Origin of the sequence: Rugosimonospora africana, assembly GCF_016862975.1 — a bacterium.
GTDB lineage: Bacteria > Actinomycetota > Actinomycetes > Mycobacteriales > Micromonosporaceae > Rugosimonospora > Rugosimonospora africana.
This window is the reverse complement of record NZ_BONZ01000032.1, coordinates 1-57,671: the sequence shown is the minus strand read 5'-3', so window position 1 is coordinate 57,671 and position 57,671 is coordinate 1. Positions and strand designations below refer to the sequence as shown.

The 57,671-nt window shown below is 69.9% G+C and carries 47 protein-coding genes and 1 pseudogene (1 of these 48 running past the window's edge); 23 read left to right on the top strand and 25 right to left on the bottom strand.

The annotated features are described in order from the left end of the window. Positions 1-2,340, top strand: partial view of a BTAD domain-containing putative transcriptional regulator gene (locus Raf01_RS17065; RefSeq protein ID WP_203918889.1) — the 3' portion only. Its footprint begins 1,386 nt before the window's first position; only the last 2,340 of its 3,726 coding nucleotides appear in the window; its start codon lies beyond the left edge, outside the window; its stop codon occupies positions 2,338-2,340. 89 nt (positions 2,341-2,429) lie between these two features. Here the strand turns inward: Raf01_RS17065 and Raf01_RS17060 are convergent, their stop codons facing one another. Then, positions 2,430-3,464 carry an NAD-dependent epimerase/dehydratase family protein gene (locus Raf01_RS17060; RefSeq protein ID WP_203918888.1) on the bottom strand — a complete coding sequence of 345 codons (1,035 nt, stop codon included), beginning with the start codon at positions 3,462-3,464 and terminating at the stop codon, positions 2,430-2,432. Between the two features lie 155 nt (positions 3,465-3,619). Here Raf01_RS17060 and Raf01_RS17055 point away from each other — a divergent pair, with 155 nt between their 5' ends. Further along, entirely contained in the window at positions 3,620-5,047 is a 1,428-nt protein-coding gene (locus tag Raf01_RS17055) for an MFS transporter (protein ID WP_203918887.1), read from the top strand. Between the two features lie 96 nt (positions 5,048-5,143). Here Raf01_RS17055 and Raf01_RS17050 read toward each other — a convergent pair whose 3' ends face one another. From Raf01_RS17050 to Raf01_RS17040, 3 genes are all read right to left on the bottom strand, one after another. Further along, entirely contained in the window at positions 5,144-6,532 is a 1,389-nt protein-coding gene (locus tag Raf01_RS17050; RefSeq protein ID WP_239133671.1) for a chitinase, read from the bottom strand. 50 nt (positions 6,533-6,582) lie between these two features. Next, on the bottom strand, positions 6,583-7,857 hold the full coding sequence (locus Raf01_RS17045) for a glycoside hydrolase family 16 protein (protein WP_203918886.1): 1,275 nt from the start codon (positions 7,855-7,857) through the stop codon (positions 6,583-6,585). Between the two features lie 291 nt (positions 7,858-8,148). After that, positions 8,149-8,313: a hypothetical protein gene (locus Raf01_RS17040; RefSeq protein WP_203918885.1), complete on the bottom strand. Its 165-nt coding sequence runs from the start codon at positions 8,311-8,313 to the stop codon at positions 8,149-8,151. 141 nt (positions 8,314-8,454) lie between these two features. Between Raf01_RS17040 and Raf01_RS17035 the strand changes: the two genes are divergently transcribed. After that, positions 8,455-9,834, top strand: coding sequence for a cytochrome ubiquinol oxidase subunit I (locus Raf01_RS17035; RefSeq protein WP_203918884.1), 1,380 nt, complete (start codon positions 8,455-8,457; stop codon positions 9,832-9,834). Continuing rightward, the gene (locus tag Raf01_RS17030) at positions 9,835-11,013 is read left to right on the top strand and encodes a cytochrome d ubiquinol oxidase subunit II (RefSeq protein ID WP_203918883.1); all 1,179 of its coding nucleotides are present in this window, start codon (positions 9,835-9,837) and stop codon (positions 11,011-11,013) included. It begins immediately after the preceding gene. A 56-nt stretch (positions 11,014-11,069) separates the two neighbouring features. Here Raf01_RS17030 and Raf01_RS17025 read toward each other — a convergent pair whose 3' ends face one another. Continuing rightward, positions 11,070-11,759, bottom strand: a complete 690-nt coding sequence (locus tag Raf01_RS17025; RefSeq protein WP_203918882.1) for a TMEM175 family protein — start codon at positions 11,757-11,759, stop codon at positions 11,070-11,072. Between the two features lie 146 nt (positions 11,760-11,905). Here Raf01_RS17025 and Raf01_RS17020 point away from each other — a divergent pair, with 146 nt between their 5' ends. From Raf01_RS17020 to Raf01_RS17010, 3 genes are read left to right on the top strand one after another with little or no spacing between them, the layout of a single operon-like run. After that, positions 11,906-12,433: a PadR family transcriptional regulator gene (locus tag Raf01_RS17020; protein WP_203918881.1), complete on the top strand. Its 528-nt coding sequence runs from the start codon at positions 11,906-11,908 to the stop codon at positions 12,431-12,433. Next, complete coding sequence (locus Raf01_RS17015) at positions 12,430-13,104, top strand: ABC transporter ATP-binding protein (protein WP_203918880.1); 675 nt, start codon at positions 12,430-12,432, stop codon at positions 13,102-13,104. The genes Raf01_RS17020 and Raf01_RS17015 overlap by 4 nt, the downstream gene beginning before the upstream one ends. Further along, complete coding sequence (locus Raf01_RS17010) at positions 13,104-15,356, top strand: FtsX-like permease family protein (protein WP_203918879.1); 2,253 nt, start codon at positions 13,104-13,106, stop codon at positions 15,354-15,356. Before Raf01_RS17015 ends, Raf01_RS17010 begins: the two co-directional genes overlap by 1 nt. Before the next feature lie 78 nt (positions 15,357-15,434). On the opposite strand, the gene Raf01_RS17005 is transcribed toward Raf01_RS17010, so the two are convergent. From Raf01_RS17005 to wrbA, 3 genes are all read right to left on the bottom strand, one after another. After that, positions 15,435-15,995 (bottom strand): DUF4241 domain-containing protein, encoded by a 561-nt coding sequence (locus Raf01_RS17005; RefSeq protein ID WP_203918878.1) that lies wholly within the window; start codon positions 15,993-15,995, stop codon positions 15,435-15,437. A 102-nt stretch (positions 15,996-16,097) separates the two neighbouring features. After that, positions 16,098-17,525 carry an MFS transporter gene (locus Raf01_RS17000; RefSeq protein ID WP_203918877.1) on the bottom strand — a complete coding sequence of 476 codons (1,428 nt, stop codon included), beginning with the start codon at positions 17,523-17,525 and terminating at the stop codon, positions 16,098-16,100. A 26-nt stretch (positions 17,526-17,551) separates the two neighbouring features. Beyond that, a complete protein-coding gene (gene wrbA, locus Raf01_RS16995) occupies positions 17,552-18,232 on the bottom strand; it encodes an NAD(P)H:quinone oxidoreductase (RefSeq protein WP_203918876.1) in 681 nt (226 codons plus the stop codon). Between the two features lie 77 nt (positions 18,233-18,309). Between wrbA and Raf01_RS16990 the strand changes: the two genes are divergently transcribed. Next, positions 18,310-18,774, top strand: a complete 465-nt coding sequence (locus Raf01_RS16990) for a MarR family winged helix-turn-helix transcriptional regulator (protein WP_203918875.1) — start codon at positions 18,310-18,312, stop codon at positions 18,772-18,774. A 121-nt stretch (positions 18,775-18,895) separates the two neighbouring features. Here Raf01_RS16990 and Raf01_RS16985 read toward each other — a convergent pair whose 3' ends face one another. Next, positions 18,896-19,849, bottom strand: a complete 954-nt coding sequence (locus Raf01_RS16985; RefSeq protein WP_203918874.1) for an NADP-dependent oxidoreductase — start codon at positions 19,847-19,849, stop codon at positions 18,896-18,898. Between the two features lie 72 nt (positions 19,850-19,921). After that, complete coding sequence (locus tag Raf01_RS16980; protein WP_203918873.1) at positions 19,922-20,560, bottom strand: HD domain-containing protein; 639 nt, start codon at positions 20,558-20,560, stop codon at positions 19,922-19,924. Between the two features lie 162 nt (positions 20,561-20,722). Between Raf01_RS16980 and Raf01_RS16975 the strand changes: the two genes are divergently transcribed. After that, the gene (locus Raf01_RS16975) at positions 20,723-21,697 is read left to right on the top strand and encodes a GlxA family transcriptional regulator (RefSeq protein ID WP_239133670.1); all 975 of its coding nucleotides are present in this window, start codon (positions 20,723-20,725) and stop codon (positions 21,695-21,697) included. Positions 21,698-21,849: 152 nt separating this feature from the next. Here the strand turns inward: Raf01_RS16975 and Raf01_RS16970 are convergent, their stop codons facing one another. Then, positions 21,850-23,757, bottom strand: coding sequence for a S9 family peptidase (locus Raf01_RS16970; RefSeq protein WP_203918871.1), 1,908 nt, complete (start codon positions 23,755-23,757; stop codon positions 21,850-21,852). A gap of 42 nt (positions 23,758-23,799) precedes the next feature. Beyond that, on the bottom strand, positions 23,800-24,516 hold the full coding sequence (locus tag Raf01_RS49595; protein ID WP_239133669.1) for a hypothetical protein: 717 nt from the start codon (positions 24,514-24,516) through the stop codon (positions 23,800-23,802). Positions 24,517-24,773: 257 nt separating this feature from the next. On the opposite strand from Raf01_RS49595, the pseudogene Raf01_RS50880 reads away from it, so the two are divergent. The 3 genes and pseudogenes from Raf01_RS50880 to Raf01_RS16955 all read left to right on the top strand — a co-directional run. After that, positions 24,774-25,055 (top strand): annotated as a pseudogene (locus Raf01_RS50880) (hypothetical protein); the annotation flags it as partial. 24 nt (positions 25,056-25,079) lie between these two features. Further along, positions 25,080-25,232 carry an adenylate kinase family protein gene (locus Raf01_RS49590; RefSeq protein WP_239133668.1) on the top strand — a complete coding sequence of 51 codons (153 nt, stop codon included), beginning with the start codon at positions 25,080-25,082 and terminating at the stop codon, positions 25,230-25,232. Positions 25,233-25,294: 62 nt separating this feature from the next. Then, positions 25,295-25,777: an HAD domain-containing protein gene (locus Raf01_RS16955; RefSeq protein ID WP_203918869.1), complete on the top strand. Its 483-nt coding sequence runs from the start codon at positions 25,295-25,297 to the stop codon at positions 25,775-25,777. 42 nt (positions 25,778-25,819) lie between these two features. On the opposite strand, the gene Raf01_RS16950 is transcribed toward Raf01_RS16955, so the two are convergent. Then, the gene (locus Raf01_RS16950) at positions 25,820-26,152 is read right to left on the bottom strand and encodes a hypothetical protein (protein ID WP_203918868.1); all 333 of its coding nucleotides are present in this window, start codon (positions 26,150-26,152) and stop codon (positions 25,820-25,822) included. 268 nt (positions 26,153-26,420) lie between these two features. Between Raf01_RS16950 and Raf01_RS16945 the strand changes: the two genes are divergently transcribed. Together Raf01_RS16945 and Raf01_RS16940 are read left to right on the top strand one after the other, a co-directional pair. Then, the gene (locus tag Raf01_RS16945) at positions 26,421-27,422 is read left to right on the top strand and encodes an NAD(P)-dependent alcohol dehydrogenase (protein ID WP_203918867.1); all 1,002 of its coding nucleotides are present in this window, start codon (positions 26,421-26,423) and stop codon (positions 27,420-27,422) included. 72 nt (positions 27,423-27,494) lie between these two features. Continuing rightward, entirely contained in the window at positions 27,495-28,640 is a 1,146-nt protein-coding gene (locus tag Raf01_RS16940) for a right-handed parallel beta-helix repeat-containing protein (RefSeq protein ID WP_203918866.1), read from the top strand. A gap of 65 nt (positions 28,641-28,705) precedes the next feature. Here the strand turns inward: Raf01_RS16940 and Raf01_RS16935 are convergent, their stop codons facing one another. The 4 genes from Raf01_RS16935 to Raf01_RS16920 form a co-directional block, all read right to left on the bottom strand. Continuing rightward, positions 28,706-30,529, bottom strand: coding sequence for a glycoside hydrolase family 43 protein (locus Raf01_RS16935; protein ID WP_203918865.1), 1,824 nt, complete (start codon positions 30,527-30,529; stop codon positions 28,706-28,708). 180 nt (positions 30,530-30,709) lie between these two features. After that, positions 30,710-32,695: a hypothetical protein gene (locus tag Raf01_RS16930; RefSeq protein ID WP_203918864.1), complete on the bottom strand. Its 1,986-nt coding sequence runs from the start codon at positions 32,693-32,695 to the stop codon at positions 30,710-30,712. Beyond that, positions 32,683-32,985 carry a PadR family transcriptional regulator gene (locus Raf01_RS16925; protein ID WP_308442653.1) on the bottom strand — a complete coding sequence of 101 codons (303 nt, stop codon included), beginning with the start codon at positions 32,983-32,985 and terminating at the stop codon, positions 32,683-32,685. Before Raf01_RS16925 ends, Raf01_RS16930 begins: the two co-directional genes overlap by 13 nt. A 155-nt stretch (positions 32,986-33,140) precedes the next feature. Then, complete coding sequence (locus Raf01_RS16920; protein WP_203918862.1) at positions 33,141-33,683, bottom strand: rRNA adenine N-6-methyltransferase family protein; 543 nt, start codon at positions 33,681-33,683, stop codon at positions 33,141-33,143. Positions 33,684-33,855: 172 nt separating this feature from the next. Between Raf01_RS16920 and Raf01_RS16915 the strand changes: the two genes are divergently transcribed. Then, positions 33,856-34,185 (top strand): hypothetical protein, encoded by a 330-nt coding sequence (locus Raf01_RS16915; protein WP_203918861.1) that lies wholly within the window; start codon positions 33,856-33,858, stop codon positions 34,183-34,185. 65 nt (positions 34,186-34,250) lie between these two features. Here Raf01_RS16915 and Raf01_RS16910 read toward each other — a convergent pair whose 3' ends face one another. Then, positions 34,251-35,456 (bottom strand): MFS transporter, encoded by a 1,206-nt coding sequence (locus Raf01_RS16910; protein WP_203918860.1) that lies wholly within the window; start codon positions 35,454-35,456, stop codon positions 34,251-34,253. Between the two features lie 243 nt (positions 35,457-35,699). Beyond that, positions 35,700-36,092: a VOC family protein gene (locus tag Raf01_RS16905; protein ID WP_203918859.1), complete on the bottom strand. Its 393-nt coding sequence runs from the start codon at positions 36,090-36,092 to the stop codon at positions 35,700-35,702. A 131-nt stretch (positions 36,093-36,223) separates the two neighbouring features. Between Raf01_RS16905 and Raf01_RS16900 the strand changes: the two genes are divergently transcribed. Further along, complete coding sequence (locus Raf01_RS16900; protein WP_203918858.1) at positions 36,224-36,367, top strand: hypothetical protein; 144 nt, start codon at positions 36,224-36,226, stop codon at positions 36,365-36,367. 29 nt (positions 36,368-36,396) lie between these two features. Here the strand turns inward: Raf01_RS16900 and Raf01_RS16895 are convergent, their stop codons facing one another. Continuing rightward, entirely contained in the window at positions 36,397-36,828 is a 432-nt protein-coding gene (locus Raf01_RS16895) for a GNAT family N-acetyltransferase (RefSeq protein WP_239133667.1), read from the bottom strand. A 72-nt stretch (positions 36,829-36,900) separates the two neighbouring features. Then, positions 36,901-37,509, bottom strand: a complete 609-nt coding sequence (locus tag Raf01_RS16890; RefSeq protein WP_203918856.1) for a class I SAM-dependent methyltransferase — start codon at positions 37,507-37,509, stop codon at positions 36,901-36,903. Between the two features lie 104 nt (positions 37,510-37,613). Between Raf01_RS16890 and Raf01_RS16885 the strand changes: the two genes are divergently transcribed. The 3 genes from Raf01_RS16885 (at position 37,614) to Raf01_RS16875 (ending at position 41,701) form a co-directional block, all read left to right on the top strand. Beyond that, complete coding sequence (locus Raf01_RS16885) at positions 37,614-38,123, top strand: O-acetyl-ADP-ribose deacetylase (protein ID WP_203918950.1); 510 nt, start codon at positions 37,614-37,616, stop codon at positions 38,121-38,123. A 92-nt stretch (positions 38,124-38,215) separates the two neighbouring features. Beyond that, positions 38,216-38,689 (top strand): GNAT family N-acetyltransferase, encoded by a 474-nt coding sequence (locus tag Raf01_RS16880; protein WP_203918855.1) that lies wholly within the window; start codon positions 38,216-38,218, stop codon positions 38,687-38,689. Between the two features lie 213 nt (positions 38,690-38,902). Continuing rightward, entirely contained in the window at positions 38,903-41,701 is a 2,799-nt protein-coding gene (locus tag Raf01_RS16875) for an AfsR/SARP family transcriptional regulator (protein ID WP_203918854.1), read from the top strand. A gap of 18 nt (positions 41,702-41,719) precedes the next feature. On the opposite strand, the gene Raf01_RS16870 is transcribed toward Raf01_RS16875, so the two are convergent. Beyond that, entirely contained in the window at positions 41,720-42,688 is a 969-nt protein-coding gene (locus Raf01_RS16870) for a zinc-binding dehydrogenase (RefSeq protein WP_203918853.1), read from the bottom strand. A gap of 178 nt (positions 42,689-42,866) precedes the next feature. On the opposite strand from Raf01_RS16870, the gene Raf01_RS16865 reads away from it, so the two are divergent. The 3 genes from Raf01_RS16865 (at position 42,867) to Raf01_RS16855 (ending at position 45,347) form a co-directional block, all read left to right on the top strand. Next, positions 42,867-43,433 carry a TetR/AcrR family transcriptional regulator gene (locus Raf01_RS16865; protein WP_203918852.1) on the top strand — a complete coding sequence of 189 codons (567 nt, stop codon included), beginning with the start codon at positions 42,867-42,869 and terminating at the stop codon, positions 43,431-43,433. A 70-nt stretch (positions 43,434-43,503) separates the two neighbouring features. After that, complete coding sequence (locus tag Raf01_RS16860) at positions 43,504-44,007, top strand: SigE family RNA polymerase sigma factor (RefSeq protein ID WP_203918851.1); 504 nt, start codon at positions 43,504-43,506, stop codon at positions 44,005-44,007. Beyond that, on the top strand, positions 44,004-45,347 hold the full coding sequence (locus Raf01_RS16855) for a TolB family protein (RefSeq protein WP_203918850.1): 1,344 nt from the start codon (positions 44,004-44,006) through the stop codon (positions 45,345-45,347). The genes Raf01_RS16860 and Raf01_RS16855 overlap by 4 nt, the downstream gene beginning before the upstream one ends. On the opposite strand, the gene Raf01_RS16850 is transcribed toward Raf01_RS16855, so the two are convergent. Then, entirely contained in the window at positions 45,337-47,406 is a 2,070-nt protein-coding gene (locus tag Raf01_RS16850; protein ID WP_203918849.1) for a polysaccharide lyase family protein, read from the bottom strand. The genes Raf01_RS16855 and Raf01_RS16850 overlap by 11 nt on opposite strands. A 751-nt stretch (positions 47,407-48,157) precedes the next feature. Between Raf01_RS16850 and Raf01_RS16845 the strand changes: the two genes are divergently transcribed. Further along, positions 48,158-49,177: a glycoside hydrolase family 11 protein gene (locus Raf01_RS16845; protein WP_203918848.1), complete on the top strand. Its 1,020-nt coding sequence runs from the start codon at positions 48,158-48,160 to the stop codon at positions 49,175-49,177. Between the two features lie 116 nt (positions 49,178-49,293). On the opposite strand, the gene Raf01_RS16840 is transcribed toward Raf01_RS16845, so the two are convergent. Next, positions 49,294-55,866 (bottom strand): beta-ketoacyl synthase N-terminal-like domain-containing protein, encoded by a 6,573-nt coding sequence (locus Raf01_RS16840; protein WP_203918847.1) that lies wholly within the window; start codon positions 55,864-55,866, stop codon positions 49,294-49,296. Then, the coding region (locus Raf01_RS16835) for an SDR family NAD(P)-dependent oxidoreductase (protein WP_203918846.1) at positions 55,863-57,671 on the bottom strand (1,809 nt) is incomplete at its 5' end. The genes Raf01_RS16835 and Raf01_RS16840, both read right to left, overlap by 4 nt.

Below are 57,671 nucleotides of genomic sequence, written 5' to 3'. Positions count from 1 at the left end.
GTCGCCGGATTCACCGGCCGCGACGGGTACCTGCGGCAGCTCGACGAGCTCCTGCCCGGTGGCGGTGCCGCGGGTACCGTCGTCATCTCGACGATCGATGGCATGGGCGGGGTCGGCAAGACCGCGCTCGCCGTGCACTGGGCGCACCGGGTACGCGACCGGTTCCCCGACGGCCAGCTGTACGTCAACCTGCACGGGTACGCCCCGGGGCCGGTGCGCCCGATCGACGCGCTCACCGGCTTCCTCGTCGCGCTCGGGGTACCGGCCGACGATGTCCCCGACGACCTCGACCAGGCTGCCGCCCTGTACCGCAGCCGGCTCGCCGGGCGCCGGGTGCTGGTACTGCTGGACAACGCGGCCCGCTCCGATCAGGTGCGGCCGCTGCTGCCCGGTACCACTGGATCGTTGGCCCTGGTCACCAGCCGGCACCACCTCCCGGGCCTGATCGCTCGCGACGGCGCCCGCCAATTCACCCTGGACGCGCTGGCACCGGACGAGGCCGTCGCGCTGCTGCGCCGGATGCTCGGCGAATCCCGTGTCGACGCCGAGCCGGCCGCCACCGCGCGCCTTGCCGGACTGTGCGCGTACCTGCCGCTGGCCCTGCGGATCGTGGCCGCCAACCTGATCGCCCGGCCGCGGCACCGCATCGCCGACCACGTCGCCCGGTTGGAGGCCGGCAACCGGCTCGCCGGGTTGGCCGTCGACGGCGACGACGACACCGCGGTACGCGCTGCCTTCGACCTCTCGTACGCGGCGCTTCCGGAGCCGCAGCAACGGATGTTCCGGTGTCTCGGCCTGGTACCGGGCCCGGACGTCACGCCCGGTGCCGCCGCCGCACTGGCCGGCACCAGTCCGGTCGAGGCCGGGGCGCTGTTGTCCCGGCTGGCCGACCGGCACCTCGCTGACGAGCACACGCCCGGCCGGTACGCGGTGCACGACCTGCTGCGCCTCTACGCCGGCGAGCTGGCCGACCGGCAGGACGGGGCGGACCGGCGGCGGTGTGCTCTCGCCCGGCTCGCCGAGCACTACCTGGACCGTGCCGTCCCGGCGGCCCGCCTGCTGTACCCACACGTGCTCTACCTGCCCTGCACACTGTCCAGATCCTCCGATCCCGACCCGTTCTCCGGGGCCGAGGAGGCGCTGTCCTGGCTGGACGCCGAACGGCGCAACCTCGTCGCCACCGTCGTCCAGCTGGGCCGCCACGACCACCGCCGGGCCGCCTGGCAACTCGCCGACGCGTTGCAGGGGTTCTTCCGGGTCCGGACCGCGACGGCGGACTGGCAGGTCGTCAACGACGCCGCGCTCGCCGCCGCCGAGGCCGAGGCCGACCCGGCCGCGCAGGCCGCGGCGCATCTCGGGCTCGGTACCCTGCACGACTTCCACACCCGGTTCGACGAGGCCGCCCGGCACTACACGAGATCGGCCGCGCTGGCCCGGGAGGCCGGCTGGACCCACTGCCACGCGGTCGCGTTGAACAACCTCGCCCGGATTCACTGGGTGGACGGCCGACCGCTGGACACCATCGACCTGCTCACCCAGGCCCTCACGCTGCACCGGCAGGCCGGCCGGGTGGCCGGCGAGGCGGTCACCCTGGCCAACCTGGGTGTCGCGCACGGCGAGGTGGCCCGCGCCGCCGCCGGTACCGGCGAACGGGTCGGGCACCTGCGCCACGCCGCCGGGTACCTGACCCGCGCGCTGGATCTGCACCGCGCGATCGGGGACCGCCGCAACGAGGCGGACACCCTGCGGATCCTGGCCGCCACCCGGCGGGACGCGGGAGAGCATGCCGAGGCGCTCCCGCTGGCCGAGCGGGCGCTGCGCCTGGCCCAGGAGACCGGAGACGCCCGCTTCGAGGCCATCGCCTGGAGCACCATCGGCACGGTACGTGCCAGGCTCGGCGCCGCCGAGGACGCCCTGAACTGTCACGACCGGGCGCTGGGCGCTGCCCGTGAGATCGGCGACCGCCAGCTGGAGGCCCAGACGCTGGTGGACCTCGCCGGCACCCTGGCCCTGCTCGGCCGGCCGGAACGCGCGGCGCGGCGGGCGCGCGAGGCGCTGGACATCGCGGCCGGCATCGGCTCGCGGCCGCTCGAACGCCAGGCGCGTGCCTCCCTCGACGCGATCGCCGGCTCCGCCGATTCGACAGACCCGGCGACGGCGGCCCGCGCCGATCCGGCATCCCGCCCCGCCCCGGCGCCGCACGGCCACCCGGTCCACCACCCCGATCCGGGCACCCACACGGGCGGCAACCGCTCGGCGGAGCACCGCCTGGCCCGGCCTCGTGTGCGGCACGACCGGAAGAGCCTCGGCCGCTACGTGGTACGGCCGGCCGAGCGCTGATCGGGCTCGGCATGGCGTCGAGCGAATCGGGGCCTACGGCCTGCGGCTCTCGGCTGACGGCTCTCGGCTTACCGCTTACGGCGTGGCCGTCAGCCCTCCGCGGCCGCCGTCAGACCGGCCGCCTCCGTCAAACCGGCCACCTCCGTCAAACCGGCCAAGGCACTGTCGTCCAGGTGCACGCGCCCGGCATCGCTGAGCGACTTGACGGACTCGGCGACGGCCCGCAACGACGTGTACCGCGGACGGTAGCCCAGGAGCCGCTGAGCCTTCGCGATGCTCACCGAATGACTCCGCGTGACATGCTCACTGCTGATCATCGCGTGCTCCGCGTCCGAGCGCCGAACGAACTCCTCAAGCGGTACGAATTCGAGGTCGGCTCGCCGCCCGAACCAGCCGGCGACCGCCGTCGCGAAGCCGCGGACGGTCAGGGCGTGCTCGGACGTGACGTGGAACGCCTCGCCTGCGGCCTCGGCGTGGCGGGCGATCGCGAGTTCGAACGCCTGCGCCACGTCGTCCGCGTGGACATGGTGCAGCGTCTCCAGACCCAGATTCGGCACGAGCAGCCGCCGTCCGGCGGCGAGCGTCTCCCATACCTCGACGTCGAGGTTGCCCACCGGGTTGATCGCGGCCCAACCGGGACCGCTGATGTGTCCGGGACGGAGTATCACGGTGGGCAGTCCTCCGGGCCGCGAGGACTGGTCGAACAGGAACCGTTCCATGTCGAGCTTGCCGAGACCGTATTCGCCCCACGCCTGGAGGTCGGCTTCTTCACCGGCCGGAACCTCGCTCAGGGTTCCGTGAACCCAGATGGTGCTGCAACTGACCAGCAGTCGTGCTCGACCGCGGAGGGCGTCGACGAGGTGTTCGGCCGACGCGCGCGTGAAGCAGACCATGTCCACCACGACGTCCGCGTTCAGGTCGGCGATCTGCTCGCCGAATCGCCCCGCGAGCTCTTCCTTGTCGCGGTCGATGAGAACGCGGGTCACCTTCTCCCACGCGGGGTGCTGGCGGTAGAGGATCTGCGTGCCGCGGCTGACCGCGACCACGTCGTGCCCGGCCGCCACCAGCCGTGGTATCAGGTAGCCCCCGACATGACCGGTCGCGCCGATGACGACAATCCTCACGCTGCCCGCTCCTTCCAGGGATGCAAACGGTGCCCGCCCGAGGATATGCCGGCCTCCGGAACCAGACACCCGCGGAAGGTCGGTTTATTCGGTGCCATGCCGGGTAGAGGGCACGCGTGCGCCGCGGGCCTCTCGCCGAAAGCTACCCCGGAGCCGTGGCCCTCGTGGTCTGCTCTCTGGTCCCGTACCTGGTCCTCACGGTGGCCATCCTGTCGCTGGACAAACTCATGTCGCGTGGTCTCGGTACCTCACGCTCCACCCTGGACATGGCCGTCAGCCTCTCCGCCGGCGCCTACGCTGTCGGTACCCTGCTGGCGGCTCAACTCGCGCTGCACTTCCCGCCGCGGCGGCTGCTCGTCGGTTACGAGGCGTGTTTCGCGGTGGCGTCCATCCTCGCGGCCTCGGCTCCGAATGCCCCCGTGTTCATCGTGGCCTTCATCGCCCAGGGTCTGCTGACCAGTCTGATGCTGATCGCGGCGGTACCACCACTGGTCACCGTCTGGCCGGCGCGCAAGATCCCGACCAGCGCCGGCATCCTGAACCTCTGCATCTTCGGCGCCGTGGCCGTCGGCCCCACCGTGGGCGGGCTGCAGGCGGCCGCGCACGGCTGGCGGGTGCTGTTCTGGTGCGTCGCCGCGGTGGCCGTCACGGCGTTGCTGCTGTCCGTGCTGACCTTCCGCGACGATCCGCCCCAGGATCCCGGCGCACCGTGGGACATCGTCGCTCTGGTACTGGGCGTCACCGGCTGTGCGGCGGCCTTCTTCGGAGCCGGCGAACTGCAGGCCACGATGAAGGCCAACCCGCGGTCGGTGGTCCCGCTCGTCGCCGGAGCCGCACTGCTCGCGCTCCTGGTCGCCTACGAATACCGGCGGCCCAACCCGCTCGTACCCGTCAAGGCGATGAGCACCTCGGTCCCGGTCGCGGGAATCTTCGTCGCGACCACGACGAGCGCCGCCGCCTTCGGCGTCACGGAACTGCTCCTGACGGTGCTGCGTCGGTCCTCCCCCACCACCACCGCCATCATCTTCATACCCGAGGTCATCGCCGCCGTCGCGATCGCCGCGCTGTTCGCCGCGCTGTTCCGCACCCGGTTCATCCCGCCGCTGGCGTTGGGCGGGCTGCTGATGGTGGTGGCAGCCGCCGTACTACTGATCGTCGCGCTTCCCGGGATCGGTCCGGTCATGGCCGCGATTACCGGCCTCATCGGACTGGGCGTGGCGGCGTCGGTCGCTCCCGCCCTGTTCATCGCCGGCCTGTCGCTGCGAGCACAGTTGCTGCAGCGTGCGTTCGCGCTGATCGAGCTGTCCCGGGCCGTCACCGCCTTCCTCACCGCTCCGATCCTGGTGTTCCTGGCCGGTACTCTCGGCGCCGGTCCGACGTCCGGCACCGTCGACGCGCTCGGGATCTGCCTGGCCATCGCTGTCATCGGATTCGTCGGCGGATGCGTCCTGTACCTGTCCGGCAAGCCGCGGCTGGAGGCTCCGGACCTGGAACGGTGGCACGGCGGCGCGGAACCGGCGTGGGAGTCGCCACCCCTGCTCCGCGCCCTACGCGGCCGGCGCCAGTCCCGCGACACGGGGTGAGGAAGACGTCCGTCCTGCACGCGTCCACCCTGGGCCCGTCGTGCGGCCGGCCCCCGTCCGCGCGATCCGGACGGGGGCCAGTGTTGGCGAAACCGCTCAGCCGAGAGTCCAGCTCTGGTTCGCGGCACCGGTGCAGCTCCAGATCTGCAACTGGTTGCCGTCCGCCGTACTCCAGCCGGTGTCGTCCAGGCACTTACCCGAACCTGAGTTCACCAGGCTTCCGTTCGCGCCCTGGCTCCATTGCTGGGCACCCGTGCCGTTGCAGTCGTACAGCTGCACCTTGGCTCCGTTCGCGGTGCCCGCCGCCGTCACGTCCAGGCACTTGCCCAGCGCCTGGAACGTGGTGCCGCTGTGCGTCCAGGACTGCGCGTTCGTGCCGTTGCAGGTGTACAGCTGCACCGCGGTACCGTTCGCGGAACTCGCGCCGGCCACGTCCACGCACTTGCCGCCGTACCCGTGGATCGGGGTACCGCCGCCGGGCGGCGGGGTGCTGGTACCCCCGTTGATGGCCTTGAAGGTGTTGGTGAACTGGTAGGTGCTCTGCGGGGTACCGCTGGATCCCTGGTTGTCCCGGCCCAGCGCCCAGAACGACAGCTCCTGGATGCCGTTGCTGGCCGCGAAGTTCTCCAGTGTGGACGCGTTGCCGGTGGTGAACACCTCCGCGCTGCTGTCGTTCACCCCGATCATCGGGGTGTTGCCTTCCATGGCCCACAGCTGTGCCGAGGTCTTCGTGTTCCAGATCTGGCCGAGCTGTCCGTGCAACGCGTTGGCGGCCTGGACGGCGGCCTGGCCCATGTCCATCGCGGGACCGTAGTCCATGGTCATGATGTTGACCAGGTTGACATTCAGGTTGTGACTCTTGGCGTTGTTGAGCAGGCTCAGCGAGTCGGACTCCAGGCCGGTCGGGTTCACCGGCAGGGTGTAGTCCACGGCCAGCGTCTTGCCGGAGGCCGCGTACTGCTGCTGCAGGTTGGCCAGTGCCTGGTTGCGCCGGTCGTTGGCGGCCGTGTTGTCCAGAGTGGACCCTTCGATGTCCAGGTCGACGCGGGTCAGGTTGAACTGGTCGATGACCCGCTTGTACTGGGCCTGCATCGCCGATACGGAACCGCACGAGGTCAGTTCGGTGCCGGATGCGCCGCCGAACGAGGCGATGACGTCCCCTCCGACCGCCCGCAGGCTGTTGATGGCGTTGTTCCAGCCGGAGTCGGTGATCGCGGTGTCCCCGTTGATGGTGGCGTTGCAGGTGCCCTGGCTGATGATGAAGGCCAGGGTGTAGTACTTGTTGCCGGTCGCGTTGTAGGCGGCCATCAGGCTCGACGACGAGTTCCACATTTCCGCGTAGGGCGCGGAGTAGTGCGCGGGGAAACCCGGTCCGGGGTTGGCCGCGGCCCAGGCCGGACTGTTCGTCGCGAACGCGACGCCGGCCGCGACGAGCGGGACGGCGGCCGCGATCCGCAGCGCTGTGGTGAGGCGATACCGGGGCACGAGGAACCTCCTGGTTGGGGGGAAAGGAACCTGGGGCAGGGGTGCGAGCTTCAGGACACCGACCACTGCTGGTTGGCGGCGCCGGTGCAGGTCCAGATCTGCAACTGGTTGCCATTGGCGCTGCTCTGGTCGGTGGCATCCAGGCACTTGCCGGAACCCGTGTTGATGAACTGGCTGCCGCTACGTGTCCACTTCTGGGCGTTGGTGCCGTTGCAGTCGTACAGCTGCACCTTGGCGCCGTTCGCGGTACCGGCCGCGGCGACGTCCATGCACTTGCCCAGTGCGCGCACAGTGCCGTCGCTGCCCACCGTCCACTGCTGCGCCGCGGTGCCGTTGCAGTCGTAGAGCTGCACCTTGGTGCCGTTGGTGGTGCTGGCACCGGCCACGTCCACGCACTTGCCACCCAGTCCGGTGATCCGGCCGGCACTGCCACCGCCGCTGCCGCTCTGCCCGTAGACGTGGATGTAGTCGACGACCATCTGCTGTGGGAAGGAGGTGCTGGAGTTCGGCGATCCGGGCCAGTTGCCGCCCACCGCCACGTTGAGCAACAGGAAGAACGGGTGGTTGAACGCCCACGGGTTGCCGTTGGTCTCGGCGGAGGTGTGCGTCTCGTAGACGTTGCCGTCGACCGAGAAGCTGACCGTGTTGGGCGACCAGTCGACGGCGTACGCGTGGAAGCCGTCGGCGAGCGACTGCCCGTTCGGCAGGGTGTAGGTTCCGGTCAACGGGTTGCCACCGGAGTACCCGGGGCCGTGTAGGCTGCCGTGGTTCGTGCCGGTCTGGCTGCCGATGGTTTCCATGATGTCGATCTCGCCGCTGTTCGGCCAGCCGACGCTGCCGATGTTGTCGCCGAGCGCCCAGAACGCCGGCCAGATGCCCTGCCCCCGTGGCATCTTGATGCTCGCCTCGATGTGCCCGTACTGCTGGCTGAACTTGCCGCTGGTGTTGAGCCGGGCCGAGGTGTACGTGCACGAGCCGTACCAGCAGCCGTAGCCGGAGGGGTTCTCCTTCCGGGCGGTGATGACCAGGTGCCCGTTGCCATCCAGCGAGGCGTTGCTGGTGCTGGTGGTGTAATACTCCAGCTCGTTGTTGCCCCAGCCGCTGCCGCCGGTGTCGTGTCCCCATTTGCTGCCGTCCGGCGCGCTGCCGGCCGCGCCGTTGAAGTCGTCCGACCAGACCAGCGGTCCGAGTGCGGCCGGCGCGACCGCGGCGGACGCCGGCTGAGAGTTCGAGGTCAGCTGTACCGTGGCGCACGCGGCCACCAGGGCGAGGGCCGCGGCGGCCACCAGGGGGCGCCGGCGCCACCGGCCGGGTACCGAGTCCATGCCGTCTCTCCTTTCTGGACGTGCGTCGCCCAGCCGGCTGCGGGCGGCAGCTGGCCACTACCGGGATCCGGTGCGGTCGCGTCGGCATGCGGTCGTGAACGCGTGCGCGCTTGGGTAGCGACGGGCCGACGGGCAGCGGGGCGACAACAAACAGTATGGTTACTTAACAGATTGACGAGAGACTATTCTGCACGCAGAGGGAAGTCAATACGCGACTTGAATCAAGTGCCACCGGGCATACTCACGCCCGCTCCGATGCCGACCGGCAGTCACAGCCGAGTCACGGCCCAGTCACCGCGTACGGCGCCACCAGCGCCACAGGTCGGCGGCGCGGACAGCGAACCCGACGGCGCCGATAAACAACAGCTCGGCTCCGATGAAGTACAGGTCCGAGTCCAGCAGGCCGCAGGCACCCAGGCCCAGTCCGAGCACCAGCACTCCGAACACAGCCAGCATGTGCGCTCACCCCTCCGGTGCCACGGGCCCGCCCCGCCGTTCACGTCCGTCCGCTGCGATTGCCCGAAGACACGCCGAAGATGCGTGACAAAGCGCGGAATCCGGGAAGGGGCAACCGCTGGGCCGAGAAAGGAGGCGGCGATGGCCTGCGGTGTATGCGCGTTGGCGGCGGACGTCGTGCCCGCCCGCGTCCAGATGGGCTCCTCACTCGGCTTCCACATCATCCTGGCCTGCTTCGGCGTCGCCGCGCCGACCGTGATGCTGGCCGCCGAGTGGATCGGCATCCGCCGCGACGACCCGTCGGCCCTGCTGCTCGCCCGCCGGTGGTCGAAGGTCGTCGCTCTGCTGTTCGCGGTCGGCGCCGTGTCCGGCACCGTTCTGTCATACGAGATGGGGCTGCTGTGGCCGCGGCTGATGAGCCGGTTCGGCTCAGCCATGGGAATCGGGTTCAGCATCGAGGGAGTCTGGTTCTTCGTCGAGGCGGCGTTCGTCTCCGTGTACCTGTACGGCTGGCGCCGCCTCAAACCCTGGCTGCACTGGTGCACCGGCCTCCCGGTGGCCGCGGCGGGGGTCTTCGGCGCGTGGGCGGTGGTGTCCGTCAACTCCTGGATGAACCAGCCCCGGGGGTTCACGCTCCGGGACGGGCGGGTGGTCTCCATCGATCCGATCGCGGTGTTCTTCAACCGGGCCACCGCCTACGAGGTACCGCACATGATCCTGGCCGCCTACATGGTCACCGGGTTCGTCTTCGCCGGCGTGTACGCGGTGGGGATGCTGCGCGGACGCCGGGACCGGTACCACCGGCTGGGATTCCTCGTTCCGTTCACGATCGCCGGCATCGCCACCCCGTTGCAGGTCGGCGTCGGCGACTACGCGGCCCGCGCGATCGCCGCCCAGCAGCCGGTCAAGTTCGCGGTCATGGAACTCGTGCCGCACACCGGCCGGGGAGTCACCGAGTGGCTCGGCGGCATCTGGTGGAACGGCCACGTGTACTTCGGTGTCGGCGTCCCGAAACTGGACTCGATCCTGGTCGACTTCGACCCCGACGCGAAAGTCATCGGCTGGGACACGGTTCCGGCATCCGAGCGGCCCCCGCTGGCCAACCTCATCCACCTGTCCTTCGACCTCATGGTGGGCGTCGGCACGATCCTGATGGCGTTGGTGGCCTGGCAGGCATGGCACTGGTACTTCCACCGCCGGGTGCTGACCACCCGCTGGTTCCTGGCGCCGATCGCCCTGTCCGGGTTGGCGTCGGTCGCGGCGATGGAGTGCGGCTGGATCGTCACCGAGGTCGGCCGGCAACCATGGATGATCTACCAGGTACAGCGGGTGAACGACGCGGTCACCACGGCGCACGGCGTACCCGTCACACTGGGCTGGGTTCTGGCGGTGTACCTCGTGATGACCTTCGTGTCCATCGGCACCCCGGTGTTGCTGAGCCACCGGTGGCGGCGCGAGAAGCCGGAGATCGAGGACGCCCAGGACGTGCCGTACGCACCCGCCGGCCGCCAGGAGACCTGAGTGGCTCCCAGCCCGTTGGCCCTGACCGTGGCTGCCATCATGTTCGTGGCCGTCACCGCCTACGCCCTGTTCGCCGGTGCCGACTTCGGCGGCGGTATCTGGGACATGCTCGCGGGCGGCACCCGGCGGGGCACCGGACCCCGGGCCCACATCGACGAGTCCGTCACCCCGGTGTGGGAGGCCAACCACGTCTGGCTGGTGCTGATGCTGGTCGTACTCTGGTCGGCCTTCCCGCCCGGGTTCGGGACCATCATGACCGTCCTGTTCGTGCCGCTGAACTTCTCGCTGCTGGGCATCTTCTTCCGCGGCGTCGGGTTCGCCTTCCGGCACAGCGCCCGCAGCGAGCGGGTCCAGCAGTTGTACGGCGTGATGTTCGCGGCCTCGTCGCTGATGACGCCGTTCTTTCTGGGTACCGTGGTCGGCGCCATCGCCAGCGGCGCGGTACGAGTCGGCGAGACCGGAAACAGGCTCGCGGCGTGGACATCGGCCACGGCACTGCTGACCGGTGCGCTGGCCGTCACCGCCTGCGCCTACATCGCGGCCGTCTACCTGGTGCGCGACGCGCACCGCCGCGGCAGGCCCGACCTCACCCGGTACTTCGCCATCAGGGCCGGCATCGCCGGCGCGGTCAGTGGACTGGTCGCGCTTGCCAACCTCGTGGTCATGCACCGGCAGGCACCGTACGTCTTCCACGGCCTGACCCACCGCGCGCTGCCGCTGATCATCATTTCCGTCGTCGCGGGAACCGCCGCGCTGGTGCTGATCGTGGCGCGCCGGGCACTGCTTCTGCTGCCCGCGGTGGCCGCCGTCACCGTCGTCACCGCCGTCTGGGGATGGGCGGTGGCGCAGTACCCGTACCTGTTGCCGACCACGCTGACCCTCCGCCAAGCGGCGGCACCCACCGGTACGATGGTCACCGAGATCGTGACGGCGGTCCTGGTAACGGTGCTCGTGTTGCCCGCCTTCGCGTTGCTGTACTGGCTGCAACAGCACGGTCTGCTCGGTGAGTCCAGCAGTTCGCAGTTGCGCGCGGCTCTCACCCGTGAGGACCGGCCGGAGCGTACCGAGGAGGCGCCGCCCCCGTCGTTGGGCGCCAAGGTGATCGGCGCACTGCTGGTCGTCGTGGTGGTGGTCGAACTGGTCCGCCGCCCGTTCGCCCGGCGCAAGCGCGGGGGGTGAGATTCACCGACTCTGGATCCGACAAGAGACCTCGCGCCGAGCCGATACCCAGCCACTTATCGTCGACGGCCCGACCGCACCCAGCGGAGCGGCCTTGTGGAAATGCCTTCGCTGGTGAGGCCGTGAAAGATGATCATCACGACGATTCCGGCCAGTCCGATCAGCGGGTACGCGATCCAGCCGAGCAGCCCGGTGAAGCCGTAGAGGACGATACCGGTGATCGGTCGGTACTGCTGCGCACGGACCTGGTCGGCGCCGACGTGTTCCGCGCGCAGCGCCGGATGGCGATGTAGGTAGACGAAGAACACCAGCCAGGGCGACGACATCAGAGCCGCCGCGAGCGCGTACATGACCACGGCCACCCGCAGGTCGTGGGTGCCACCCTTGGCGAGCGCCGAGGCCAGGACCGCGGTGGGAAAAGGAATGATGACTACGCCGAAGAGGATGCCGAGATTGATCCAGTTAATCGCGAAGGTGGTGCCACGGATCAGCCGAAGCAGCGAGTGGTGGTTGAGCCAGAGCACGCCGATGTAGACGAACGACACCACGAACGCGAAAAGAGACGGAGCCTCCTCGAGGAGTGACCCGAACAGTTCGCCCTTCTGGAATTCCGGTACCCGCAAGTCCAACACCAGCAGGGTGATGACGATAGCGAAGACGCCGTCGCTGAATGCCTTCAGCCTGTCGGTTTCGCCCGGCCGGAGATCGGAGCCGCTCGGCTCGACCTCCTCGGGTGCTGCGGGCATTGCCACAGGCTAGCAGCGAGCGTGGATCCGCCGATCGGTTTGAGATCGTCACGCGAGTAGCCGATATAAGGGTTTCCCCGGAGAAGCCCCGGAACTATCACCTCAGGGTATTCTCTCGGGTGATACCGCAGACTTAAGGTGCTTGAGTGAACATCCCCACGACCCTCCTCGGCCTGCTCGAACCCGAGCCGAGCCACGGCTACGAACTCAAGCGCTCCTACGACACACTGTTCGCCGACAACGGGCGGCTGCTGTCCTTCGGCCAGCTCTACGGCACGCTCAACCGGCTGGAGCGCGACGGGCAGATCCAGGTGCTCGGCGCTAGCCCGGGCGGCGGTCCCGACCGCAAGCAGTACATGATCACCGAGACCGGCGTCGCCCAGGTCGAGACGTGGTTGTCCGAGCCCGAGCGGCCGGAGCCGATGCTGCAGGCCACCCTCTTCGTCAAGGTCGTCCTGGCCCTGCTGTCCGACCGTCCTGCCGCACGGTACCTGGACGTCCAGCGCGACGCTCACCTCGAGCGGATGCGCGAACTCACCACGATGCGCAAGGCCGGCCCGCTGAGCCGGACCATGCTGGCCGATTACGGCCTCTTCCACCTCGAAGCCGACCTGCGCTGGATCGACATGACCGCGGCCCGGCTCGACCAACTCCGAGACGAGATCAGCCGATGACCATCCTGTCCGCGGACAACCTCACCAAGTCCTTTGGCGCCACGGTCGCGCTCCATGGCGCCAGCATGTCGCTCGAACCCGGCGAGATCCTTGCCGTGATGGGGCCGAGCGGATCCGGCAAGTCGACGTTGCTGCACTGCCTGGCCGGCATCTTCGCGCCGGACAGCGGCACCGTGACGTTCGACGCGAGACGATTGGACACCATGTCCGACCGGGAGCGCACCCGGCTACGCCGGACCGACTTCGGGTTCGTGTTCCAGTTCGGCGAGCTCGTACCGGAACTGACCGCGGTCGACAACGTCGCGCTGCCGTTGCTGCTGGCCGGGATGCGCCGAGGTACCGCCTATGCGCGGGCCAGGTCCTGGTTCCCGCGCCTGGAGCTGGCCGGCCTCGAAGATCGGCGCACCGGTGAGCTGTCCGGCGGCCAGGCACAGCGGGTCGCCGTGGGCCGGGCGCTGGTCACCGGGCCGAAGGTGCTGTTCGCCGACGAACCGACCGGCGCGCTCGACTCGCTCACCGGCGAGAAGGTGATGGACCTGATGGTGGACACGGTCCGGGCAGAAGGCACGGCGGTCATCCTCGTCACCCACGACGCCCGGGTCGCGTCCCACGCCGACCGGCAGATCACGGTCCGCGACGGGCAGGTCATCGCATCGGGAGTACAGGTCTGATGATCCGCTTCGGACTGCACATGACGCTGCGCAGCGGTCGCGAGGCGTTTACCCGCCTGGTGGTCACCGCGCTATCGGTAGCCGTCGGCGTCGGACTGTTGCTGTCGGTACTGGCGATGTATCACGCCTACCGGGACACCATCGGCAAGCCGTGCTGGCAGTGCACCAGTACAACGGACGCGCACGGCTCGCTGCTGTGGAACTACAGCGAGGACGAGTACGACGGCGCGACCATGCACCGGCTGGACGTCGCGATCGTAGGCGCGCACGCGTCGGTGGTGCCGGGTCTGTCGGCGATGCCCGCACCGGGGCAGTATTACGTCTCCCCCGCGTTGGCCACACTGCTGCGCGCCACCCCCGGCGACGAACTCGGCGACCGCTTCCCCGGCGCCCTGGCCGGAATCATCGGTCCGGCCGGCCTGCAGAGCCCGGACGATCTCGTCATCGTGATCGGGCACCAAGCCTCCGACCTGTCGAACCTGCCACGCACGATGCGGGTCGGGCGCATCCAGACCGCACCACACGACCTGTCGACGTCGCAGTTCTACCAGTTCGGCTTCGCGATGGGCGCGGTCGTGCTGCTCATCCCGATGCTCGTACTGATCGGCAACGCGACGCGGATAGCGGCGGCCCGGCGTGAGCAGCGGTACGCGGCGATGCGGCTGGTCGGCGCGGAACGCTCGCAGATCAACGTGGTCGCCTCGGTGGACGCGGTGGTCGGCGCGGTCCTCGGCGTGGCACTGGGTATCGGGCTCTATGCCGTCCTCCGTCCTGCGCTCAAAGACATTCCGCTGCTGGGATACCGCTTTTTCGACGACACGATTACTCCCACCGGGTGGGGATTCGTGGGCATCCTCGTGGCTGTCCCGGCGGCGGCCGCGATCAGCTGCCTGCTTTCCCTGCGCCGGGTGCAGATCTCGCCGCTCGGCGTCGCCCGGCGAGCCACGCCACCCGCACCCCGTTCGTGGCGCGTCATCCCGCTGTTGATCGGCCTGGCGACCTTCATCATCCCGGTCCTCGCCTCGCCCGGCAGCTCCCGCGGGACCCCGGATCTGGCCGTACTCGCCCTGATCCTCGTCATGACCGGACTCATGATCTCCGGACCATGGCTGACCATGATGGCGTCTCGGCTGCTGGCTCGGTGGACCGTCGGTGGGTCCAGCCTGCTGGCCGCGCGCCGGCTGGCCGACAATCCGCGTTCCTCCTTCCGGGCCGTCAGCGGGCTGATGCTCGCGGTCATGGTCGGCACCGCGCTGGCCGCGCTGGTACCAGCGGCAATCGACTCACAGGACACCACGCACACCAGTCCACTGCGCAACGTCCTGCGGGTCGGGTTCCTCCAGAGCGATCGGCTCAAGCCGGACCCGGGCACGATCGACGGGCTCACGCCGGCTCAGGCTGGCCCGCTGCTGGCCAAACTGGCCGCGATTCCCGGCGCGGTTCCCGTCCCCCTCTACCAACCATCCCAGGCCGACGACGCCGTACCGCCGCCAGACGAAGGGCCGATGTCGGGGCCGGGCGGACAGCTGGTCGTGCAGTGCGCCGACGCGCAGCGGCTGCCGGCGCTCGGTGTCTGCCCGGCGGGCGCACGCGCGGTCCTGATGGACGGGAGCGCGATGTACACGGACAACCTGCGCGCGCTCAACGACTACCTGCCGTTCATCAAGCCGGACAGTCACGCGACATCCAACGATGCGACGCGGCAACCGGTCAGCGACCTGATGGTCAAGGTGGACAGCCAGGCGACCCTGGAACGGGTCCGCACTGTACTCAGCGGCTACCGCGAGGACATCTCGCCGTACGATACGCCGATGACGTTCGGTGAGGTCGGCGACGTGCGCGCCAGGCTGTACCTGGAGATCCAGCGGATAGTCACCATCCTCGCCGGCGTCACGCTGCTGGTCGCCGGTTGCGGGCTCGCGGTGGCCATCTCCGGAGGCATGGTGGAGCGCAAGCGGCCGTTCACGCTGCTGCGCGTCACCGGTACCGGGTTAGGCACGCTCTATCGCACCGTCCTGTTGGAAACCGTGATGCCACTGATCGCGGCGACCGTGCTCGCGGCCGGCGTCGGGATGTCGGTCGCCTACCCGATCGCCCGGGCACTCGCACCCGAACGCCACGGCGTCGTGCTGCCGCATCCGAGCTACGCGCTGACTCTGTGCGGCGGATTACTGATCTCGGTCGCGATCATCGCGGCGTGTCTACCGTTCCTGAGCCGGATCACCGCAACCCAGAATGCCCGGTTCGAGTAACGCTCCGGTCACCGTCGCGCGAGATCCGCGCGACGGTGACCGAACGCGGCGTGTTCGGGCTTGTTGGACTCAGGCGGTTCAGCGGTCCGGGTCGGCCAGGTTGCCGTAGTCGGTGAGGAAGCACGCCACCTCGCCGGTCGCTGTGTAGCCGATCCAGGTCTCGAACCGGCCGTCTCCGCCAAGGTGGAAGCCGACCAGATTCAGGCCCCTGTCCTCGTCGGCATAGGTGATGTAGGGCTCTCCGAAGCCGAACGAGAAGTCGGTGACGAGGTCGTCGATGGTGTCGGGATCGGTCAGCGACTCGAAGACCTCGACCGATCCGAACGACGCTGTGCCGCCGTCGACCGGAAAGAAGCAGTGTTCCCAGTCCGGCTGTCCGGTGACGTGAGCCGGCCGCCACTCGTACACAGGCTCGGAGCGGACGATGACCCGCGCGGCGATGACCACGCCGCGCCCGCGCAGAACCTCGACGGGATACTCGCCCGGCGGGACCGTCTCGGCGAATGCCCAACGGGCAACCTCGCCGGCAGGGAAGTGACCCGGCGGCTCGGCGGCCATCAAACGCCCACTGGGCAGTTTCAGTGGATCGGCGACGACGGCCTCCGCGCCGACCAACGCCATGGCGAAGTCGGGATTCATGACCGGGATCATGACACCGCCCGATCGCAATCCCAGGACCGGGATGCCCCGCCCACGTTCGGATGCGGCGGCACCTGAGGTCGCTCATGGCGTGGCCGGTGGTCAGCCGCGTCGGCGCCGCGGCAGCAGCAAGCTGACCACCGCGATGGCCAGGGCGAGCCCGGCCGCCATGAGGAAGACCAGGTCGTAGCCGGTGGCGAGGGCGGCCGCCGAGGAGCTTCCGCCGGCCTCCGCCGCGGCTCTGGCGCTGGCGGCCGTCGCGAAGACCGCCAGTCCTACCGATCCGCCTATCTGGCTGGCGGTGTTGGCCAGGCCGCCGATGGTCCCCGTGTCCCCCGTGGGTACGTCGGCGGTCGCCGCTGCCATCAAAGTGGGGAAGGTGAGCCCGATGCCGACCGCGACGAGCAGCGTGGGCCCGAGCACGCCGGTGACGTAACCGCTGTCGGCGTGGGTCTGCGCGAGCCAGCCGAACCCGGCCACGAAACAGGCACAGCCGGCCAGTACCAGCGGACGCAGACCGGTTCGCGGCAGCAGCGCGGCAGCCCATCGAGCGATCGCCACGAACGCCACCGCCGCGGGGGTCTGCGCGAGCCCGGCGTGCAGCGCGTCATAGCCGAGTGCGTTCTGCAGGGTCAGCGACGTGAAGTACCACATCGCGATGGTGATTCCTCCGAACAGCAGCAGCATGACGTTGCCGACGGCCACTCCTCGGATCGCGAACAGCCGCAGCGGCACCATCGGCTGCGCGGCGAGACGCGCCTGTACCACGGCGAAGACGACGAGCAGAAGCAGGCCCGCCACGACTGGCCCGACGACCGGCACGGACGTCCAGCCATGATCGGCACTGTCCATGACTCCGTAGATCAGCGCGGCCAACCCCGCGGTTCCCGTGACCGCTCCGGCAAGGTCGAAGGATTCCCGCCGTTCGGTTCGCGTACCGGGTAGCGCCATCATGGCCACCACGATGAGCACCGCGCCGATCGGTACGTTGAGAAGGAACACCCACCGCCACGACAGCCCGGTGGTGAGGGCACCACCCGCGACCGCGCCGGCCATGCCGCCCACGCCGCCCGAGGCGGACCACGCGCCGAACGCCCGAGCACGCACGTGGGCCTCGGTGAAGCTGGTGTTGATCACGGCCAGTGTCGCCGGGGCCAGCATGGCGGCTCCCATTCCCTGCCCGACGCGGGCCGCCACCAGAACCTCCGCGACGGTTGCCAGGCCGGCGACCAGACTCGAGGCGGAGAACAACAACAGCCCGGCGACGAGCATCCGGCGGTGGCCGAACAGGTCCGCGGCCCGGCCACCCAGCAGCATGAAGCCGGCGAACGTGAGAAGGTAGCCGTTCACCACCCAGGCCAGTCCGGTGGGTGTGAAGCCGAGGGAGCGCTGGATCGAAGGCAGGGCGACGTTCACGATGGACGCGTCCAGGATCACCATGAACTGGCAGGCACACACCAGTGACAGCACCACCCAGGCGGAGCCGGCGCGCGGCCTGACTCGCGGAGTCGCGGTGCTAGTGCTTGTCATGACGCCCTCCTCCGCCGACCCGCCGCTCATGCGATCTGCAGGGTGGTCTCGGCGGTGGTTCCGCGGACTTCTGACGCATCCGTGGCAGCATCGCTGGCCTGGTCGACCCCCAGTAGCCGGATCGTGGTTCGGGCCAACCGCCGTCCCTGGTACCGGGCGGCTTCCAGCGTTGCGGCGTCGGGGCCGTCCCCCGCCGGGCCGGTCACGGATGACGTGCCGTAGGGGTTGCCTCCGGCGGCGTAGACGGCCGGATCAGTGAATCCGGGCGGGACGATCAGCGACCCCCAGTGGTAGAAGACGTTGCCCAGCGACAGGATCGTGGCCTCACTACCGCCGTGCCTGTTGAAAGCCGAGGTGAACGCCGTCACCGGCTTGTCGGCCAGTTTCCCTTCCCGCCACAGCCCGCCGGCCTGGTCGATGAACTGCTTGAGCTGCGCGGCCGGCGCACCGAACCGGGTCGGCGTGCCGAACGCGAACGCGTCGGCCCACGCCAGGTCCTCAACCGACGCCTGGACGATCGACGTGGCGGCGTCGACATGGCGGCGCCACTGCGGGTTCTGGTCGATCGCGCTGTCGGGTGCCAGTTCGGCGACCCGCCGCAGCCGCACGACGGCCCCGGCCGAGGCGGCCCCCTCGGCGACAGCCTGCGCGAGTGCGTGGACGGCACCTGTCGCGCTGTAGTAGATGACGGCGACCTTCGCGTTCATGTCCGGCTCCTCGATGCTGCTAGAATTTAGTTACGCGCATAATGTTATGCACATAACTAACTTGTCAAGGGGAGCCCATGGACTTCGCGTACGCTGATGCCCTCAACCAGGCCATCCGCCTGCTGAGCCTGCGCCACCGGGCCAGGGCCGCCGCACTGCTGGCCCCGCTCGGCCTGCACCCCGGCCAGGAGGCACTCCTGCTCGAACTCGACCGGACCGGCCCGAGGATCCAGGCCCAGCTCAGCGACGCACTCGGCTGCGAGCCGCCCAGCGTCACGCTCATGACCCGCAAGCTCGAAGCCGCCGGTCACATCCGTCGCAGACCCGCCCCGTCCGACAAGCGCGCCAGCATCGTCGAACTCACCGACAGCGGCAAGGCACTGGCCGACCAGATCAAACACCTGTGGCGCGCGCTGGCGAAAGAAACCGTGACCGGCCTGAGCGCCGAAACGGTGGCAGCACTACCCGACATCCTCAACACCATGACGAGCAACGTGGACACCAGTCGCTCGGCCACCCGCACGGCGGCCGGTACGGTCTAGCGATCCATCGAAGGGGTGGGCGATTCCTCTGCGCCGCCTGCTCCGCCGCGAGGCGGCGCGGGCCGCGGCGGCCCGGCGCAGGGTCGGCAAGCAAACCCAGCCACGGCTCTTGCCGGGCGGATCAGCTGTCGTCCGCTGAGATGTCGTCCGCTGAGATGTCGTCCGCGACCTGAATGATCGTCTTACCGTGCGTGCGGTGGTGGCCGGCGAACGCGGAGACCGTTTCGGATAGCGGTCGCACGGCGCCGATGATGGGGTTGAGCCGTCCGTCCCGGAGGCGCTGGGCGAGGTCGGACAGCCGGGCGCGGTCGGGTTCGACGACGAAGAAGACGGCGCGTCCATCCTTGGGCTGCACGGTCGGTGGCATGTTGATGGTGACGAGGGTACCGCCCGGACGTACCAGTTCGGTCGATCGCTCGAGGATCTCGCCGCCGATGACGTCGAACACCACGTCCACCTCGCCGACGCGCCGCACATCGTTGGCGCTCAGGTCGAAGAAGCTCTGCGCGCCGAGTCCCAGTACGACATCACGGTCGTCGGCTCGACCCGTGCCGATCACCCGGGCGCCCGCCTCTCGCGCGAGTTGGACGGCGATCGAACCGACGGCACCCGCGGCGCCGTGAATGAGGACGGTCTGGCCGATCGTGAGGTGGGCATGGTCGAACAGTCCCTGCCATGCGGTCAGTCCGGAGATGGGTAGCGCGGCGGCGACGGTGTGGTCGATGTCGGCCGCGAGGGGGGCGAGGTTGCGAGCCTCCACCGCGGCGTATTCGGCCAGGGAACCGTCGCGGGCCCAGTCGGCCAGCCCGAACACCCGCTGCCCCACGGTGAGGCCGGTGGTTCCGTAGCCCAGCTCGGCCACGACACCGGACAGCTCGTGCCCGGGAATGCTGGGGGTCCGGTCGCGGCCGGCGCGATCCGTCCACGTCGCCGGCCAGTCGAGCTCTCCGCGGGTGAAGCCCGCTGCGTGCACACGCACGATAACGTCGTTTTCCGCGGCGTGGGGGTAAGGCATGTCGGTCAGGGTGAGGCCGCCGACACCCGCGTCACGGTCTCGCACGGTGATCGCTCGCATGCTCGAATCCTTTCAAGGACGTTCGCCAGTACGGGCGGTTATGCGGGTTTGGCCCACCCGCGTGATGTCCGGTCAGCTCGGCCAGGGCGAGCCGACGATGCGCTCGACCGTCGTCGTACGCGTGAAGCCCGGGATGAAGTGCTCGAGCACGTCGGAGTTCACTGTGCCGTCGGTGGTTTCGGGCCGGTTCTTGAGCCCGTCGACGTACGCTTGCAGGAACTCGTTCTTGAAGTCCCCTCGCGGGTGGGCGGCGAGGATCTCGCCCAGCTGATCCTGTTCCAGGCCGTCCAGGCCGAGGCCGAGCACGTCGGTCAGGACGCCCAGGTAGGTGGTCGCGATTTCCGGAGCCATCCGGTTGGGGATGCCCGGCGTGGTGTGCAGCGCGATCGCCGTCCAGACGGTCTCGGCGGCGGCCGCCGAGAAACCCCGGGACAGGAGGAACTTGCGCGCGTGGTCGGCGCCATCGACTTCGAAGCGCTGCTCCATATCGGAAAAGGGAGTCAGAAGGCCGGCGTCGTGGAACATCGCCGCCACGTAGAGCAGCTCCGGATCCGGTTCCACGCCGAGCTTCTGAGCGTGAATCAGGCCAAAGAAGAAGACCCGCCGGGAGTGGTGGTAGATGAGCGGACTGGTCGTCTCCTGGATCAGCCTGGTCGCTTCGGCGACCGCCGCTGTCTCAGGAATCTCCAACCCTGCGATGACCTCTGGCACGGATTCTGACTCTCTGGGAAACGTGTCGGCTATAGAATGTGCCTTCCATACTGCCCAACCATCGGGGTACGGCGCCGCCTTTGTCCGGCCAGGAACCACTGATATCCGGACAGGGGGTCCCGGATGATCGCCGCACGGATCCGGTTCTGAGGGACCGGGATGGTGAACGCCGGTCCCCACTCCGTCGCGATCCTCGTCTATGACGGGGTGACGCTGTTGGACGTCGCCGGTCCCGCGGAGGTGTTCAAGGAGGCGAACCGGTTCGGTGCCCACTACCGGATCCTGTTGCTGTCGCCGACCGGTGCGGAGGTCACGTCCAACCTCGGGGTCCGGATCGCGGTCGACGGCGCCGTCTCCTCGCAGCCTGCTTTCGACACGCTACTGGTGGCCGGGTCCGACCGCTATCCGCGCGCCCGCATTCCCGGCGACCTGGCGGACGCCGCGCGGATACCGGCGGCGGCCGCCGGCCGGGTCGCGTCGATCTGCACCGGGGCGTTCGTCCTCGCCGCCGCCGGCCTCCTCGACGGCAAGCGTGCCACGACGCACTGGCAGGTCGCGCCCGAGCTGGCCGCCCGGTGTCCGACGTGCCGCGTCGAGCCCGACGCGATCTACGTTCGCGATGGCACCACGTACACGTCGGCGGGGGTGACCGCCGGCATCGATCTGGCGCTCGCTCTCGTCGAAGAGGACCACGGCCCCGATCTGACGCGCGATGTCGCCCGCGCCCTGGTGGTGTACATGCAGCGGGCGGGCGGCCAGTCCCAGTTCTCGGCGCCACTGCAAGGACCACCGCCCCGCTCGCCGGCCCTCCGCGACATCACCGACTTGGTGGCGGCGAATCCCCGCGGGGACCACTCGCTCGGGCAACTCGCGAAACACCTCAACGTGAGCACCCGGCAGCTCACCCGGCTCTTCCACGACGAACTGTCCACGACACCGGCCCGCTACGTGGAAAACATCCGATTCGACCTGGCCAGGGCACTGCTCGACCAGGGACACAGCGCGACGCAGGCCGCGAACCTCGCCGGATTCCCCAGTTACGAAAGCATGCGACGGGTCTTCGCCAGGCGGCTGTCGATCAGCCCCGCCGCCTACCAACGCCGATTCGGTACGGCCCGCCGCGCCGCCGCGGGCTAACGGCCGTCGTGCAAGGCTCGGCTGTCGACAGGTGGCCGTGTCCGCCACGCGGCACAAAGTACGAGAGCGCCGATCGCGGCCACTGAGAAGTTCGGAGCATCGGCATGGTGACTGTGTGCGATCTCGAAAGGTCACGCCGCGATGGTCGTGGCTCATCGAGACCGGCGCTGGAGGCTGCGATCGAACCAGGCGCGGGTTCGGCGCAGGACGTCGAGTTGGTGGTTGCGTTCCCGGATCGAGTGGCCCTCGCGCGGGTAGACCACAAACTCGTGCTCCACGCCAAAGTGGCGTAGCGCGCGGTGGAAGTACACGGCCTGACCGAGAGGGACGTTGGTGTCCTCAGCGCCGTGCAGGATGAGCACCGGCGTGTGGATCCGGCTGGCGAACGAGATCGGGCTGACCGCGTCATGTGGGTGCGGGCCGATGCCCGACCAGCCGGTGCTGCCACCGAGCGCAGCCTCGAACTGCCCGTTCTCCCCGGTCGCGGCGAGCATCCCCCAGTCGATGACACCGGCGCTGACCAGCGCGGCGCGAAACCGGTCGGTCTGCCCGATCGCCCAGGCGGCCATGAACCCGCCGTGGCTCCCGCCAGCGATGCCCAGCCGATCGGGGTCGGCGATGCCCTCGGCGATGAGCAGGTCGATGCCGGTCAGGATGTCGGTCCACTCCTCCCGGCCGACCCTCCCGGCGACGCTGGCCGCGAACTCGTGACCGTGGCCCTGGCCGCCGCGCGGGTTGGGCAGGAACACCGCGTATCCAGCGGTGGCCAGCCACTGCGCGCTGGGGAACCAGAACAGCTGGAGGCGATCGGCGTACCGGTCGTAGGGGCCTCCGTGCACGATCGTGACGAGCGGGAACGGGCCGTCCGACGCGGTTTTGCCGACCGGCAGTACGAGCAAGCCGTCCAGGTCGAGGCCGTCGGCGGCGCGGTAGGCCAGCGGTTGCTGAGTACCGAGAGGGATGCCGTCCAACTCCGGACGGCTGTCGGTGACCTTCCGCAGCGGCCCGGTCAGCGGTCCGATGTGGACATTCGCGGGCTGGTAGCGGGTGCCGGCCAGTACCGCGATTGTCTCGCCGGTCGGTGTGGTGGTGAGGTCGTCGAGGCGTCCGGGATGCTGCGACAGCGCCGTCGGGCCGGTGGGATCGAGCCGGGTCACGGTGGTGTTCAGGCCGTCGGCGAACAGTACCAGTGGGGCGGCATTGGTCTGGCGCAGTTCGGTGGGGCACATCGACAGGCCGGCGGTGCGGTTGCGCGTGGTCTGGTTTTCGACGCTCAGGTCAAACACGGCGGTGCCGGCCTGCAGGACCGGTGGGGTGAGGGCGACGTATCCGAGGTGCCAACCGTCCTCGCCAGGCCACCAGGCCAGAGATCGTGCTTCGACCTCGGTCGGCCCGAGGTCCTCGACGGTTCCGGTTGCGGGGTCGAACAGGTGCAGTTGGCCGGTACGAGGTCCGTAGTCGTTGTCGGCGCTGGCCTGGGTGAGCACGGCGAGCGGCCCGCCGTCGGGACGCTGCCGCAGTTCCACGACGTGCCGGCCGTCGAACACATCCGGGGTGGTGACCCGGCCGGCGCTCAGGTCGAGCAGGCGCAACCGGGCATGGGATTCGTGCTCGCCGACGACAATGGCGTCGTCGCGGTCTCGGTCACGACGGGCGGACTGCTCGGTGGGCTCGTCCTCGGCGATCAGAGCGACCAGGTTGGCGTCGGCCAGCAGCAGGTGGTCGATGACGCCGGCGCCCCAACTGGTCAACGCGGTCACCGTGCCGTCGGCGAGGGTGAGCCGGTGCACCTGCGGGGTACCGCGGTCGGCCCGGTCGGACAGGAAGAACAGGGTCTGCGAGTCCACGGACCAGCGGGGCTGGGACTCCGCCGCGGTGTCGGTGGTCACCCGGCGCGACGCGGCGTCATCGGCGTCGACGAGCCACAGTTCGGTGTCGAGGTGGTCGCCGATCCGGCTGGCGGGAGCGAGAACGTAACAGAGCAGACGCCCATCGGGGGCGAGCACCGGGGTCTGCGGGACGCGAGCATCAACCACGAGCTCGGCGGTCAAGACTGTCATGCGATCAGTCTGCCAACTCCGTCAGCGCCTGCCGGACGGCGACTACCCGGGACCGAAGCTGACCTGCGCCATGTCCGTTCCGTCGTCGTCTCTGACGAGCAGTTCCTTGTACCGCTGCGGGTCCGCCTCAGCGATGGCCCGGGCCTGGGCTACCAGATCGTGCAGGTTCGCGGGGTAGTACTCGGCCCTCAGAAGAAAGCCATGGGCCAACCATTCACGAGTCGGTGGGTGTTCACACTCGACGAATGCGGTCAGGCAGGCCATCCGGTACTGGCCGCGCAGGTCGGCCACCTCGTCGTCGGCCGTCCGGCTGGCCTGAGTGGGCCGGTGCTCGTGTAGCGCCTCCCAGGACTTGTACGTCAGGGTGACCTGGCTCCAGTACCAGGCGCGGACCGCGCAGACCTTCTTGTGCGCCGGGCCGGTCTCGACTACTGAGATCAGAGAACGCTGAACGGTACGTCGCCCGACGGCGTTGAGGACGGGACGAATCAGTTGTTTGTTGAAGGACACGTCCTCGTCGCAGGCGATCGTCTCGAGTATCCGGTCAGCGACGGCAGCGGCCAGGTCGGGCCGAGCGGTCAGCAGGTCACCAAGGTGCATCCGCTTGGCGTTGCGGCGCTCGTACGCCCGGAAGCGTTCGTCGCTGCGGTACGGCTCAGGGATCTCCGCGGGCTGCCACCCGGGGCACAGGTCGGCGAGCAGACCATCGAGCCGCCGCTCGAACTCGGTATCGAGGTCACCGTCTGCCCAGTCCCGCATCGCACAATCATGCCCTGCCGGGCCGGCCAGGGTCGAAGTGGTTACGGCATGGCACGATGTCGCTGTGGCGTCGACGATCAGGCTTGCCCTGCTTGGACCGCCCGGAGCGCAGACGGACACCGTGGCCGGCTATCTCGCCGTCAGGCTCAGGGTGCCCGCGGTCTCGATTCTGGATGCCGTCCAGGCGGCGACGCGCGCGGGATCGGAACTCGGCGATCAGCTGCTCCGGCTCATGAAAGCCGAGCAGCCACCTCCGGATGAACTCATCGCCACGCTTGTCTTACGCCGGCTGGCCGAGCCCGACGCGACCGGCGGCTTCGTGTTCTGGGCCGGCGACGCGCCGCCGGCACTGCCGCTTCTGTTGCGCTCGTTGGAGCCCCCCCGAGATTCGAGTCGTCGAGCTGGTACTAGCCGACGCCGAGGCACAGCGGCGGCTGACCGGGCGCCGCCTCTGTCGCGGCTGTGGGAAGCTCTGGCACATCGAATCGGCGCCAGCGCTCGACGCGGACCTATGCGACCGGTGCGGCGGAGAGCTGTTTCAGCGGCCCGACGATTTTCCATCGGTGGTCTCCCGGCGCTTGAGCGTGTACCGCGAACACAGCGGCCCGATCCTGGCGCACTACCGCGCGGCGGCCCGTCTGATCAGCGTCGACGCCGCCCACCCTGCCCAGGAGATCGCCGCCGACGTGACCGGCCGAATCGATCAGCACAGCTAAGCGGTCGGTGACATCGTTGCCGGCCGCTCGCTCGCTCGGTGGGCACTCATAAAATGGAACCCGTGGATCAGACGGTGCCCGTTGTCCTGCTCGATCTGGATGGCGTCCTGAATCCGTTCGCCGCGCCTACCTGTCCAGACGGCTACCAGGAACGCGTGTTCTTCGAGGGCGAGGAGCCAGAGCGATATTGCGTCGCGCATGGCGGCTGGATCCGCGAACTCGCTGCCGTGGGAGAGGTGTGGTGGGCAACCGGCTGGGGCGAGAACGCCAACGAACTCTACCTGCCGCTGCTGGGCGTGGAGCCGTTGCCCGTGGTCCGTTTCCCGCCGGTCCCGTTCGAAACCGAACTCAAGGTTCCAGCGATCGACGCTGTCGTCGGCGACCGTCCGGCGGCCTGGATCGACGACAACCACACTCCGGCGGCTCACCGGTGGGCCGCCGAACGCCTCGCGCCTACGCTGCTTGTGTCGATCGATCCGGCGCTCGGTTGGACGCGCGCGGACGTGGACCGCGTACGCGATTGGGCGAAGTGCCTACGACGGTGAGGGGGACGGTGTCGATACCGCATGGCGTGAGCGCCGCAGACGTCACTTCTTCCTCGTGGCCCTCATGGCGTCCACGGCTTCAACACTCGATTTCAGGTCCGCACCAGTCAGTTCGCGGTACATCTTGATGGCTTGGATCCTCTGCCCGGTCTCGACGAGTTCATGGACCGACGCCATGGTCGAGGGCAGCCGCTCCCGGGTTGGCGGCTCGCGTCGTGGCCACACAGCCTCACGCCACGTCGCTCCGGAGATCCGGCGTACGACCCAGGTGACAATCAGGACCACGAGGAACGCGCCGCCGACCGCCGCCAGGCCACCGTGCTGGTCGCCAAAGAGCTTGTCCGCGACGAGGTAATTGACCAGCCCGACCGTCAAGACCCTGGACGGGAGTCCGTCCAGCCGGCGTAGCTTCTTCCAATCCATCCCGGTGCTCCCCCTGCACGGCCGAACTTGGTGGTCACTGGAGGCCATTCACATCGGCTGAGAGTAGACGGCGTTTACACAACCGCGATCACCGGCGGGCTCGGCGGACCCTCGTCGATGACTGTGCCTCCGGGGGTTTCCCCGATGTGGGCCCGCGACCGCGGCTCCTACCATCGATGCAGGCCGGGCTCACCGGCGGGCCGGCGGAGAGGCGGCGGCGATGAAGGCGATCGTGCAGGACCGGTACGGCTCCCCCGACGTGCTCGCGCTGCGCGAGGTGTCGCGGCCCGAGCCCGGCGAGGGACAGGTGCTGGTGCGCGTCCGGGCGGCCACGCTCAACGCTCGGGACTGGCACCTGATGCGCGGCGACCCGTACCTTGCCCGGCTGGGCATGGGCCTGCGCCGCCCCAAGCTACGTGGCCGGGGCTCTGACTTCGCTGGCGAGGTGGACACGGTCGGCCCGGGCGTGACCGGACTGCACCCCGGCGAGGAGGTCTTCGGCGAGGCCGACGGCGCCCTGGCCGACTACGTGTGCGCCCCAGCCGCCCTGGTGGTGCGCAAGCCCGCGAACCTCAGCTTCGCCCAGGCGGCGTCGCTGCCACTGGCTGGCGCCACCGCGCTGGAAGCGCTGCGCGACGTCGGTCGAATCCGACCCGAGCAGCGCCTGCTGGTCAACGGCGCCTCCGGCGGCGTGGGTACCTTCGCCGTGCAACTCGGCGTGCATCTGGGCGCCGAGGTGACCGCGGTATGCAGCACCCGCAACGTCGACCTGCTGCATTCGCTCGGCGCGCACCACGTGATCGACTACACCCGGCACGACTTCACCGCTTTCCATGCCGACGCGGCCGGCCCGGGCCAGGGGCAGCGATACGATCTGATTTTCGACCTGGTGGGCAACCGGTCCCTGACCGACCTGCGGCGCGTGCTGGCCCCGACCGGCACCCTGTTGCTCAGCGGCGGCGGGGTCTCCCGGGGCGGGAGCCTGATCGGGCCGCTCGGGCTGATCCTCAAGGCCCGGCTCGCCGCACCGTTGACACGCCGGCAACGGCTGGTGGTCTTCGCTGCGCACCCGACCGGGGAGCACCTGACAGTGCTCGCCCAGCTTGCCGCCAACGGCACGATCACGCCGGTCATCGACGGGCAGTACCCGCTCGCGCAGGCGGCCGAGGCCATGCGATACCTGGAGGTCGAGCACGCCCGGGGCAAGGTGGTCATCGGCTGACCATCCACACCGCGGTACTCCGCGGGATAGGGTGCTGGACGTGTCATCCACATCCATCTCTGCGGGGAGAGCATGAAGAAGATCTTCAGCATTGTCGCCGTGGCCGTCGTCGCCTTGGGCGTCACGTCCTTTGCCCGGCCGGCCTCGGCGGCCGGTGTCCAGACCATCTACATGAACGCCAACGGGTCCGACACCAACGACGGCGCGACGACGACGACCGCGGTGAAGACCCTGACCCGGGTCCAGCAACTGGTGGCGGCGGGCCCGCTGGACGAGGACGTCGAGGTGCGGATCCACGCGGGTACGTATGTTGCCGCGGGCATCACCTGGACCACGTACCGGCCGGGTTACACGATTTCGTTCATGCCGGACGATTACCAGTACGGCGAGGGGCTGCCCGGCATCGCCGCCCGCCCGGTGTTCGTGAACGCGCGGGCCAGCGGATCGAACCGGTACATCGGCGATCCGTGGTTCATGGCATGCGCGGGTAACGCGGGCCAGCCGCTGAACGCCGGTGGCACCTCGGGCCTCGGCTTCTACTACCTGACGGTCGAGATGTTCGCCCCTTCGGCGATCTCGCTGGACGGATCGGCCGGCCCATGTGGCGGGGCCTACCACGCTTCCTCGGGTCTGGGGCTGCCATCGGCCCGGGGTCTGAACGGCAACACCATCTTCGGAATGCTGATCACCGACATCGGCAACGCCTACACGGGCGGCAGTTGCACCGACGAGAACTGGCTCCGCTGTGGGTACGGCGGCATCGTGCTGACCGAGTCGTCGAACAACCGGATCGCCAACAACTCGTTCGTGGACCTGCGCAACTCGGAGAACAGCTACATCCACGCGCTCTACATGACGCACAAGAGTTCGCACAACACGTTCTCCGCCAACTCCATCACCGGCGTCAGCAGCGATCCGGTGAAGGTACGGGATGCGAGCGACTACAACACGTTCGACTCGAACACGTTCGGGGCCAACGACTTCGTCCGCTCCTCCACCCAGGGCGCGCACTACCGGGAAGAGGTCGGCGACGGCGACTGCTCGTCCTACCACAACAGGTTCACCAACAACGACCTCGGCACCTGGCTGATCGGCAGCTCGGCCAACCTGCCCACGTGGGTGCTCGACCCGGCCGGCGCGACCTGGCCCGGCAGTGCGGGCTGCCCTGCCCTGCCGGCGGGCGAGACGCGGCTGACGACCGCGGGCAACACCTACTAGTCACACTTCCGGTGCCGGTCTGCAGTCAGCCGAAATGACGGCGGACCGGCACCGCCGACTGCGGGTCAGGCCGGTCGGTTCGTCACGACGACTCGTACCACCTGGGTTACCGGTTCGGAGTGCGCTCCCCGGCGATTGACGACGTCCACGTACTGGCCGCTCGCCAGCCGGCGCTGATAGGCGAGCGTCACCACCGCGGTGCCCGGACGCAGACCGGTCAGCGTGGCGGACGACGCTCCGTCCGCCGCGACCGCGACAACGTCCGGCCGGTCGACGCCGACGACAACCCGGTTGAGCGGATTGGCCAGTGGCATGGGAACCCGATTGGCGCTCTGTACGGTCCAGGTGGCCGGCGCCGACTGGCCGACGGAGACTACGACCTTGCCCGCGCTCGTGGTGAGCCGGTATGGCGCGACACCCGAGGGCACCGGCTCGTCCGACACCGACTCCACAGTGGACAGAGCGGGAACGCCGTGCGCGTCGACACCCGCACCATCCATGAGGAGCCTGGACGTGTACAGCTTGCGGGGACCGTCCGCCGGACGCCCGTGGTGCACGTAGTACGACTCCTGGCCGTCGGGCGAGAAGGCGAGGCTGCCGTGCCCGGTACCCGAGATGGGCAGGCTCAGATCCTCGCTGAGAATGGGATTGCCGGCATACTTCGTGAACGGGCCGAGCGGCCCGCTGGATGTCGCGTACCCCACGCCGTAGTACTCGTTCTCCCAGTTGTTCGCCGAGTAGAGCAGGTAGTACACGCGCACGGGCTTGCCGCGGCCGTCGCGTACGTGCCGGACAAAGGTGGTCGAGCCCTCCTCCCACCGGCGGTCCTTGCGCGTGCCGTGGTAGAGGGTGTAGTCGTTCACGTGCGCGTTTTCCCACGCCTGCGGGTCGGCCCCGTAGCTCAGGATCGGCGCGTACCCGTCGCGGCGTGCCCCCGGTGGAGCGTCCACGCGCTTGTTCGCGTCCCTGTATGCCGGCGCGATACTGGGCAGGGTCGAGCCGGTCGGGTCGTTCCACCAGTCCCGGGTCAGCTCCACGGCATAGATGTTCGACTCCTCGATGTACTTGCCCAGTTCGGTGTCCCAGACCCAGTTCCGGTAGGCGTTGCGGGAGAAGTACAGGTAGATGCGCCCGTCCTCATCGAAGAACACGTCGGGGTCGATGAAGGGGATGTAGGTGCCCAGGGGTGCGGTGAGCCCCTCCGCCAGGGTGGCCGGCGGCTTCAGCTGCGTCGCGTCCATGATCAGATTGACGTCGTGATAGTCGGGGTCGTACGGGAAGTAGTCGATCGGGTGGTTGGCGATCGACGAGAACGGACCCGCCGGTGAGTCCGCCACCGCCACGCCCACCTTGCACGGCTCCTCGAAGGAGGCGTACCCGAAGTCACGTTCCACGTTGTCGCGCTGCCGGGCCGCGTAGAACATGAAGTATTTGCCCGTGCTGCGGTTGTGGTAGACGGCCGGTGCCCAGAACCAGTCCCTCCCCCACCGGTTGGGTTCGTCGGCCGGGATGGCACCGCCGGGGAGCTGCTCCCACGTAACGAGGTCGGGCGAGCGGTAGACCGCGAACAGATAGGAACGGCCGTCCACCGTCGTGGCGCCGTCGGTGCTGTACGCGTAGTAGTACCCGCTCACGTCGTGTAGGACGAACGGATCGGCGGCGTTGAACTGCGCGTCGTTGTAGTACGTGGCGTTCGTGCCGCGACCGTTGACGGGCGGCTTGGACTGCCCGGCCTTCTGCCCGGCGGGCGCGGATGCCGCGGCGGCGCCGGGGGCGGCGAGCGCGGCGCCGGCGCCGGCCAGGGCGGACAACTGGAGGAAACGGCGGCGCGACGCGCGCGATCCAGGACTGATGTTTGCGGGTACGGCGCTGCCTTCGATCTCGGACAAGGGCTCTCCCGGGACGACCAGGTGTGGCGATCCCGCGAGTACGCGATCGCGGGGATCACTCGGACGGAGATCCCCATCGAACCCCAAATTTCGGCATGGGTCAACATTTGCGAACGAAACCGTGGAGCGCCGGGCTGCGGTCCGGCTCGTCGCACCCCACGGATTCGTCCTATGTGGACATCAGTCGGGCGGCAACTCGACGGGACGGTTCCGCCCCGACTCACCAATCACCAGCAGCCCGCCCAGGACGACCCCGGCCAGTACAGCCGGCATCATGAGAATCACGTCCTCATCGGCTGAGTTGATCGGTGGGTTGCCGGCCAGTGCGGTGAAGACGCCGCCGACGTTGATGAGCATGAGTGCGATGACGGCGGGCGTGAACACTACGGGGAACACCAGCAGGGTGCCTGCGGCCACCGCCGGGTACCGCAACCATTGACTTGGCTTTTCCGGCCGCCGCCAGGCCACGACCGCGACGCAGATCGCCAGCAGTGCGGTGAAGCCCAGCCCGAGCGGCATGCGCGCCGAGGTTGGCTTGGGGTACCAGTCGCGCAGCAACCAGGGCATCGCAACGGCGACCGCGCCGCCGAGGCAGCAGATCGAGTACCGGATCCGGGAGAGACGGGGGGCGGCGCTGAAGGCAGCGCCGATCGCGATGAGCCCGAGCGCGCAGCTGGCCCCCGCGCTGCCCAGGTTGAGCGCGGGCTCGGTGTCGGTCGGCGACTCGGTCAGCAGGCTCACGCCGGACAGCACCGTGCCGACGGCCGCCACGACGAGCAGCCCGGCGCGGTGACGTGTCCCCCGACCGGTCATGCCGCGGTAGCAGCCGACGACCGCCACCCCCGCCGCGACGGCCGCCAGGGAAATGCCGCCGTGCGACAGTTCGGCCCGGTCGAACGCGACGTCGGCCGCCAGCCAGACCAGCCCACCGAGGAGCGCCTCGGCGGTGGCCCGCCGCCGGGCGCGGGCGCAGACGACGACCGCGAGCACCACGGCGACGATGGCGTCCCAGCGCAGCTCCCTGGCCCAGTAGGTATTGTTCCCGCCCATCGATCCGGCCGCCGGCTCGCTCATCGGCTGCAGCAGCACCAGGCCGATCGCCCACAGCACCGCCGCACCCGCCGCCGCCACTGTCACCGCCACCTGTGTGGTGGTCAACCGGCGAGTCCGGACCTCGCCGTCCAGCGCCGACAACTCGCCGGCCACCGAGTCCAGGGAATCCAAGGAATCCACGGCGGCAATGAAATCCACGGCGGCCACGGCGCCGACGCTCGGCACCACGGTCGGCCCCGTCGCGGTCGCGCCCGCCAGCCGCGGCCGGGCCGCGGCCCACCCGAACGACACCGCGCACACCGTCAACGGCAACAGCCGGCAGGCGATCAGCGCGATCTGCCACCGACCCTCGCCGCCACCGAACGCCCCGAACGGCGCCGCCGCCACCGGAGCCAGGACGGATGCGAGCAACGCTCCGGCCGCAGCAACGCCCCAGCTCCGGCGTGTCTGCCCGGCCGCGACGCGGCGGCACGCGACGACGACCACCGCGAAGGTCACCAGCGCCCAGGCCAGGATCGTGGTCGCGAAGCCACCGCGGCGAACGCCGGCGAACGCCTCTTCGCTTCCTCCCTGCCATGCGACGATGAGGACGGCGCCGAGAATGCCGACCGCAAGGCCGGCGCGTCTCCAGATCCCGGCACCCCGCGCGCTCGCGCCGGCGCGGCCGCCCAGCCACCAGCCGGCAACCGCCGCGTAGGCCGATGTGAGCGCGGCGGCCAGGGCTGCGACGATGAGAGCGATCCGGAGATACGACGATTCCTCGTGGATTGCTCGATGATCGAGCAGCAGGCTGTTGAGCAGCATCTGCGCGGTCAGCCAGAACCCGAGGCTGAACCCGCCCGCGAGCAGTAGCCCGAGCGACGCGCGCAGCACCGGACCGGGCGCGCGCCACCATTCTCCGCGGCTGCTCGGCAAGCCGTGTTCGTCATAGGTCAGCGGACTGGCAGCCAGGCTCACTGCGAACGTCAACCGCCGCCACGCGTTACCGGGTTCCCGCTCGAGCGCCGCCAGTTCGGCGAGCCACTCCTGGGCCAGGCCGTCGCGCAGCTCTGCCGGCCAACGGCGGACCCCGAGCCGCAGGCAGCCGCGGGTGAGACGGGTCAGGATTCCCATGTCGGCCTCGGTTTCACTGCGCCGCGCCGCGGCGTGCGCCGCTGCCGGTACGCCGCGAGCTCGGCACGGGCGCTCTGCGCGCCGTGCGGCGTGAGCCGGTACCAGCGGCGGGCCGGCCGGCCCGCCTGCACTGGGTCGATGTCCTCCCAGTGCGTCTGCAGCCATCCGATGCCCTGCAGCCGGATGAGGATTGGGTAGATGGTGCCGCTCGGGCAGCCGGTGGCGCGCATGACGTCGAGCCCGTAGCGCTCGACAGTCGGATCGGCCAGGAAGACCTCGAGGACCTGCACGAGAGTATTGGTGATCCGTAACGGCGGGGCCATGGCGGCTTATGCTACATAGGGTGGCGGCGTTCCGCTACATAGGGGTCGGCGGAAGACATAGTCCCCGCACGATCCATGGTCCCTGCGCGATCCGTCACCCGGGTGGTCCGGCGAGAACCAAGTCAACGGCGCCGCCGCACCACAAGGACGGAGGAGTCGACCTGGGGCGGCGGCCGGAAGGCCCGACGTGGAAGCGCGAGGCCCGGCCGTAGCTCCCACTGGCGCAGCCAACGTCCGGCGCCCGGCGCCCGTCCCTCCGCGAAGCGCCGCACCACCGCCCGCTGCAGCACGAGATCTGCGGCAAACAGCCGTGAGTGGGCACCCAACAGCGTGCGCAGCAGCCGGCTGGAAATGGCGTACGGCGGACTGGCCACCACCCGGAACGGGCGGCGGGGAAGCCGCAACGAGCCGGCATCCGCGCGCACGACGGTGACGGGTGCCGCGGCGAAGCGCTCCCGCAGCCGGCCTACCCGTCCGGGGTGCAGTTCCACCGCGATGACCCGGGCGCCGGCGGCCACAAGGTGCGTGGTCAGCGCGCCCTCGCCGGCGCCGACGTCCAGCACCAGGTCGCCGGGCCGCACCTGGGCGTCCGCGACGATCCGCGCGGCCCACTGGTCACTGAGCGGGTGCCAACCCCATGGTGTCGGTGCCGGTAAGCCGGACACGGCGCACCGCGAACATGGCGAAGTTCATGGAGCGCGACGCTATCCGGCCGGTCGGCCCGCTACAACCGGATTAACGCCGCACCGTATCGCCGCTGTCGTCCGGTGCGGCGAGATGGGCCACTTCTCGCGCAGCCGCTTGGACGAACGCGATCAGCGTCTGCGACGATGAACCATGACAACCGGCTGGCGACGCCGTTTCGACCCTCTGGCAGCGCTTCCGGCGGCGATTGCCGTCATCATGATCGGCGTCTACCTCGCGCTGATCCGCGCGCAGGACGGTGAGGTGGCGGGCTTGTTCCTCGGCGGAATGGCCCTGGCCGCACTCCTTGCGATCTATGCCGTGGCCCGCCACGCGCCGCTACGACGGTCAGCGCTGGCGGTGTCGGGCGCCGTGATGGCGGTGCTGGGATTCTTCGGCATCCTGACGATCGGACTTCCCATCCTCGTCGCGGGTGTTGTGGCCCTGGTCGATGTGGCGGGTAGCACCAAGCCAACTCGATAGTCGGCCAGCTCCGCGTCTTCAGATCCATGCCGGCCGCCATGACGACCGGCATCTTGCCCCGTGCGCTATCGCTCGCTGCCCGAGCCGTCGGATTCCGGCCATCTCATGCCTAGCGCCGCGTCGGCGAGGGCGGTGGCGATGAGCAGTGCGAGTCCGACGCGCAGGCTGGTCTTGTCCGCGACGGTTCCTACCAGGATCGGGCTGATGACGAAGGCGCTGTACCCGGCGGCCGTGGTGGTGGCGACGGCTTGTGCCGACCGGTCCGGGGCCGATCGGCCCGCCAGTGACAGCGCACTGGGAACGATCGGAGCGACGGCGAAGCCAACGAGCAGCAATCCGGCGATCGCAATGCCAGGAGACGCAGCGCTGACGGCCACAGCCACGCCGCCTGCGGCGAGGAGTCCTCCTGCCATGACGGTTACGCGTTCCCGCCATCGGCCAAGCACGCGGGACGCCAGGACCCGGCCGATCACCGATGCCAGGTGGTAGCTGGCGATGCCCACGCCGGTGAGCAGGACGGTGGAACCCAGCGTGGTGCGCAGGTAGACGGCGAGGAAGCTTTCCAGGGCACCGTCGCCGAAGAAGGTGACGGCGACCAGTGCGACAGCGAAGACTACGGCGGGGATCCTCAACGGAAACGGCCCTTGCCGTCGCTGCGCCCTGCTTACGGCTACTGTGGTGCGAGGCGGCAGAGGCGCGACGACAGCGTTCATGGCGGCGGCTGCCAGGACCGTGGCCAGGCCGACGTAGACAGTGCGGAATCCGACACCGGACCAGAGTGCGACCCCGGTACCCATGGCGCCGACCGCAGCGCCGAGGCTGAATCCGGTGTGCAAGCCGGTCATCGCTCGGACACCATGGACGCGCTCGTAGTCGGAACCGACCGCGTTCGCACCGAGATCGATAAAGCTGACGGACAGACCGTACAAGGCAATCGCCGCGATCAGTCCGCTCAGGGAGTGGACGCGGGCGAGCCAGACGAACGCCGTCGCCGTGCTAGCGAAGCCGGTGAACAAGACCGGACGCCTGCCCAACCGGTCGGCGAGGTACCCACCGGCGATGAGCGTGACGACACCTGCTGCCGAGGCGGCCGTGACGGCGGTGCCCAGTGATTGAGGATCGAGCCGTAGCGCGGCCGCGAGGTTCGCGAGCTGGACGGCCCAGACACCCACGTGAAACCCGAGAACGAAAAAGTTCAGGAGAGCGGCGCGACGATGGCGACGCCGATCGTGGACGGCAGGGCGCAGTCCATCGCGGTACTGAGCGATCATGGAGGCTCCTGGAGAACGCGGAAGAAATGGACCGCGTCCGGGCAGCCGTCAGCGGCCGGTTGCCCACCGGCCGAGTCTGCCGCTGCGATGAAGACGGACGCGTGGGGTCACCACGCGCCGGGTGTCTCCCCCTCGCCCAGTTCGCCGTTCTCCTGGTGGATCACACCCGCACCATAAGGACAGCCATAGGACTTCTGCCACCCATTTTGGACTACCCCGGTGGACCTGACGGGCCTGCACCAGTCAGGAGGGACCGAGTAGGTCCCACCGGTTGCCAGCGATGTCAAGGAACACGGCTACCCGCCCGTAGGTCTCCGTGCGTGGCGACGTCACGAACGTCACGCCGGCCGAGCTCATCCGTTCACAGGCGGCATCGAAGTCATCCACTCGCAGGAAGAACCCGACTCGGCCCGCCAGCTGATCGCCGATGATCGCCGCTTGACGTTCCCCGTCGGCGCGGGCGAGCAGGATGCCTGTCTGTCCGCCCGGCGGCCGAACGACCACCCATCGCTTCGGGCGGCCGTCGTTCGTCAGCGAAGGTGAGTCCTCGACCAGGTCGAAACCGAGGGCGTCGACGAAGAACGTGATGGCTGGGTCGTAGTCCTCGACGACGATCGCTACCAGATCGAGTTGCATGTCCTTGAGATCCTCCAAAGGGAAGGGATTGCCGGGGTCGCCCGAGGTGGTGATGAGATGGCCCGTTCGGGCAGTCGGGGCCAGCCCTTCCGGGGATGGCTGAGAAATAGAGCGGGCTGGACCATGGCCGGATGTCCTATCCAAATCCGTCGAAACGTGGGACCAGTGCGGTCCGGATCCTGACGTGGATTATCGCGGGGATCGCCCTGGGCGTGGTGCTGTGCTGCGGCGGGCTGTTCCTCGCCGGTACGGTCTCGCCAAGCCTGTACCGGTAGCTCTTCGGTGGGAAGAGACCGCCGACCGGTCAGCCGTCGAAACGGACGAAGGCCCGGAGGGTTCCCTGGCCGTAGTCTCGAACTTCCGCGTAGCCGAGAGCCTCGTAGAACGCCCGCTGACCCGCCTCGTCATCGGTCAGCAGAACCTTCTGCCGGACCGACCGGTAGCGGTCCAGCACCGCCTGGACCAGTGCGCGTCCCACTCCGCCGCGTTGCTCCTGAGGCAGCACGAGTACATCCTGCAGGTAACAGATCGTCGCGTCGTCGGACACAGCACGCGCCAACCCGACAAGAGTCTCCCCGCGCCGGGCAGCGACGACGTAGGACGATCCGGCGATCGCCGCCCGCAGCACCGCGGGGGCCTTGGTATAGGCCGACCAGCCGACCGCGTCATATAGCGCGATGACCTGGTCGAGGTCTACATCGGTCACCGGTTCGATCACTAGTTCGTCGTGGCCCACCGGACGGATCGTACGTGATCCCCGATACTCAGCCGCCACCGGCATTCTCCACGATCTCGAGGACGTCTCAGCTCACCCTCGGGTCGCGATTGCCGCGATGGCGCCATGTGGTCGACGGGTGCCGTCGCCGGGCCGCCGCAGGCGCTCAACCTCCGTGAAGCCGGCTCGCGTCAGACGCTCGGAGAACTCGTCAAAGGGCCAGCGGTAGGCGGTCATGACCTTGTGGTCGAAGGCGGCGACCTCGTCACCGTCGAAGAGACCCAGCACCAACGTTCCAGCCGGGGCGATTACTCGCCGGAACTCAGCGAGCACGCCGTCGACATCCTGCGGCGACAGATGGATCAACGAGTACCAGGCCAGGATGCCGGCGATGGAGTGGTCGGCAACGCCGAGACTGTCGATCGACCCGAGTTGGTAGCTACCGCTCGGGTGGGCTGCGTGCGCATGGGCGATGAACTCGGGGACCATGTCGATTCCCGTCGCGTCGACGCCCAGCGAGCGAAGGTAATCGGTGATATGGCCGGGCCCACAGCCCAGATCGAGCACCGTGCCCGGTCGGCCTGCCAGATGTCGCCCGATGAAGGCGAGATCGTCGGCGTGCACCTTCTGGCTCGTACCGAACAGCTCGATGTAGAGGTCCGCGACTGACGCATATGCCTGCCGGACCCGCTCCAGGTGCATCAAGCGACTATATGGGCTCACGGATCGGCAGAGCAGGCCGGGCCAGCGCATCGATTGCGGGCGCGGGCATGCCAGTCCGGGTGCGGGCATGCCAGGATCGCACGATGGCTGCCATCGAGATTGTGCTCGGCGACATCACCCGTGAACGGGTCGATGCCATCGTCACCGCCGCGAACGAGTCCCTGCTCGGTGGCGGAGGTGTGGACGGCGCGATTCACCGCGCCGCCGGTCCGCGCCTCGCCCGAGCGGGCGGCGCGATAGGTCCGTGCGAGCCCGGTGATGCGTTGGTGACGCCAGCCTTCGACCTTGACCCGCCGGTTCGGCACATCATCCACACCGTGGGACCGGTCTGGGAGGGAGGCGGTTACGGGGAGGCCGATGTCCTCGCGTCGTGCTACCGCCGGAGTCTGGCGGTCGCCGATGAGATCGGAGCTCGAACGGTCGCCTTCCCGGCCATCGCCACCGGCGTCTATGGGTTCCCACCCGACCAGGCGGCTCGAATCGCAGTCGCGACAATCAAAGCGACGCCGACCAGGGTCGAGCGGGTGCGGCTGGTGGCATTCGACGATGACGCGCATCGACTGCTCCAGGCGGCCATGAGCGCGAGTGAGTGACGGCCAGTGAGTGAGCGCCGGTGGATGAGCGTCGAGGGTGGCTTGTTTCCATTGCTATACAACGATTAATCAAGATCGTATAGTGGTCGAACATGGGAGAACTCACCGTCACCCGGGCCGCCGAGGAAGACCGGGCCGCATTCCTCGCCTCCGTCGACGGCTTGTTCCACGAGGACGCCGCGGTCCACGACCCGTACGGCGATCCCGAGTGGGTCAACCGGGGCGGTGCCGCCTACTTCACCGACTTGCTCGCCGACCCGAGGGCCGTACCGTTGCTTGCCCGCTCCGGTGACCGCGCCATGGGGCACCTGGTTGGCCGAGCGTTGGTGCCGGACACGTTGCGCCCGGGCACCAGGGTCGCGGTGCTGGAGAGCATCCGCGTGAGTCCGGAAGCGCGCGGCCAGGGCATCGGCGGTCGACTGGTCGAGGCGTTCTTCGCCTGGGCGAAGGAGCAGGGCGCGGTACGCGCCGGCGTCACGGCGTACGCGGCCAACGAGAGCGCGCAGCGCTTCTACGCGAAGCACGGCTTCGTGCCGGCCAGCGTTACGCTTCGCGCCCCGCTCTAACGCCGAGCGCCCGGTGCCCGGCGCCGGGCACCGGGTCACCCGGCGAGCCGACGCCGGCAGGGTCGCGACACCGACACGGACAGTGCCGAGAGTCCACGGCTTTGCTGCATTGTTCCACCTGACAGCTAGGATTTCGACGTAGCAGGATGGCTCGGGCCGACTGATCCCCGGAGTCCAGGGCAGGCGGGAGCCGCTGGCGAGGGGTGGTGAGGCGTGGAATTCCGGCTTCTCGGCGAATTTCAGGCAACCCACGACGGCCGACGCGTCGACCTGGGCCGCCGCCGCGAAAGGTGTCTTCTGGCCATCCTCCTGCTGGAGGCCGGTGCCGTGCTGCCCGCCGACCGGCTGGTCGATCTGCTGTGGGACGGCCAACCACCGGATGCCGCGCGAGCCAGCCTGCACACGCACCTGTCCCGCCTTCGCGCGCTGCTCGACGCCGACGGTACGGGCCGCCTCGGCGTGCGGCTGTTCACCTACCACGGCGGTTACGGGGTCGATGTCGACCGGGAGTCGGTGGACGCCCTGCGGTTCCAGTCACTGGTCGGCCAGGCCGATGCCGAGGCGGATCCGGCGTTGCGGGTCGGACTGCTGCGCACCGCGATCGGACTGTGGAGCGGCCCGCTGCTCGCGGACACCGCCTCGGAGTCGCTGCGCCGGCGCGTCGGCGGCAAACTGGGCGAGCTGCGGTTGGCGGCAACCGAACGGATGGTCGACGCGGAGCTGGCCTGCGGGCGGCACGCGAGCCTGATCGGGGAGTTGACCGCTCTGTGCGCCGAGTACCCGCACCGGGAGCGCCTGCACGGCCAACTGATGCTCGCGCTGTACCGGTGCGGCCGGCACGCCGACGCGGTGGCGGCCTACGCGGCATACCGCACCAGGCTCGCCGACGACCTGGGCCTCGACCCGTCGCAGGAGCTTCGCGGGTTGCACATCGCGATGCTGCGCCAGGTTCCGCGGCTGGCCAGCCGCGATACCGCCGCCCCGGTTCTGGTGCCGGTACCCGCGCAGTTACCCGCGCCGGCCAGCCACTTCACCGGCCGTCGAGACGCGCTGAAGGCACTCGACCAGCTGCTGCCCGACCTGGATGACCCGGCACCGGTCGTGCTCGTCTCGGCGGTGGCGGGCACCGCCGGCGTCGGCAAGACTTCCCTGGCGGTGCACTGGGCGCACCTGGTCGCGGAGCGGTTCCCCGACGGCCAGCTCTACGTCGACCTGCGCGGGTACGACGAGGCCAACGAGATGGAACCGGCGGCCGCGCTGGAGGGATTCCTGCGCGCGCTCGGCCTTGAGCCTGCCGCGATACCCCAGGCGTTGCATGAACGCTCGGCGTTGTTCCGCTCGTCGCTGGCCGGGCGGCGGGCGCTGGTACTGCTCGACAACGCGCGCAGCGCGGATCAGGTGCGCCCGCTGCTTCCCGGGTCCGCCGGCTGCATGGCCCTGGTGACCAGTCGCGATGACCTGACCGGACTGGCTGTCCGCGAGGGGGCGCACCGGATGGTCCTGGACTGCCTGCCCGAACCGGAGGGCGTTGACCTGCTCCGGGCGATCCTCGGCCCCGAGCGGATCGCCGCCGAGCCCGAGGCCGCGGCCGAGCTGACCCGGATCTGCGCGGGGCTGCCGCTGGCGCTACGGGTGATCGCCGAGCGCGCGGCTGGCCTTCCCGACGCCCGCCTCGCCGAACTGGTGACTGAACTGGGCGCGGACCCGACCCGGCGGCTGGACGCCCTCGACGTGCCCGGCGATCCCGGCCTCGGGGTACGGGCGGTGTTCGCCGGGTCCTACCGGGCCTTGAACGGCGACAGTGCGCAGTTGTTCCGGCATCTTGGCCAGCACCCGGGCGCCCAGGTCGCCACGGCCACGGCCGCCAGCCTGACCGGCACCGAGCCCGCTGCCATCCGCGGCGTCCTCCACCGGCTCGCCTCCGCGCACCTCGTCGAGCGGGTCGCCGCCGACCGTTACCAGACCCACGATCTGCTGCGCGCGTACGCGGTCGAGCAGTCGCATGAACACGACAGCGTCGAGACCCGACGGGAGGCCGTCGCACGGTTGCTGGATCACTACCTGCACAGCGCGGACGCCGCCAGCCGCCGCCTCAACCCTCACCGGCGCCGTACCCCGCTGCCCGAGGCCGCGCCCGGCGTGCGTCCGCTGGAGTTCGCCGAGCACCGCGATGCCCAGCAGTGGTGCGAGACGGAACGGGCGAATCTGGTGGCGAGCGTGCGCCTGGCCGCCGAGCACGAGTGGGACGAGCACGCGTGGCTGCTCGCCGAGCGCATGCTGGACTTCCTGGACCTGACCAAGTCCTGGGACGACTGGCTCGCCACGCACCGGCTCGCGCTGCGCGCGGCCCGCCACGCCGGCAACCGGACGGCCGAGGCGAGCACGTTGAACAGCCTCGGTGTGGCGTACCTTCAACTGCGCCGGTTCGAGGAGGCGATCGAGTACCACGGGCAGGCGCTGGTCGCGTGCCGGGACACCGGGCAGCGGTACCTCGAATGTCTGGTTCTGGGAAATCTCGGAATCGCCTACCGCGAGGTGAACCGCCTCGCGGACGCGATCGACTGCCACCAACGGGTCCTCATCGCGTTCCAGGAGATGGGCAACCGCAACGGGGAGGGCCGGGTACTCAACAGCCTCGGGCTCAGTTACCTGAGCATGGGCCGATTCGCCGAGGCCGAAGAGCACTGCGAACGCGCGCTGGCCATCCACCGCGAGGTCCGCGACCGGCGCAACGAGGGCACGTCGCTGAACAACCTCGGCGAGGCCCGCCGCAACCTCGGGCACACCGCGGAGGCGATCGCCGATCTGCGCGCGGCGCTGGCCATCCTGAGGGAGGTCGGCGACCAGGGCGAGGCGGCGGAGACCCTGGATCGGTTGGGCCGGGCCCTGCACGACGCCGGGCAGCCGCGGGCCGCGCAGGAGTGCTGGCGAGAGGCGCTGGCCATCTTCACCGCAATCGGAGACCCCCGAGCCGAGGAGGTCCGCCGCGCGGCTGAGGGTGAGCTTCGATGAGGCAGTCGGATCGACCCATCACCGGGTGAGAATCACAGCCCCGACCGATCGGCGTTCCTCGAGTTCGCGATGCGCCTGGGCCGCCTGTTCCAACGGAAATCGGGTGTGGATGTGCGGCGTGAGTTCACCGCGGGCGGCGGCGGCCAGCGCCTGTAGAGCATCGTCGCGCTGTTCGGCATCCGGCTTGCGGATGACGATGCCGAGTGGGCCGGAGACGGTCAGGCCGCGTCTGCCGATAGCTTGCACATCCAGCGTCGGCCAGGTCCCCGACGCGTATCCGTAGAAACCGATCCGGCCACCGCCGTCGGCTGTGGCGATGATGGCCTGCTCGGCGATTTCGCCACCCACCGCGTCGAGTACCAGATCCGCTCCGCGCCCATCGGTGAGTTCACGCACCCGGTCCGACCATCCGTTCGCCGTGTAGTCGAGGACGTGATCGGCCCCGAAGCCGCGGACAGCGGAGCACTTCGCGCCGCCCGCTGCGCCGATGACGGTAGCGCCCGCGACCCTCGCCTGTTGGACCAGCAGCGATCCGATCCGGCCAGCCGCGGCGGTGACCAGCACGGTGTCGTCTGCGCGCAGCCGCATGGCCGACAGCAGGCCGCGTGCCACCGCGCCCGCTTGGAACACCGTCAACGCGACGTCGAGCGGCAGGCCGTCCGGAACCGGAAACGTGTAGGCAGCCATGGTCAGCGCGCGTTCGGCGTAGCCACCGCGGCGCCCGACGGTCGTCGCGACAACGGTTCTGCCGGCCAACGCCTCATCCACTCCGGGCCCGAGCGCCAGCACCCGCCCAGCGACCTCGAGACCCGGAATCCACGGCAACGGCAGCGGGAATCGACCCGAGCGGACGATCACATCTCCGTATGCGACGCCCGCCAGATCGACCTCCACCAAGACCTCCCCCGCGGCCGGCACGGGGTCCTCGACGGTGTCGACGGTCAGCACGTCCGGTGCGCCGAACCTGACCGCTCGCACAGCACGCATATCACGCTCTCCCTTGTTGACAGGCAGCCCTTGTCGACGGACAGCCCTTGTTGACAGACAGCCTCTGCCGAGACAATCTGTCTCGTACGCGACGGCTGGTCCAGTCTGAGAAGACCCGCGGCGGCAGCACAAGGATCAGATCCGCGAGAACGTGCCGTACGAGACAAAGGAGCGGGAAATGTCTCGGCCCAATGTGCGGGTTCGCCGCACTCGTATGCTGTTGCGCGAGGCGCTGGTGGAGTTGATCGAGGACCGGGGCTTCGACCACCTCACCGTCGGCGAACTCACCTCTCGCGCCATGATCAGCAGAGCCGCCTTCTACCGGAACTACCGCGACAAGTACGAGCTGGTCGAGCAGATCTTCGACGAGGCGCTGACCGAGATGACCGCCGCGGACGCCGACGCCCGCTCACCCGGGCAGCGCTGGACCGACTTCCTGCGGCACGTCGAGCGCTACCACCGCCTCTACGGCGCCCTGCTCGGCAAGAAGGGCAGCCCGTGGTTCGCCGACCGGATGCGCAACGCGCTCGCCGCCATGTCGACCGCGCACCTGTCCGGTCAGGCTCCCGACGATCTGACACCCAGCGTCGTCGCGGCGATGTTCGTGCAGTCGATCGTCTGGTGGCTGGAACACGACCGCCCCTGCCCGCCGGAACAGCTCGCCGAGCACTCCTCGCGCCTCATCCGCGCCGTACTCCGGGCGCCCGGCGAAGAAGCCGCACCTCCGGCGCCCACCGGACAATGAGCGCCACCGGACCCTGGTCCCCTCCGTCCGCATACCCGTCTGCGTGTAGATAGGGAGAAGGAGGTGGGTGGTGGGCGCCGAGCAGTCGTTCGAGGAGTTCGTCCGGGCCCGTACGGCTGCCCTGTCCCGCGTCGCCTACCTGCTGACCGGCGACCATCACCTCGCCGAGGATCTGGTACAGCAGGCGCTGCTACGGGTGGCTGGCCGTTGGCCCACGCTGGTCGCCCGCGGTGACCCCGACGCGTACGTGCGGCGGGTCATGTACAACCAGCGCATCTCGTGGTGGCGCCGACGCGAGCCACCGACCGTCCGGCACGAGGTGCCGCAGGAGGCCGCGCCCGATCCGGGAGACGCGGTCGTGGCCGCGGTGGCCGTGCGGCAGGCGCTGGCCCGGCTGGGTCCCCGGCAGCGCGCCGTGCTGATCCTGCGTTACTTCGAGGATCTCACCGAAGCGCGTACCGCCGAGATCCTGGGCATCTCGGTCGGCACGGTGAAGAGCCAGGCGCGGGACGGGTTGGCCCGGCTGCGCGCTCTGGCGCCGGAACTGTCGACACTGGCGGAGGTGGACAGGTGAACACCGACGAGCGGGCCGTGGCGGCCGCGCTGCGACAGATCTCCGCCGGTGTGCGGCCCGTCCGCGTACCGCCCGATCTGTGGGCGCGGGGGCGTCGACGGCGCCGGCTGCGGGCGACCGCGATCGCCGCCGGCGTCGCGGCACTGCTCCTGGCGCTCATCGCGGTACCGCTGGCGTGGGCACCGGGGCCGCCCCCGGCGAGGCCGGCCGAGCACCCGTGGTCCATCCCGTCCCGGATCCGGGTACCCATGCCGCTGCAGCCCAACCTGGTGGACGCGCCGAACGGCCCGGCATCGGTGATCGTCACCGGGCCGGGCGGCTTCGCCGCCAACGACGTGTTCGGCTTTGACGACCGGGCCATCGCCGTCGGACGTGACGGCCTGTACCGGTACGTCCGCGACGTCAACTCCGTCAACGCCGGCGATGACCTGCTGCTGTCGCCCGACGGCCGGTACCTCGCCGGCCGGGCCGACCTCGAAGGCGTGCACTTCGACGAGGCGGCCTCGGACTGGCAGTCGACGGCCGGCGTCATGGACCTGACCACCGGCAAGGTCCGGACCTACCGCGAAGGCGTTCCGGTCGCGTGGTCGCCCGACGACCGCCTTCTCGTCAGCGCATCGTCCGGACGGTTCACGCTGCTGGACCTCGGCTCCGGTGCGGTGGTGCCGCTGGGCGTCGGCGGCGCCGCGCCGGCGTTCTCACCCGACGGCCAGCAAATCGCGCTGCAACAGGGTCGGGAGTTGAAGGTCCTCGACGTGGACACGCGTACCGTGCGCACAGTTGCCAACCTGGGCGCACAGCAGAGCCTCGCCGGGCCGGGCGCGTGGAGCGCCGGGAACCGCCTGGCGATCTGGAACGGCAACGACTGCGCTCGCGCCTGCCCGGCCAGCTACCGCGACTTCCGATTGTCCTTTGTGGACATCGACAACGGGGCAGTGACCGACGCCGGCTTCGACGCGGTGCAGGCCGTGTCGGCGAGGTTACTGGGTTGGCGGTCCGGCGGCGACGCCGTGGTCACACTCAGCATGACCAGCGACGACCCCGCCGGACCGCATTCCGGTGCCCCGCAAGTCCTGTCGCTTCGTCCGGGCGGTGGACGGACCACACTGATCACGGTGACGGCCGACGCCGACCGTGTCGACGTCGCCCGGAACCTGCTCGACCACTTCGGCGGCGCCCCACGCTCCGGCTGGTCCATGTTCCTCGACCTGCTGCGGGTACGGCTACCCCAGGCCGCGCCGTGGCTCGCGGCGATCGCCGTGCTCATCGCCGTGGGACTGAACTACCGGCGCATCCGGGCAAAGGTCGGGCCGTGGCTGCGCCGTCGCATCAGTCCTTGACCCGCAGACGGATCGTGTCATACATGACCCCGCCCATCGGCTCCATCCAGTCGTCCACCGTGTTGCCTCGGGTCAGTGGCGCCTTGGGTGCCCGGACCGGAGCCAGGGTGAGCACGTTCTCGCCCGGCCGGATCAACCGGGCGTCGAAGACCACCGCCGGCAACCTCCGGTACATGCCGCGACAGGCCAGCCGGTACGACGAGTTGTCGCCGGCCGGTCCCGGCAACGGGTCGAACCGGGCCACCTCGGTGTCGTTGAGCGTGATGCGCAGCGTGCCGAAGACCGACGCCGCGAGGGCGATGTCCAGCGTGGCCACTCCCCTGCGGTGACCGGCGCTGTCGAACCGGATGCGCCACGCCGTCAGCGACAGATCCGGGGAGGTGCCGCGCAGCTGCAACTGAAGCGGCGAACCCGGGGTGCGGTAGGCCGGCTGGAAGTAGTTCCACGCCGTCGCCGGATCGTCCACCCCGATGTGGAAGTCGACCCCGTCGCCGAACTCGTACGGGTACTCCAGCCAGGTCAGGTACCGCCGGAACCCGTCGGGTCCGCCGTAGACGTGGAACTGGCCGGCGGACCGGTCAGGGGTACCGATCTGCCACAGCGTGCGGCCGTTGTCCTCCGGATGCCACACCAGGTTGCCGACGTCGACGCGACGGCCGGCGCCGACCGTGACGCCGTAGCGCTTGAACTCGCCGAGCATGCCGTCGGTGAAGGCGCTGAGGGTGTAGCGGCCGGGTCGCACCGCCGGCAGCGTGAACCTGCCCGCGTGGCCGGCCCGGGCGCAGTAGACGTAGCCGAGGTTCTGGTACTGCCAGTCGCCGCCGTCGAGCGGGATGCCCTGGTACACCCGGTCCGGCTCCGGCGTCGAGAGCACGACCCACGCCCGCTCCGCCGACGCGTCGCCGGCGATGGTGAGCTTGCCGGTCACGTCCGAGCGGCGCTCGGCGCCGTAGCGCGCGTCGTCGATCCACCGGTACGGCCAGCTCGCCTGCTCGCGAGCCGCGGCGCGCTTCGCGTCGGCCCACATCCGCGCGACACTCCCCTCCGGGCTTGCGTCGCCGGCCTCGGTGACGTGCAGGAAGAACGGACCGTAGAGTTTCTCCCAGCCGGTCGGTGGCTCCAGATCCGGTGAGCCGTAGTGAGACGTGAACGGGTGCCAGAGCAGGATCTCACCGTCGTAGTAGTCGTGGCAGGTCAGCTCCTGCTTGGTCGGCCCACCGGAGAACCACTCCTTGCTCGCCTGGACGAGCGCCATGCCAACTCTGCCGTTGGAGACCATGAAGACGTGGTTGTCGCCTTCGAGGTTGGAGATGTTCTGGTACTTGCTGTAGACCCGGCCGCCGGGCAGCAGGTACGTGGTGTCCTGCAGGGTGACCGCCTGACTCATCTCCTCGATGGTGGGTCGCTGCTGGATGCCACGGGCGTCGTCGACGACAAAGTACGTGAATGACGAGTCACCGGCGGCGAACGCGTACCGCAGTTGCTGGATCGTCAGGCCGGCGGGCATGGTGTCCGGATATCCGAACACCACGTAGCAGTACAGGCCCGGCCGGCCCCGCTCCACGACCAGGTGCAGGTCGACGGTGAAGGGCAGGACGGCCGGGTCGTCCTGGCTCATGGCGATCTCGACGCGGTCGGCGCCGGACCGGACGACCCGGTACTGCGCGCCGCTGAGCCCCTTGGAGAACCGGGTGGTCCCGACGTAGTAGTCGAACGTCGTGTAGCCCTGCCCATTGGTGCCACTGACCAGGTTGAAGCCCTCATTGCCCCGGGTGCTGCCGATGAGTCGAAGGTCCCCGATCTGCGCGGTCGCCTTGGCCACGGTGACGCTGATCAGGCCGTTCTGCATCGTGACACTGGTGCCGTTGTCCACCAGTCGCACGTCGGGGCCATCGAGGACGGCGCCGTTACCGGTGACTCCGGCCGCGTCGGTGCCGGCGTCGGGGGCCACGTCGGTGGCCGCCCACGCCTGAGCGGGTCCGAATACGGCCGCGGTCGCTCCGGCGGCGCCCAACATCCCCAGCGCCGACCGGCGGGTGAGCCGTGGTTCGGTCTCCATAGATTCCTCCTGGCGGTAGACGACCTGCCTGCTGGTCAGCCAAGAGGACAGGAGCGCGGCGCGGACCGGCACGGCTGCTCGCGGTCAGGTCGTTGTGAGGGGCGTGGTGTCCGCACCGGCGGGTGAAGCCCCACGTGCGGCTCGGCGATCATTTTCGCGGATCACGATGGATCTCGATGCCAGATTGGAAAGCGCTTGCCGTGAAACGGTTCAGGCTAGTGTCGTGGGGCGACCCGACGTTGTCAAGACCCGCTGAACCTGCGCCTGGGCCCGCGCTGGGCCCCGCACTGGGCCCGCGCCTGGGCCAGCCTTGGACCTGCCTTAGACCCGCCTTGGACCAGCGCTGGGCCCGCCTTGGACCTGCGCTGGACCTGCACTCGGCCCGCGCCGGGCCTGCGCTGGGCCCGGGCCCACGGGGTCACAGCTTCGGCAGCCGACGCCCGAAAGTTTCGACGCGCTCGCTCCGCCTCTTCGCGATACCGTCCGGCCGCGAGGACGCACGGGGTCCGAGCGTCGCGGAACGCTCGACTCCCAATCACGGAAAAAACCCCAGTATTTGGGCGGATAAGAGCTTCCCCGGCGGCGGTGGCGGGCGAAATTTCTTACCGAAAGTTTTCCGGAACTTATTGACGACCGGCTATGGTCAAATCACACTGGCGCCATCGGTGGACATCAAAGTCTGCCGGTCATGCTCCCACCGGCCTAGTCCCCCGGCCGTCGCCACGTGACGGCACCGTCCAAGGAGGCCCGTATGAATGCCCCCCGACACGCCCCCAGAGCGCCCGGCGGCAGCCGGTTCCGGCTGCTGCTGAGCGTCGCCTTCGCCGCGATGCTCGCCGCGACCACGGTGCTGCTGCCCAGCCCCGCCAACGCGGCGACACAGATCTGCTCCAACCAGACCGGTAACAACGGCGGCATGTACTACCAGATGTGGAGCGCCGGCCAGGGATCGGCGTGCATCACGCTGAACTCGAGCAACAGCTACTCCTCCACCTGGAGTGGCATCGGCGACTTCGTTGCCGGCGTCGGCTGGAACCCTGGCAGTACCCAGTCGGTGACCTACAACGGCAGCCTCAACGGCTCCGGCGGCACCGCGCTGATGTCGCTCTACGGCTGGTCGACCAACCCGCTGGTCGAGTACTACGTCATCGACAACTGGAAGGGCTCGCCGAACACGGCCGGCACCAACATGGGCACGATGACCAGTGACGGCGGCACGTACACCATCATCAAGCACCAGCAGGTCAACCAGCCCTCCATCCAGGGCACCGCGACCTTCTGGCAGTACCTGGCGATCCGCACCTCGCCGCGCAGCAGCGGAACGATCACCTTCTCCAACTTCGTCAGCGCCTGGGCCAGCCACGGGATGAACCTCGGCAGCATGAACTACCAGATCATGGCGACCGAGGCATGGGGCGGCGGCAGCGGCAACTCCAGCATCACCGTGAACCACGGCAGCAGCGGTGGCGGCGGTGGAGGCGGTGGAGGCGGAGGCGGTGGCGGCGGTAGCTGCACCGCGACACTGTCGGCCGGGTCGCAGGGCAGCAACTGGTACAACCTCAACGTCTCGGTCAGCGGCTCCAGCAACTGGACCGTGACGGTGAACCTGGGTGCCCCCGCGGTCGTGTACTCCACCTGGAACGTCAGCGCCACGTTCCCCAGCCAGTACGTCATGGTCGCGAAGCCCAATGGCAGTGGCAACAACTGGGGTATGACGATCTCGCCCAATGGCCAGTGGACTTGGCCCTCGGTCTCCTGCGCCGCCGGTTAGCCTTGCGCGCCAACGGAGTTCCTGCCGGCACGGCGTGAGCCGAAGTCGCCGATGCACAGGAACTCCGTTGGCCGCCCGGACGACTGGTCGTGGCGCGGCGTCAGACGCGCCATCGCTCACTCCGACTCGGCGACCATCCGGGCGCCGAGCCGTTCGACGCGGTAGACCCGGCGGCCGTCGATCCAGAGCCAGCCGGTGGCGAAGACGGTGTGACCGCGGATCTCGAGGATCTCCAGTTCGACGGTGATCAGGCGATCGGTCGGCACCACCTGGCCGCGATACGTCCACTTCAGCGGCTCGTCGATGGCGACGGATTCGAAGCGCGCACCCGGCAGGTCCTCGCCGATGCCGCGTTCGGCCAGGTACCACTGGAGCAGCTGGCACAACGCCTCGACACCAAGCGAACCGGGCATGACGGGGTCCTGGAAGAAGTGGGCCTTGAAGAACCACTCGCCGGGGTCGACGTCCTTCTCCGCGCGCAGCCGCCCGAGACCGGCGGCTCCGCCCTCGGGCCAGTAGCCGGTGATCCGGTCGAGCATCATCAGCATGGGTCCGGCCTGGCGTGCCCGGCGCGCGGGGTCGGGCTGGTAGAGCGCGGGGACGTGTTCGCACGGTTCGGTCAGGCGCTCGCGTTCGGCGGGCGACGGGGGCAGGCCGGGCTGTTGCTGGAAGGCCGTGGTGAGGAAGTACCCGAATCCGGCGGTGCCGCGCAGCAGCGGTTCGCCGTCGGCGTGGCACTCGATCCGGAATGCCTCGATGATCATTCCAGCGGCTTCGGATACATCGGTGAGCTCGACGCGGGTGCGTACGACGCGGGTGCCCGGCCGCACTTCGCGCAGGACCCGCACGTCGCCGTCGAGGTTGCGGAACAGCAGCTCCGCGTCGATCCGCACGGGGCTTCCGACATAACAGCCCAGCCATCCGCACGGCTGAAGGGCAATCTCCATCAGCGCGGCGGTCGGCATGGTGGGGGCGCCGTTGTCGGCGAAGTACCAGGCGCGGTCGGGCACGTCGTATTCCGCGGTGACCGCGCTACCGACCGCCATGCCCCGGTACGGGCCCTCGACAGCGGTGATCCTGCTCATGAAGTGGTACGGCGGGCCGGGCAGGCGCGGTCCACGCCGCGTACCGATGAATGCCTCGGCCATCGGTCCGAGCCCGTCGGTGGGTTTGCCCCAGGCGCAGGCCAGCAGCGAGGCATAGCCGAGAGGCACTCCCGCGATCTCGGCGACGGGCTCGGCGTCGCGGTGTCCGGCGAGGCCGCCGAGCCGTTGGAGCGCAACGCGTTCGGCGGTGCGCTGGACGGTCGGCGGGCCGGAATGCCGCCAGTGTTCGAGAGGCCAGTCCGGCACCAGCCGCACGGCGCAGTCCGCGACGTGCAGGGCCTTGACGCCGTCGACGGAGACCAACACCTCCGCGATGACGGTCGGCAACGGGCCAGCCGTCACCTCGGAGACGAAGACCTCGTACCTCAGCCGCTTGCTGTCCGGGGTGACCTGGCCGCGGCAGCGCATGCGTGCGGTGCGCCCCGGTACCGGTTCGCATCGCCAGCCGTCGCGGGCGATGGTGTAGCCACACGCGATGAGGTAGAACGAGACTGCCTGGAAACAGCCCTCGGACATGAGGGTTCCGGGCATGCAGGGGTCGTTGTGGAAATGGCCGTCGAAGAACCAGTCGTCGGGGCCGACGGTCGTCTCGGCTCTGAGGTAGCCACGGCCCCACGGCCCCCCGGACGGGTCGAACACGGGGATCTCGTCGAGCAGGCGCAGCCGCCCCGATCCGATGCGCGGCGTGCGCACGTGGGCGCGTGTCGCCTCCCACCCGGGGCCGAAGCACGCGTCGGGGCGGCCCTGGGTGAGGGCGTGGATCGCGTGGGAGTCGAAGGCGGAGCGCGTGCACCCGACGGCGGGCGGATCGTGCGGCGCATCCGGGCGTGGGCTGACGGCAGACGCGTCCCAGAGGATGCCGCCGGTGTTGGCCAGTTCGTCGTCGTCGAAGAACCCCGCCTGGCCGTTCCGCACGGTGAGCAGGAGCGTGTCGCCGGCGTGGCAGTCGTACTCGAAGAAGAACAGCCGGACCGGGCCGTGCACGACGTGCCCGACGACGCGGATCGCGAACGAGAGGGTCTGGCCGGGTCCGGGTGGCGGGGCGTGGAACGCCACGTCGCTGCCGAGCAGGCGGTAGACCCGCTCGCCGCGGTTGCGCAGGTCGGCCCCCAGCCAGCTGATCAGCAGCAGATCGGCCTGCCCCGCCTCGACGACCAGGCCGGCGGGCATGCGGCCGGCGGGGTCGAGGTACCAGGCGTCGGCGTGCACGTCGGTCTCGGTCCAGATGGTGCCCTTGCCCAGCGAGCCCTGCGCGGCATCGATCCCGACGACCCGGTCGGCGAGGAGGAGCGGCGGGCCGGGCATCCGGGTCTGGCGCACGTCGGCGTCCTGGACGGCGAACATCGGCCCGAACAGGTCGGAGATCCGGGCCGACGCGAGGTGTTCGAGCTGGGCGCGGTCGAAGCGAGGCCCGGGGCGCTCGGTCGGTGGCGGTGTGATTGCCGGTGTGGCCACGGCCGCGGCTGCCGAGGCGGGAACGGCTACCGAGGCGGGAGCGGCCGTCGAGGCGGGAGCGGCGGCGTGGCCGAGCGCGCGGATGTCCGGCGGTGGCTGGCTGGACGCCGCCCCGACAAGCCTCGCGGCGGCGGCGCGGCCGGCCAGGAAACGGGTGTGCGCGGCGACCTGGATGTCCAGGTACTGGCGGTGTGCGGCGGCGATGGATGCGTGCCAGGCCGCGACCGTCGACAGGGCCGGGGCTGCCGACAGGGCCGGGGCCGGTTGTCGTTGCGGCGTCGGACGGCTGGGGTCGGGCGGACGGCTGGTTGCGAGCGCACGGTTAGGGGTGGGCGGACGGTGCCCGACCGGCATGGGCGCGAGGTCCGGGGCGGGCTGCATCACCGTGTATTCGGGTTCTGAGTACGCGGGATCCGAAGGAGGCGCCTGTTCGAACACCGGAGCGGGGAGGCGCCTCGGCAGGCTGATCGTCGCACCCACTGCCGGCGCACCTGCGGAGGTAGGCGTCGCGAAATATGCCGCCAGGGCATCGTGCCGTACCGGTACGCCCGCGGCGGCCAGCTCCGCGACCGCCGCCGACAACGACCACAAGCCTTGGTCCCGCACGGTGTCCAGGGCCACCGCGACGTGCTCGCGATCGGCCAGGATGCGGTGGATCCAATTCGTGCACTGCGCGGCAGGCCCGTGCTCGATGAACACGCGGACCCCGTCGTGCCAGGCGCGCTCGATCACGTGGGGAAAGTCGACGGGTGAGAGCATCTGCTCGGTGATCGCGTCGGCGGCGCTCTGCTCGGTCGGGTGGTACCAGGTGCCGGTCGCACCCCGGTAGAACCGGATTCCCGGCACGCTCGTCGTCGGTCGGCGGTGCAGGGCGTGCCAACGCTCGCGTACGTCGACCAGTTCGGGGGCGTGCGCCACCAGGTCGTACTGGATCCGGATGCGGGAGGCCGGGTCGAAACGTTCGACGAACGCCGCGCAGGCATTCTCCTCCCCGGCGACCACGCAGGTTCCGGGGGCGCAGACCGCCGTCAGGTGCACGGCACGCTCGTCCTTGACCATGGCCCGGACCTTCTCCGGATCCGCCGAGAGGATGTAGCCGGCCCACCGCTGGCCGGCGATGCCATGGCGTGCCCAAAAACGGCGTACGGCGCGCAGTTCGCCGCCCAGGTCGTGAGTGAACAGTCCGCTGGCGCGCGCGTCGGCGGACATCGCCGTCACGTCGTTCCACACGCCGAGCGCGACGAGGGCCGCCGATTCGCCGGACGAGTACCCGATCGCGGCCTGAGGCTCGATGCCCAGCACCTCGCGGGTGATCCGGGTGTGCAGGCGCGCGATGAAGCCCACGGCGAGGATCTGGTCGAGTGAGTCGTTGGGCGTCTCCCGGCCCTCGTAGATCCAGGAGACCAGGGCGGCCTCGTCCATGCCACCGGCCAGCGGGGCGAAAGCCAGCGCGAGGTCGGCGCCCATGCCCGGGTAGAACGCCGAGCCCTTGGTGTAGACGAAGGCTGTCTCGCCGCTGATCGGGGTCTCGCCGAAGGCCACACCGGGCGGACGCAGCGCGTTGCCGTCGAGCCAGGCGCGGGCGCCGGCGAGTTGGTCGGCCAGGTGCGCGGGGTCGCGTGCGAGGACGGCGAGGCGGGCCGGGCCGGCGTCGCTCTCAATGCCGGAGGCGAAGGCGGCGAGGACCTCGGATCGATTCGCGCCCGAGTAGACGTGCAACCGGGGCACGGGAGCCGGTGCCCAGGGCTCAGCGTCCGCGGCGCGCAGCCGGACGCGGGTGGGTGGGGCGCCGAGCACGGAAGTGACGACGTCGGCTGTGGTCGCGGCAAGGCGGGGCTGCGCGCGCCGTCCCGCGAGCGGACGGGCGCGGTACCGCAGGGCGAGTGCCGCGAACGCCACGTCGAGCAGGCCGCGGGCGGCGTGCGGCGCGCCGAACAGATCGGCGCGGAGGAGGTCTGCGGGCGGCTCGACGGGCGCAGAACCGCTCGGTTCGGGGTCGATCAGTGCCATGACCCGGTCGCCGTCGCGCCGGGCGTCAGCGAGGCGTTTGAGTACGACGACGACGGCCGCGTCGGCGGGGTTCGTGGTGAGCCCGAGTTCCGTGACGGCGGCGCGGTGCACGGGTTCGTCGGAGAGGTCGACCGCGCCGACCAGCGCGGCGTCGACTTCCCCGGCCCGCAGCGCTCGGGCGGCCAGTTCCAACGCCACGATCCCGGAGGCTTCCTCGGCGGACACGGCGAAACCCGGTCCCGCCAGACCCAGCTGTCCGCCGATGCGGTTGGCCGCGATGTTCGCCATGGCGCCCAGAACGCGGGCGGCGGTCAGGGGCGGACTGAACCCCTCCCCCGCCCCGAGCCCGGCGGGTGCGCGCGGCAGCCAGGCGTCGAGGCGCCGGCGGGCGTGGGCTCGGGCGATCTCGGGGTCGCAGCCCATCCCGACCAGGACGGCCGTGCGCTCCGGCGGAAGCTCGATGCCCCGTACGGCTTCGCGGGCGGCTTCCAGCACGAGCACCTGCTGGCCCAGCGTTTCGCCGAGGTCGCGCGGCGGGTAGCGCAGGCCGTCGAGCGCGACCCGGATGTCGTACGCGGGCTTGTCGGGGGCCTGTCCGCGCAGGAGAGCGTCCCGCAGCGCGTCGGCTCCCATGCCGCCGGCTCGGGCGCCGATGGCGACGATCGCGACTTCGGTGGGTGCCGGAGCCGCGGGTACCGCGACGCCGAACGTCTGCGGACTGCCGTCGAAAGCCTCGATGACCAGATGGGCGTTGTTGCCGCCGAACCCGAACGCACTGATCGCCGCGCGTCGCCGCCCCGACCATGGTTCGTTGGCCGTCAGCAGTCGCAGTGGACCGTCGCGCAGGTCGTCGATGGGGTCGGCGACGTCGGCCGTCGCGGGGAGCGTCCCGTGGTGGATCGCGGACAGGAGTTTGAGCAGTCCGGCCGCGCCGGAGGCGGTCAGCAGGTGGCCCACGTTCGATTTCGCCGAGCCGACGGGCAGTGGTTCGGCTCGGCCACCGAAGAAGCGGGCGGTCGACCGGGCCTCGACGGCATCGCCGAGGGGCGTCCCGGTGGCGTGGCACTCCAGCAGTTCCACAGTCTCCGGGCCGAATCCCGCCCGCCCGTACGCCGCGCGCATGGCACGGATCTGGCCCTCTTCCGCGGGTGCGAGGAACCCTCCGGTACGCCCGTCGTTCGACAGTCCGATGCCGCGCACGACACCGAGGACCGGGACGTGAGCGGCTACCGCGTCGCGCAGCCGCATGAGCGCGAGCAGGGCCGCGCCTTCGGCTGGGACGAGTCCGTCGGCCCCGCGCTGCAACGGTCTGCTGCGGCCGGACGGGCTCAACGCGCCCAGGGCCTCGAACCCGGAGTCGATGATCAGCCCGTCGCAGCCGCTGACCGCGCCGGCGAGCATGAGGTCCGCGGTGCCGTCGTGCAACCGGTCGCATGCGAGCTTGATGGCGTACAGAGCGGAGGCGCACGCCGCGTCGAGGGCCAGCGATCCGCCTTCCACGTCCAGGGCGTTGGCGGCGGTGTGAGCCCACAATCCCGAGCAGAAGCGGGAAAGGGGGTCGGCCGCGCTGGGTACCTCGGGAAGGACCGCGAGCAGGTCCGGGTGGTCGGCCAGCCAGACCCGTTCGGCGAACGCGGCCAGGCTCCGGCTCGGGAACCCGAGGTTACCGAGGACGAGCCCGGTCCGTGCCGGGTGTGCGTGGTCTCCTGCCTCGCGTAACGCGGCGCGTCCGGCGTGCAGTACCCACTGAAGCGCCGGGTCGTACGCGGCGACCTGTTCGGCGTCGGTGGCGAAGCCTTCGGGATCGAAGACATCCGCGAAGCCCCGCACGAGGCCCGCCGTCGCTATTCTGCCTTGGCCTTGGCCTTGGCCTTGGCCCTGGCCCTGGCCCTGGCCCTGGCCCTGGCCGAAGCCTGGACCTGGACCTCGGCCTGAACCCTCGCCGACATCGAGTCCGATCGGCGGTAGGCGCCAGTCCTCGGGTTGCACGGCGCCGAGGCTGACCCGCCCGGAAACGACGTTGTCCCAGAACTGGTCGGGGCTCAGCGCTCCGGGCAGCGCGCATCCTCGGCCGACGACCGCGATCGGTTCGAATCCCGAGGCGCCCGAACCGGTCACGCGGGACGCGCCAACGATGCGGGACCGGCGTCCGACGACGGCGCGTGTGCCGGGGCCAGGTCGGGGCGGCGGATGAGGCCGACGCCGAGCAGTTCGGTGCGGACTTCCCCGTCCTCGTCGAGCAGCGCGATGTCGCAGCGGCTCTGGTCGGCGGCGAGGGCGGTGGCACGCACGAGGCAACGCAGCGTCCCGGGGGCCGGTCCCGCCCGGTGGACGCGGAGCGCGTCCACGCCCATCGGGAGCGTCGCGTCGCCGGTGGCGTGTCTGGCCCACAGGACCGCCGCCTGCAGAGCGCCGTCGATGGCGGCCGGGTCCGTCCACCATGGACCGCCGGGCCAACCGATCGCCCGTACCCCGACGACCCGCGCCTCGGCTCCGTGCCGAGACAGGCCCTTCACCTCTCGCAGCACCTGGAAGTCGGGACCGTGAAACAGTACGGGGTCTTCGTAGCTGGACTCCTGCGTGAAGGTGACGCCCATCGCCTCCGGTGGGGTCCAGAGTTGCGGCGGCGTGCTCGGGGCAGTCAGACGCGCCCGGTAGTGCACGGCGCCGGTCGATGAGGTCAGCCGGAGGTCGAAGGCGCCCGGATCGTGCTCGGCCCCGGTGCCCTCGACCGTGAACCGATGGCCGCGGGTCGCCAGGTCGGGAAGTTCGATCCGGTTCAGGACCCGGATGTCGGTCAGGAAGGTCGAGCGGTCGGGGTAACGTGAGCGTCCCGCGGCCGCGAACCACTCCATGGCCATCGCCAGCGGGAGCACGGGCACATCGGCAGGAGCATGGTCGGCCAGGAAAGCATGAGTGTGCGCGTCGACGGTGGCCTCGGCAAACAGCCCGGACGGCCCGGTTGTGAGGATGCCGCCGTCACGCGTGCCCGCCGCGGCGAGAAGCACCTGGGTCGCACCGCCGGCCGTACCGAGTTCCGTGGCGAAGGCCCGTGCACCCTCGCCGAGCGGGATCAGCGGAACTCCGAGATCCTTGAAGTACGCGGCATGTGACGCGGTGACCATACCCGCCTCCCACGGTCCCCACCCGATCGCGCGGACCCGACAGGACGGCCGCCGTCGCTGCTCGGCACACGCCACCTGGTTGAGCACCTCGTTGCCCATCGCGTAGTCGCACTGCCCGGGGTTGCCGTAGCGCGCCGCGACGGACGAGAAGACGCACAGCAGTTCCAGCGGGTCGGACGCGGTCGCGTCGAGCAGGGCGCTGAGTCCGGCGACCTTCGTGGAGTACACGCGGTCGAACTGGTCGTCGGTCTTGTCGGCGATGAGCTTGTCCGCGAGGACTCCGGCCGCGTGGATGAGCCCGGTGACCGGTCCCCATTCCCGCCGCACGCGGCCAAGTTCCCGGTGCAGTGCCGCACGATCGGTGATGTCGAGCGTGGCATAGCGCACGGTGGCTCCGGCCCGTTCGAGGTCGGCGAGCGTCGCGCGCACCTCCCGCCGGGCGAGGATCGTGCGGGCCCGAGCTGCCAGTTGTGACGGCGTGGGTGCGGCGCCGCCGTCCGAACGCTCACGTTCGGCCAGCGCGCGGGTCAGCGACGGCTCGTCGTGGGCCGATGCCAGGAATTCGGGTTCGTCGGCGAGCGCGGTGCGTCCGGTGAGCAGCATGCGTGGCCGGTCCGCAGCCAGCGCGCGCAGCGCCGTAGCGGTGACGCCACGTGCACCACCGGAAACCACGAGTACCGAGTCGGGGGTGATGGGCAGGTCGGGCGCGGGTGCCCGTTCGGGCTCGCTGCCGGTCTCCGGCTCGCTGCCGGTCTCGGGCTCGCGGTCGGTCTCGGGCTCGCGGTCGGTCTCGGGCTC

Excerpts from the sequence above, each read along its gene's own strand:
- Raf01_RS16885 (WP_203918950.1), top strand. The coding sequence starts at position 37,614 with ATGGCTGCCATCGAGATTGTGCTCGGCGACATCACCCGTGAACGGGTC.
- Raf01_RS17025 (WP_203918882.1), bottom strand. The coding sequence starts at position 11,759 with ATGCCCGCAGCACCCGAGGAGGTCGAGCCGAGCGGCTCCGATCTCCGG.
- Raf01_RS16930 (WP_203918864.1), bottom strand. The coding sequence starts at position 32,695 with ATGGGAATCCTGACCCGTCTCACCCGCGGCTGCCTGCGGCTCGGGGTC.
- Raf01_RS16970 (WP_203918871.1), bottom strand. The coding sequence starts at position 23,757 with ATGACAGTCTTGACCGCCGAGCTCGTGGTTGATGCTCGCGTCCCGCAG.
- Raf01_RS17010 (WP_203918879.1), top strand. The coding sequence starts at position 13,104 with ATGATCCGCTTCGGACTGCACATGACGCTGCGCAGCGGTCGCGAGGCG.
- Raf01_RS16870 (WP_203918853.1), bottom strand. The coding sequence starts at position 42,688 with ATGCGTGCTGTGCGAGCGGTCAGGTTCGGCGCACCGGACGTGCTGACC.
- Raf01_RS16985 (WP_203918874.1), bottom strand. The coding sequence starts at position 19,849 with ATGCGAGCGATCACCGTGCGAGACCGTGACGCGGGTGTCGGCGGCCTC.
- Raf01_RS17040 (WP_203918885.1), bottom strand. The coding sequence starts at position 8,313 with ATGCTGGCTGTGTTCGGAGTGCTGGTGCTCGGACTGGGCCTGGGTGCC.
- wrbA (WP_203918876.1), bottom strand. The coding sequence starts at position 18,232 with ATGAACGCGAAGGTCGCCGTCATCTACTACAGCGCGACAGGTGCCGTC.
- Raf01_RS16910 (WP_203918860.1), bottom strand. The coding sequence starts at position 35,456 with ATGATCGCTCAGTACCGCGATGGACTGCGCCCTGCCGTCCACGATCGG.
- Raf01_RS16945 (WP_203918867.1), top strand. The coding sequence starts at position 26,421 with ATGAAGGCGATCGTGCAGGACCGGTACGGCTCCCCCGACGTGCTCGCG.
- Raf01_RS16900 (WP_203918858.1), top strand. The coding sequence starts at position 36,224 with ATGTCCTATCCAAATCCGTCGAAACGTGGGACCAGTGCGGTCCGGATC.
- Raf01_RS16880 (WP_203918855.1), top strand. The coding sequence starts at position 38,216 with ATGGGAGAACTCACCGTCACCCGGGCCGCCGAGGAAGACCGGGCCGCA.
- Raf01_RS16990 (WP_203918875.1), top strand. The coding sequence starts at position 18,310 with ATGGACTTCGCGTACGCTGATGCCCTCAACCAGGCCATCCGCCTGCTG.
- Raf01_RS17000 (WP_203918877.1), bottom strand. The coding sequence starts at position 17,525 with ATGACAAGCACTAGCACCGCGACTCCGCGAGTCAGGCCGCGCGCCGGC.
- Raf01_RS16850 (WP_203918849.1), bottom strand. The coding sequence starts at position 47,406 with ATGGAGACCGAACCACGGCTCACCCGCCGGTCGGCGCTGGGGATGTTG.
- Raf01_RS17045 (WP_203918886.1), bottom strand. The coding sequence starts at position 7,857 with ATGGACTCGGTACCCGGCCGGTGGCGCCGGCGCCCCCTGGTGGCCGCC.
- Raf01_RS16915 (WP_203918861.1), top strand. The coding sequence starts at position 33,856 with ATGACAACCGGCTGGCGACGCCGTTTCGACCCTCTGGCAGCGCTTCCG.
- Raf01_RS17005 (WP_203918878.1), bottom strand. The coding sequence starts at position 15,995 with ATGAATCCCGACTTCGCCATGGCGTTGGTCGGCGCGGAGGCCGTCGTC.
- Raf01_RS16905 (WP_203918859.1), bottom strand. The coding sequence starts at position 36,092 with ATGCAACTCGATCTGGTAGCGATCGTCGTCGAGGACTACGACCCAGCC.
- Raf01_RS16940 (WP_203918866.1), top strand. The coding sequence starts at position 27,495 with ATGAAGAAGATCTTCAGCATTGTCGCCGTGGCCGTCGTCGCCTTGGGC.
- Raf01_RS17035 (WP_203918884.1), top strand. The coding sequence starts at position 8,455 with ATGGCCTGCGGTGTATGCGCGTTGGCGGCGGACGTCGTGCCCGCCCGC.
- Raf01_RS16845 (WP_203918848.1), top strand. The coding sequence starts at position 48,158 with ATGAATGCCCCCCGACACGCCCCCAGAGCGCCCGGCGGCAGCCGGTTC.
- Raf01_RS16890 (WP_203918856.1), bottom strand. The coding sequence starts at position 37,509 with ATGCACCTGGAGCGGGTCCGGCAGGCATATGCGTCAGTCGCGGACCTC.
- Raf01_RS17015 (WP_203918880.1), top strand. The coding sequence starts at position 12,430 with ATGACCATCCTGTCCGCGGACAACCTCACCAAGTCCTTTGGCGCCACG.
- Raf01_RS49595 (WP_239133669.1), bottom strand. The coding sequence starts at position 24,516 with ATGCGGGACTGGGCAGACGGTGACCTCGATACCGAGTTCGAGCGGCGG.
- Raf01_RS16865 (WP_203918852.1), top strand. The coding sequence starts at position 42,867 with ATGTCTCGGCCCAATGTGCGGGTTCGCCGCACTCGTATGCTGTTGCGC.